The following is a 57671-nucleotide window of genomic DNA, read 5'->3' as shown; positions in this document are numbered from 1 at the left end:
CGATGACGAGGTCGAAGGTGTCGTCGTCGTACGGCAGCTTCTCGGCATCGGCGACCCGGCCCTCGACCGCGAAGCCGAGGGTCTTCGCGTTCTTCTCGGCCGCCTCGACCATGCCTGGCGAGAGGTCGGTGACATGCGCCTCGGCGAGAACCCCGGCCAGCTTGAGGTTCAGGGTGAAGAATCCGGTGCCCGCGCCGATCTCCAGCGACTTGCCGTAGGGCCAGCCGTCCGAACCGGCGATCGCGTCGAAGCGGTCCCGGACGTAGGTGACGCAGCGTTCGTCGTACGAGATCGACCACTTCTCGTCGTACGTCGACGCCTCCCAGTCGTGGTACAGCACCTGGGCGAGCTTGTTGTCGTTCCACGCCGCCTCGATCTCTTCGGCGGTCGCGGCCGGCTTCGCGGTTGCAGACATCAGATTCCCTTGAACTCGGCCTTGCCCGGGCCGTTCTCGACGAAGGACTTCATCCCGATCGCCCGGTCCTCGGTGGCGAACAGGGCGGCGAACTGCTGCCGCTCGATCTCCAGCCCGGTGGACAGATCCACGCCGAGCCCGGAGTCGATCGCCTCCTTGGCGGCCCGCAGCGCCAGCGCGGCGCCGCCCGCGAACTGCCCGGCCCACGCCACCGCGGCGTCGTACACGTCGGCCGCGGGGACGACCTTGTCGACCAGACCGATGGCCAGCGACTCGGCAGCGTCGACAAAGCGACCGGTGTAGATCAGGTCCTTGGCCTTGGACGCGCCGATCAGCCGGGACAGCCGCTGCGTGCCGCCGGCACCGGGGATGATCCCGAGCAGGATCTCCGGCTGGCCGAGCTTGGCGTCCTCCGCGGCGATCCGGTAGTCGGCGCACAGGGCCAGCTCACAGCCACCACCGAGTGCGTACCCGGTGATGGCTGCGACGGTCGGCTTCGGAATCGCCGCGACCGCGGACAGCGACGACTGCAACGGGCCGGAGCGCTTGACCATGTCGGCGTACGACATGTCGGCCATCTCCTTGATGTCCGCGCCGGCCGCGAACACCCGCTCGCCACCGTAGATCACGACTGCGCGCACGTCGTCGTTCGCGGTCGCCTCCAGCGCGGCGGCCCGGATCTCCTCCTGGACCTGGACGTTCAGCGCGTTCATCTTCGGCCGATCCAGCCGGATCGTGCCGATCCCCTCACTGACGGTGAGATTGACGAACTCGCCCATCGCGGTGCTCCTTACGGTCCCGGGTCCTACCCGTCGGTCACATCCCCGGCACCGTACCGGACCGCCCACGGAGGGCGCACGCCGCGGTCAGAGGGCGTCGGTGGAGGTGACACCGAGCCGGGCCAGGAGCGGGCGCAGGTTGTTGACGTCGAGGCTGAGCTCGCCGGCCTGGAAGCGGGCCCGGTTCGCGGCCTCCCGCTCCTCGCGGACCCGCGCGGCCTCGACCGCCGCGGCGACCTCGGTGCGCGGAATCACCATGACACCGTCGTCGTCGGCAACCACCAGGTCGCCCGGGTTCACGGTCGCGCTGCCGCAGACGACCGGCACGTTGACCCAGCCCGGCGTCGCCTTGACCGTCCCGGCAGCGCTCACCGCCCGCGACCACACCGGGAACGACATGTCCTGCAGGTCCCGCTTGTCACGGATGCCGGCGTCGAGTACGACGCCGGCGATCCCCTGCGCCCGGCACTGTGTCGCGAGCAACTCACCGAACATCCCGTGGGTGGACGGGCTCAGTGTCGCGACCACCAGTACGTCTCCGGGCTCACACACCTCCACTGCCGCGTGCAGCATGAGGTTGTCGCCCGCGTGATTGAGCGAGGTCACCGCCGGACCGCACACCCGGGTGCCTGGCACGACTGGGTGGATGTCGAGCATCAGTCCGCGCCGCTTGTTCGCCTCGTGCAGTGTGGCCACGCCGTACTGCGCTGCCGCCTTCACCAACTCCGGGTCCGGCCGGTTGATCCGGCGTACGACGGTGGGGCTACTGGACATGGGCTGCTCCTAAATGCGCCGCGGCGCGCGGGAAGAGGCGCAGCGCGTTGCCGGACAGGATCTTGGTGAGGTCGGACTGCTCGAGGCCGAGTCCGTCCAGATCGCCGAGGATGTCGTCGAAGAAGCGGCCGGTGACCGCGTCGCGCGTCTTCGCCGTACCGAACATCTCCGAGCCGAACAGCACGTTGTCCGGTCCGATCTTGCGGACCAGCATCGCCAGCGAGTCGGCGTCGTACACGGCGGTGTCGAAGTACAGGTTGCGGACCACGTCCTCGAACGGCGGCAGCGATTCCGCGACGTGCAGTGCACGACTGCGGTTGAAGTGGAAGGGGATGCCGCCACCACCGTGCGGAACGATCAGCCGCAGCGTCGGGAAGTCGGTGAAGACCGCGGACGAGCACAGCTCGACCACAGCGGCGTAGTGCTGGGCGATGTAGTGCGAACCGTTGAGGTGCAGCGCCGGATTGCGGGTCGAGCTGGCGTGGATCATGCCGGGCACGTCCAGCTCCACCATGGCTTCCCAGAGTGGGTACCACCAACGGTCCCCGAGCGACGGCGTGAACGGCTGCAGCCCGCCGGACACGTCCGGGTTGATCAGACAGCCGACGAAGCCGAGCTCTTCGACCGTACGGCGCAGTTCCGCCAGCACACCGTCCAGCCCGGCACCCGGGCTCTGCGGCAGCTGGGCGACCGGGACGAACTGCCCCGGGTACAGCCCGGCCACCCGAGCGATCAGGTCGTTGTTGATCTCGGTCCAGTGCCGGCTGATCGTCTCGTCGCCGACGTCGTGGCCCATCGCCGACGCGCGGGGCGAGAAGAACAGCGCATCGATGCCCCGGGCATCCATCTGCTCGAGGTGGCCGGCGAGCGACGCGCGCAACTGGTCGTCGGTGACCGACAGCGAGCCGCGGACCGGCTTGTTCTGCAGGGCCATCTGCCGGCCGCGGTAGGCGTTCAGCGCGGCCGGAGCGGTCGTGTAGTGGCCGTGGATGTCGATGATCACCGCTCGTCCGCCTTCCACGGCGCGATCCGCGCCTCGGCCTGGCGCAGGCCCGCGGTCAGCGCGACGCCGAGCACCATCAGTACGAGCACCGGGACCAGCATCGACGCGGTGTCGAACTGGTTGCCGTACTTGACCACCAGCGCACCCAGACCGGTGATCGCGGTGAAGAACTCGGCCACGACCATGCCGATGATCGCGCGACCGACTCCGAGCCGCAGACCGGTCATCGTGTACGGCAGCGACGCGGGCAGGATCACCTTGGTGAACACCTGCCACTCGCTGGCCGCGAACCCGGTGCCGACGTCGATCAGCGCCGGCGGCACGTTGCGCACACCGCTGGCCGTGTTGATCAGCACCGGGAAGATCGCGAGCAGCACCACCACGAACAGCTTCGCGCTGAACCCGAGCCCGAACCACAGGATGACGAGCGGTACGACGGCCACCAGGGGCGTCGCGTAGAGCGCGTTGACCAGCCAGTCGGTGGCCACCTCGACCGTGCGGTAGCGGCCGATGACCAGACCCGCGAGCACACCGAGGACACCGGCGATCGCGAAGCCCAGGGCCAGCGTGGTGAGGCTGCTGACCAGCGCGGTCGGCAGCTCACCGCTCTTGGTCAGGCGTACGGCGGCCCGCGCGACCGCAGTCGGGTACGACATGAACAGCGGGTCGATCCGCCGGCCGACCAGCTCCCAGACGCCCAGCACCGCCAGGATGGAGACGAGCCGGATCACCCGGTACTTCCGCCGGGCCCGGGCCTGCTGGTCCACCGCCGGTTCGGCATCGACGTCGGCGATCACGGCCGCCCGTGGTTGTACTTCAGTCCTGGACACGGTCGCTCCCTGCGTCGGTCGAGCGGATCAGCTGCCAGACCTGGCTGCGCAACTGCTGGAACTCCGGCAGGCCGCGGAGCTCGGTCAGCTCCGCCCGCGGCCGCTCGAAGGGGATGTCGATGACCTGCTTCACCCGGCCCGGGTTCGCGGCCAGGATCACCACCCGGTCGCTCAGGAACAGCGCCTCGTCCAGGTCGTGGGTGACGAACAGGACGGTCTTGCGGGTCTCCGCGTGGATGCGCAGCAGTTCCCGCTGCAGCACCTCACGCGTCTGCGCGTCGAGCGCACTGAACGGCTCGTCCATCAGCAGCACGGCCGGGTCGATCGCCAGTGCGCGGGCCAGGCCGATGCGTTGCTGCATGCCACCGGACATCTGGTGCGGGTAGTGATCGGCGAAGCCGCCCAGTCCGACGAGGTCGAGCAGTTCGCCCGCCCGGGCGGATCGCTGCGACCGGCCCAGCCCCTGCAGCTCCAGGCCGAACTCGACGTTGCGGCGGGCGGTCCGCCACGGCAGCAGGTTGGCCTGCTGGAACACCAGCCCGCGGTCCCGCCCCGGCCCGGTCACGATGTTGCCGTCGACAACGACCTGGCCGGCGTCGGAGTTCAGCAGACCCTGGACGATCCGCAGCACGGTGGTCTTGCCGCACCCGCTCTCGCCGATCAGGCTGACGAACTCCCCCTCGGCGACTCCGAAGGACAGTCCGCGCAGCACGGTGTGGGCCTTGCGGTTGGTCTGGAAGGTCTTGCTCAGTCCTTCGACGCGCAGCTTCTCCGGTGCGTCGATCATGATGCGGCCCCTTTCAGGGAGAACAGGTCGTCCACGGCGAGCCGGTGCGGGACCAGCCCCTGCTCGTGGGCGTAGCGGGTGATCAGGTCGAGCGCGGGCCGGTTGGCCTCCAGGCCGACCGGGGTCATGTCGATCGAGCCGTCCGCCGGGTGGCCGGCGTACTGCTTGGCCTCGACGAACAGCTGGGTGAGTTCCTCGCGCCGGTCGGCGTGCTCCGCGCGGATCACCACCATGTGGTTGATCGGGACGGCGCGGGTGCGCTCGTACCAGGTGCGCGCGGCCGTCTTCGCGTCCGGGATCAGCGGGCGCAGGCGTGGGTCGTCGGGCAGGTCGTTGCCCATGATCACGGCGTCCAGGTCGCCCGTGTGCAGCAGATCGATCAGCTTCGAGCCGTCCGGCGCACGCTCGACCTGGGGCGGATCGGCGTACTCGGCGAGGTGGCCGTCCTCGATGCTGACCCACTGGATCTCGTCGAGCGGTACGCCGTACTCGTCGCCGAGGATGCCGCGCAGCCACACCCCGGTGGTCTGCGCGTAGGTCCGGACGCCGATCCGCTTGCCGGCCAGGCCGGTCACGTCGAGCGGGTCGTCGGCCCGGCAGACGATGTGGTCGTGCTGGAACCGGGACCGCAGGACGACGGGCAGCAGCAGCAACGGCTTGTCCTCGGCCCGCGCCTGCAGATACGTCACGATCGCCATCTCGCAGACGTCGTACGCCTGCTCGCGGACCATCGCCGCGAAGGCCTTGTGGACGGGATCGACCTCGACGAAGTCGAACACCGCCTGTTCCTTCAGCCTGCGGACGTGCGGATAGTCCGCGAGGACCGCCCTCACGAGCCGGCCTTGACCGGGTACAGGCGGTCCGCCGTACCCGAGAAGATCTGCTCACGTGCCGCAGCCGGCACGACGCCGAGGATGTCGCGGCTGCGCCTGTACAGCGTGCGCAGGTCGTCCTCGGCCGCGGGGTAGTTCGATCCCCACATCAGCCGCTCGGCTCCGAAGTCGAGCAGCAGCCGGCCGAGGAACGACTCCGGGTCGGCCGGCGCCTTGGTCGCCGAGACCAGCGTCCGCTCGGTCAGCTTGAGGTACACACCGTCGTACCGCGCCAGGTCGAACAGCTCACGGGCTTCGTCGTACGGCGCCCCGCCGGTGAGGTCAGGGCGTGCCGCGTGATCCAGCAGCACCTTGACCCCCGGGAAGCGGTCCAGCAGGTCACGCAGTGCGGGGATGCCCTCCGGGCGCATCTGCAGGCACAGCGGAAAGTTGTTCTCCTCGGCCCACGCCCAGGCAGGGTGCAGGCGCGGGTCGGACAGCCAGGACGCCTGGCCGGGCATCGTGCTGCCGGTCATGAACAGCCGGGCGCCCTGCAGTCCGCGGGACACCCAGTGCGCCAACTGCTCCGGCGCGTCCGGGGCCAGCATGTCGACGGAGAAGACGCCGGCGAAGCGGTCCGGGTACTGCTCGACGGAGTCCGCCACGTAGCTGTTGTCGTGCCCGTACGCCGTGGACGCCTGCACCACGACGGCGCGGTCGATACCGGCCTCGTCCATCGCGGCGATCAGTTCCTTCGCGCCGACCGGCCGCTGCTGCGACCAGCCGGACTCCACGCCGCCGAGAGGGTTGCGCGGGTACCGGTCCCGGTCCACCGCGATCACATGACAATGCGCGTCAATGGTCATCAAGAGTCCTTCAGTTGGATGTGGTCACGAGATCGGGGAAGAACCGGTCCTGGGAGACGTCCGCCGGGACCAGGCCCTGGCGGCGGGAGTACTCGACGAGGGCGCCGATCGAGACCTCGTTGGCGTGCAGGCCGTACGGCAGCGGGTTGCCCACGATCTCCGCCAGGCGTTGGTAGCGAAGATCCTCGGGCGTGCTCGCGGCCGGTGTGCCGAGCCGGTGCAGGTAGCTCGATCGGCTGTCCTGGAAGGCCTGCAGGAGCGCTCCCGCCAGCCAGGGATGGTCGTCCAGCAACTGCTCGCGGACCACCACGACGCCGTGGATCGGGTAGACACCGGTCCGCCGGTACCAGTCGGCCGCCAGGCTCTCCGCCTCACCGAGCAGCTCGTGGTAGCCGGACGCCAGCGTCACCTTCGGATCACCGATCCCGGCACCACGGGTGAAGGCCGCGTCCAGCTCGCCCTGCCGGAACAGGTCGATCAGCTTCGGTCCGGGACGCCGTACGTTCGATGGCAGGGCCAACGACTCCACATGCTCGTCGTCGTCGACGGTCCACTCGATCGCGGCCGGGTCCACGCCGTACTCGTCCTGCAGCACACCACGGGTCCAGACCGCGCTCGTCACGGAGTACGCACGCACACCCACACGCCGGCCGTGCAGGTCGGTGGGACGCTCGATCCCTGCGCCGTCGCGGACCACCAGGCCCTCGTGGTGGAAGCGCCGGCTGAGGAAGACCGGCAGGGCGACGTACGGCGCACCGAGGGCCCGCGCGATCAGGTACGTCGTCGGGGCCAGCTCGCAGACGTCGAACTCGACCGACCGCACCATCCGCCGGTACGCCGTGATCATCGAGGTGAACTCGACCGGTTCGAGCGTGCAGCCGTCCACCAGGATGCGGCCGTCCAGCAGGTCCTCGGTGTGTCCGTAGCGGCCGAGCGCCACCCGGAGCGCGAGTCCGCTCACAGCATCTTCACCGCGTCCGAGGCGATCGACATGTCGGCGACCTGGTCGAACGGCAGCACCTTGGACTGCACACCCTGGGCCACGTTGAGTTCCTGCATGTACTTGATCCGTTCCTCGTCCAGGACCAGGTCGACGGCGTACGCGCCGGGCTGCTGGGCGAACGTCCACAGCGAGCCGGCTTCCTTCGGGTCGCTGTTCGGCACGGCCTTCTGGTACGCCTTCAGGTAGGCGTCCTTGGAGTCCGGCGAGGAGATGTAGCGGAACAGCTTCGCGTACGCCGCCAGGCTGCGGACCAGGACGTCGCGGCGCTTGGAGATCGCGGTGTCCGAGGTGTACGCGCCCTGGTAGGTGTACTCCGGGAGTTCCTTCCACAGCTCGGCGATCGCGTGGACGCCGAACTTGTCCTGCTCGTCGTACACGTCCACCAGGGACGGGCCGGCATCCACCTTGCCGGCCGCGATCGCCTTGAACACGTCGGCGCTGGAGCCGATGTTGACGAACTTGACCTGCTCGGGCTTGATCCCCTTCTTGGCCAGGAACGCGACCATGATCTGGTGCAGCAGGGCGCCGACCGGGCCGGTGCCGATCGTCTTCCCGACCAGGTCCTCGGCCGACTTGATCGCGTCGGACTTCGCGTAGACCGCGTGCGCCAGCAGCAGGCCCGAGCCGGAGACGATCTTGAGCTTGGCGCCCTTCTCGATCGCCGGCAGCACCTGGCCGAAGCCGGACAGCAGGGTGAGGTCGTTGCTGCCGTTGAGCAGGCTGGCGATCAGCTTCGACCCGTCGGACACGTTCTGGGTCTTGGCGGTCAGTTCGACCGTGGAGAAGTAGTTCTGCGCCTGGAGCAGTTCCTGCAGCACCAGGGTGCTGTTCGAGCCGGTGTTGACGATCGTGACGGACTTGGCGTCGCCGGCGCCGGCGGCATTCGGGCCGCAGCCGGTCAGGCCGGCCACGGACGCGAGCGCGCCGAGTTTCAGCACGGTACGGCGCGACGGTCGGGCGAAGTGGTCGGGGAGTCCCTTGGACATGGTCGTTCTCCGGTGGGTCGGGAAGAGCCAGTGGTGCCCGGGGCGAGGGCTGATGGTTCGGGATCCTAGAAATGTGTCGACAAAAATGTCAACATTTTCGTCTACACTTTCTGGTGACGATGCGGGACCGGTCAGCCGTCACACTGGGCTGACCGACGAGACGGGAGGACGACCATCAGCGGGAAGAAGACCCTGGAGCGCGGGGGGATGGCCGGGCAGGAGTACGTCCGGGACGCGGTCCGCGACGACATCGCGTCGGGCCGGCTGGCGCCCGGTCAGCGACTGGTCGAGGCGGATCTGGCGGAGCAGTACGGCGTGGTCCGCAGCGGGGTCCGCGCGGCGCTGCTGGACCTGTCGGCGGAGGGACTGGTCGAGCGGATTCCGCAGCGCGGTTCGCGGGTGCGGATGCTGTCGGTGGAGGAGGCCATCGAGGTGACCGAGGCCCGGATGGTGCTGGAGTCGCTGTGCGCGGCGAAGGCGGCGGCCCGGATCAGCGACCAGGGCATCGTGGACCTGACCGCCCTCGGCGAGCGGATGGCGCAAGCGGTCGCCGACGGCGACGACCTGCAGTACGCCGAACTGGACGACGCTCTGCACCGGCTGATCCGGGAACTGAGCGGCCAGCGGACGGCGACCACGATCATCGAGCGGCTGCGAGTGCTGAACATCCGGCATCACTTCCGGATGACGCGACTCCCCCGCCGCCCGCAGACGTCACTCGAGGCGCACCTGCGGATCATCCGGGCCATCGCCGCCCGCGACGCCGACGCGGCGAGTGCGGCGATGACGGAGCACCTCGGCGACGTCATCGAGCACCTGACCGTCGCGGCGCAACGAGTCTGACGGGTGCCGGTCGCCCCCACAGGTGGAGGCGACCGGCGGGAGGTCAGACGTCGACCGGCTGCCCGGATACTGCGGACCGGCGGGCCGCGTCGACGATGCGTAGGGTGCGTAGGCCGACCGCACCGTCCGGCTGGGGTACGGCGGTCGGCGTCTGGCCGGGCACTGCCGGACCGGACTCACGGACCGCTCGGAGGAACGTGGCGAGCATCGAGGCGTCGAAGTTCTCGCCGATCCCCAGGTACACCTCGCCATCGGGGTCGGTACCGCTGATACGCGGCAGGAACGGCTCGATGTCCACCGACCCGTTGGTACCGGTCACCTGCAGCGTGACGCCGCCCCAGGTCGGACCGTTGTCCGGGACGCTCCACGAGCAGTCGATGGTCGCCAGCAGCCCGTTGTCGTAGTTGATCGTCACCAGGCCACCGGTCTCGACCTCGACCCCCTTGTCCTGGTGCAGGACGCGGTTGGCCGCGGCGTACACGCGCTGCGGCGACGCACCGCCGGTCAGGCCGTCGATCAGGTCGGCGCAGTGCACGGTGTGGTCGACGAGTGCGCCACCGCCGGCGAGCTTGGGGTCGGTGAACCACTGGCGGCCACCGATCGGGATCTTGCCGTTGTTGGTGCCGAGAACCGCGAACACATCGCCGAGCAGTCCGGCCTCGACCGAGGCCCGGAGTCGCAGGTACTGCGGCGAGAACCGGACCGGGTAGGCGACCATCAGGATCGCACCGGCCGACGCGCAGGCAGCCAGCATGGCCTCGCCGTCCTCGACCTCGGTGGCCAGCGGCTTCTCACAGAGCACATGTGCACCGACGGCCGCGGCCCTCTCGACCAGACCGCGGTGCAGTGCGTTCTCACTCGTCACGACGACCGCGTCCGGGCCCCACGCGAACAGTTCGTCGTAACTCTCGACGTACGGGACGCCGAGCTGTGCGGCGAGCTCGGCACCACGCGGGCCCGGGTCCGGCGCACTCGCACCGTCGGGGTCCGCGGACAGCACCTCGACATCGGGCATCTGGTTGAGCAGGTACGCGTACGACATCGCGTGCCCGTGCGCGAACGACGCGATCGCCACCTTGAGGGTCATGCCGCCGCTCCCGTCGGGTCGAAGGTCACCATGTCGATCACACGGCCGGTCTCCATCGAGGCGCGCGCCGCCTCGGCGAGATAGACCGCGGCCGCGCCGTCCGGCGCCAGAACCCGCGGCTCCGGCCCACCGCGCAGTGCGACAGCGAACTCGCGCAGCTGAGTGAGGTAGGGGCTCTCGCCCAGGGTGTTGGCCGGGATGAGCAGGTCAGCGGCCGCGCCACCGTTCTGCAACTCCTCGGCGTAGCCGGTGTCCGCGGCGGACGTGTACTTCAGTACGCCGGTCGAGCCCGCGATGTGGTAGCCGGACTGGAACGCGGACCCGGCCGCGGCCCAGGTCGCGCGGCAGTGGCTGATCGCACCGGAGGCGTGGGTGAGCGTCACGTGCGCGGCCACCGTCAGCGGGCTGATCCCGTCCACGGTCGGCGGGTTCTGGACGGCGTACACCTTGGTGACGTCTCCACACATCCAGCGAGCCTGGTCGAGGTCATGCACCATCAGGTCCATGATCACGCCGCCGGAGTGGGCCACGTCGCCGTACCAGCCGCCGGCCGGGGACGACGCCTGGCGGAAGAACCGCGCCACCGCGACGTCGCCGATGCGCCCGGCCTGGATGGCGGAGTGCGCGGCGACGTACGCCGGGAAGAACCGGACCACGTGCGCCGGGTAGATCCGGACGCCGGCGGCCGCGGCGGCCGCGATCACCTCGTGCGAGTCGGCGGCGGTCAGGGTCAGCGGCTTCTCGCAGATCACGTTCCGGCCGGCCTTGATCGCCGCCAGCGTGACCTCCTTGTGGGTCGCCGACGGCGTGACCACGTCGACGAACTCCGCCTCGGCCAGGCAGCCGTCCAGCGACGCCGCGACCTCGAGGCCGTACTGTTCGGCCATCGTCTCGGCGCCCTCGAGCGAGTGCACTATGACGCGCGCGCCGAGCGCCTTCCACGCGGCGACATGCAAGTGGGCGATGTTGCCCGCGCCGATCAGACCAACGGTCAGACCGGCCAACTCTTCCGACATGTGATCCCCTACTCCGCCCAGTTGGGAGCCCGGTAAATTAGTAACGGTCCTTGCGTATCATTGCGCACAGGCGTCCGCAACTACCGTCTCATGAACACAACCACCTTCGTTATCGATAACCAAGGCTGGAATGTGCAGAATGTGCCGGTGACCGAAGCGACCGCCGCCCCGAGTGCTCTCGGCCCGACCGCCGATACCGGGCCGCGGCTCGGAGCAGTGGTCCAGACCGATGGGACGACCTTCACTCTGTGGGCCCCGGCCGCCGAGCGGGTCGAGCTGGCCCTGATCGCCGCCGACGGCAGCCAGCGCAACCTGGACCTCGCCCACGCCGGTGAGTTCTGGACCGGGTTCGTTCCGGGCGTGGGCCACGGGCAACGGTACGGCTACCGCGTGCACGGTCCGTTCGACCCGTCGCACGGTCTGCGGTTCAACCCGTCCAAGCTGCTGCTCGACCCGTACGCCCGGGCCATCGACGGCTCGCTGGACTTCTCCAGCCCTGTGATCTACGACTCGTCCGACGGCGACTCGGCCGGGCATGTCCCGGTCGGTGTCGTGGTGGCCGAGTCGGAGCCACCACCGCCGATCAGCCGGCCGGTGCACTGGGGCGAGACCGTCATCTACGAGTTGCACACCAAGGGCTTCACCAAGCTGCATCCCGACGTACCCGAGCATCAACGCGGGACGTACGCCGGGCTGACGCATCCGTCGGTGATCGACTATCTGACCGAGCTGGGCGTGACGTCGGTGGAGTTGTTGCCGATCCACCACTTCCTCACCGAGCCCTCGATCGCTGCCCGCGGCCTGCCGAACTACTGGGGTTACAACACCCTCGGGTACTTCGCCCCGCACGCGCCGTACTCGTCGTCGGGTTCGGACGGTCAGCAGGTGGCCGAGTTCAAGGCGATGGTCGCCGCGTTCCACGCCGCCGGCATCGAAGTCATCCTCGACGTGGTCTACAACCACACCGCCGAGGGCGGGTTCGACGGGCCGACACTGAGCTTCCGCGGCATCGACAACCGCGCGTACTACCGGCTGTCGCACGGCGGCACGATGTACGACGTGACCGGCACCGGCAACTCGGTCGACACCTCGCACCCGCAGGTCCGCCGGTTGCTGATGGACTCGCTGCGCTACTGGGTCGAGGAGATGGGCGTCGACGGGTTCCGGTTCGACCTGGCCGTGACGCTGATCCGCAACGAGCGGCACGAGGTCGACACGGTCGATCACCCGTTCCTCGCCGAGGTCGCGGCCGATCCGGTTCTCGGCCGGGTCAAGCTGATCGCCGAACCGTGGGACGTCGGCCCGTTCGGCTACCAGGTCGGCAACTTCGGGCCGCCGTGGTCGGAGTGGAACGGCAAGTTCCGCGACAGTGTCCGCGACGTCTGGCGGAACACCTCCGACGGCGTCAAGGACCTCGCCTACCGGCTGTCGGGGTCCAGCGATCTGTACGGCGACGACGGGCGCTACCCGTACGCGTCGATCAACTTCCTCACCGCGCACGACGGGTTCACCCTGCGCGACCTGGTCAGCTACGACCACAAGCACAACGAGGCGAACCACGAGGACAACCGCGACGGCACCGACGACAACCGGTCCTGGAACTGCGGCGTCGAAGGCGAGACCGACGACCGGCGCGTGATCGCGCTGCGCAAACGCCAGATGGCGAACCTGATGTCCACACTGATCCTGTCCACCGGCGTACCGATGATCACCGCCGGCGACGAGTGCGGACGGACGCAGCACGGCAACAACAACGCCTACTGCCAGGACAACGAACTGTCCTGGTTCGACTGGTCGCTGCCGGGCGCGTGGTCCGATCACCTGGCGTTGACGAAGAAGCTGATCGCGTTGCGGGCCGCGCATCCTGTTCTGCGTCAGTGGCACTACTTCTCCGGGGAGCCGGTCGTCGAGGGCGGGCGCAAGGATCTGTCCTGGATCGCACCGCACGGCGGCGAGATGACCGACGCCGACTGGTACGACGGCAACCTCCGGACCATCGGCATGTTCCTGGCCGGCGACGCCCTCCGCGCAACCGATGCCCAAGGCAACGCCCTCACCGACAACTCCTTCCTGCTGGCCCTCAACGCCACCCCCGAAACCCGCCAGGTCGTCGTCCCCGACCCGTCCTGGGCCCCCGCCTACGAGGTAGTCCTCGACACCAGCAACAGCATGGTCACCGAAGTAGAAGCCGGCGCCACCGTCCCCCTGGCCCCCCGCTGCCTGGTCCTCCTCCGCGCGCTCTAACAAGTCTTCCGATACGGCCGATCCCCGAAGTTCTCCCGCCACTCCTGCTCAGTCAGATCCCGCCCAGCCATCCGGCAAGCCGTCTCAATCGCATGCTCCAGCCGGGTGTCCCAGTGATAGACCCCGTCGTCGTACGACGCGATGGCGACGGTGTATCCGTCGGGCAGGAAGTCGGCGGTGACCAGTTGCTGGTTCGGCGTCGCGATCGACCCGAGCAGCGCCGCGGTCTTCCCGTCGAAGAGGCTCACTACGCCGTCCCAGCCGGCCGTGACCAACAGCGAACTGTCCGGCGAGAACGCGATCCCGTTGACCCAGCCCTGGTTGGCGACTTGCGGCGCTGCGACGGCCCGACCGGTCCGGGGATCCACGATCTGCACTTGTCCCTTCTCGGTACCGACGGCCACTCGCGTCCCGTCCGGGGCGAAGGTGACGATGCTGGGGTACCTCATCGGTACGGTGCCGCGCCGGACCACCTCGCCTGCCGCCAGATCGACCACCGCCCAACTCGAGGAGGGCACGTCCAGCCGGTCAGAGACGTTACGGCCTCCGATCACCACGAAGGCGGACCGGTTGTCCGGGCTCGTCGTCAACCAGGCGATGGGACCGCCGACCTGAACGGGTCCGCCGACCTGGCGCAGCGTGGATGCGTCGAGGAGCGTGGCCCGCCCGGACGCGTCACCGACGACCAATCGGCTGCCGTCGAGTCCGCTGTAGTCGAGGTCCGAAATCTTGGCGGCCGCGACCTTCCTGTCGGCCAGTTGCCGACCGGTTCGGGCATCCAGGACGAACACCTCGCCCTTGTCATTGCCGAGCGCGAACTTGTCTCCGCTCGGGTGCCAGGTGCCGCAACTGTTCGTCGTGTCGCCCAGCCGGCTCGCGTCGAAGCGGACGACTTTCCCGCTTGAGGTGGCGACAAAACCTCCGGCCGGCGTGCCCGGATCCAGATAGGCGGCGTCGTAGTCGAGCAGACGGAAGTAGCGTTCGCCGCCGGGAGCGATGAAACGGCAACCCCACTGGAAGTTGGGTGGTTTGCGCAGCCGGGCGGCATAGCGCCGGCTCCCGACCAGATCCCAGCTGCGCAGGGCGCCATCGCCGCCCGACGTGTAGAGAGTGTGGTCATCGGGGCTGAACGCAGCCGTCAGCGTGTCGTTCTCGGACACCGGGATCTCCTCCCTCACAGCTCCGGTCGCGGCGTCCCACACCACCACACGCTGGTCGGACCCAGTGGACACGACCGACTTGCCGTCGTGGGAGAACCGCGCCGCGGCGAGCTGGCTGGTGTGCTTCTCCAGGCGATGCACTGTGGTCCCGCTCGACGCGTCGACCAGCAGCGCATCGTCGAAGTCCGCGCCGGCAGTGTCCTTTGCCTCGGCGGCGAGCGCGAGCAGCGTCCCGTCGGGGCTCAGGTCCGCCTCGACGAAGGCGAGGTCGGCCCGCTCCCACAGTCGTTTGCCGCTGGCAACGTCATAGGCGGCCACCGGCTTGGTCAGGTAGAACCGATCGCCCCCGGGAGCGAGTACGACCCCTTGGACGGCGACCGCCGGCAACCGCACGACTTTGCGCAGGGATGCCGGGCCGCCGGGGGCGAGGTTCCACAAGAACACGGCACCGCTGCTGAAGTCACGCGTCGGGCCGTTGCCGTAGTACTGGATCATCGCGACCAGTGAGTGTCCGTCGCGGCTGTACCGGACATGGGTGGCTCGGGCGGGTGCCTTGGTGAACCCGGGCAGGTGGCGACCCGTCGGCCGCAGCGTCACGGGATCGAGCAGCGCGACCGGTTCGGACGTCGGCGGCGGCATCCCGACCGCGAGCTCCCGGCCCCCGGGGCTTAGGGCCAGCGGGCCCAGCGAGTCGAGATGGACCGCGCCGAACGACCTGTTCGCGGGTCGATGCGCCGCCATCAGCCTTCCGGTGCTCAGCCCGTAGCGGAGCACTGTGCCGTTCGCGTCGTACACGAAGGCGTCCTTGCCGTCGCTGCTCACCTCCAAGCCGTACGAGTCCAGCCGCTCCGTCCCGAAGGATCCGACCAGCTGCGGATGCTTGGCCAATGCAGCCAGCAGATTCGCGCGAGACTCCGACGACGGGTGCATCCGGGCAGCGGCCGCCGCGAGCAGCAAGGAGGTGTCGACGTCGCTCTGGACGACGGCTTTGGCTCCGGCTCGGCCGGCGTCGGCGGCGACGGCTGCTTGGTCTGCGGCGACGGCTTGGCGGTCGGCCCGCTGGGCTTGGCCGACCGCCAGGAAGCCGGCGATGAGGGCGCCGACCAGGAGGAAGGCGGCTGTGCCGAGGGCGGTGCGGAGGCGGCGGTTTACGCGGGTTTGGTGGCGGGCGCTTTCCTCGGCGGCGCGGAGTTCGGCTACGGAGAGGCGTTCGCTGGCGGCTAGGAACTCGCGTTCGTTGTCGTTGAGGACCGGGGCGGCTGTCTGCTGCCATTGGAGTGCCTTGGCCAGGCGGACGCCTCGGTAGAGCTCGCTTTCGGGACGCCCTAGCGAGTCCCAGGAGTCGGCTACCTGGGTGAGGTGGTGGAGGATCTGCTGGCCTTCCAGGTCGTCCTCGAGCCAGCCGCGGAGGCGGGGCCAGGCTCTGGCGAGGGCCTCATGGGCCAGTTCGACGACGCCGTCGTCGCTGGTGACGAGGCGGGAGCTGATCAGCAGGTCTATGAGTGCTTCCGACTCCGGGCCGGTGATGACCGTTCGCCTCGGCAGTCTGCTGCGGACCGGTTGACCGTCCGGGCCAGGAGTGACGAGGCGCAACAGCAAAGCACGTAGATGCGGCCGCTGATCCGGAGTGACTTGCGCATAGACCTGCTCGGCGGACTGAGCGACTGCCCCTTGAATACCGCCGGACGCGCGGTAGCCGGCGACGGTCAGCGTGCGGCCCTCGCGACGTTGCCAGGTCTCGGCCAGGACGTGGGACATCAGCGGCAGGGCGCCCGGCTGACCCGCGACTTCACCGACCAGCAGGTCGACCAGTCCTGGTTCGACGACCAGGGAAGCCAGCCGCGCGGGCTCGGTGATCGCTGCCCGCAGCTCGGCTTCGGTCATGCCGGTGAGCAGGTGCAGGCCGTCCTCCATGGCCCGGGCGAAGCCCGGATGGGAGGCGATGTCCGCGAGCCGGTCGGCACGGAACGACAAGATGAGGGGCGCCTGGGCGGCGTGATCCGTCAACCGGGCCAGGAACGCCTTGCGTTCGGGCACGTCCCGGCACACCGAGAAGACCTCCTCGCACTGATCGACGACCATCGTGGGCAACGGTCCGGTGCCGGGCAGCGCGTCGGTCAGCGCCTTCATCGGATGGAGTCCGGGCGTGATGGTGACGACGCGGGCGCCGTCCTGTCGCAGGGTCGCAGCGACACCGGCCCGGACCAGCGAGGACTTGCCGCAGCCCGACGGCCCGACCACAGCGAGGATCGAGTGGTCGGACAGTTTCCTCAGACCCGCGGCGACCTCGGCGTCGCGGCCGAAGAACAGTTCGGCGTCGTCGACGTCGTACGGTTTCAGGCCTTGGTACGGGCAGACCGCGCTCGGTTCCGGCAACGCGCTGGCTCCGAGCAAGGCCGGATCCTGACGGAGGATCGCCTGCTCCAGCGCATCGATCTCCGGACTGGGATCGAGCCCGAGCTCGCGATCAAGCACGACCCGCAATCTCCGCAGAGTCTCCAGCGCCTCCCCTTGGCGACCGGCCTGGTACTGCGCCGTGGCCAGTAGCGCCCAGCGCCGCTCGCGCAGGGGCGCTTCGGCGGTCAGAGCCTCGGCCTTGCCCAGCACTCCCGCGTGACCACCGGATCGCAGGGCCGACTCGACGTACAACTCCTGCGCGAGTTGCCGCAGTTCGGTCAGCCGGGCGAGCTCGATCCGCGCCGGGTCCCAGTCCGCGACCTCGTCGAACGGTCGCCCGCGCCACAGCGTCAGTACGTCGGCCAGCACCACCGACGCCCGTTCCGCCTCACCGGCCTCAAGCAGTACGCCGGCCCGTCCGACGGCTCGCTCGAAGCGCTGACTGTCGATCTGATCGTGCGGAATCGTCAGCCGATACCCGTCCGGCGAGGTCTCGATCGCGTGGCTGCCGAGCAGCTTCCGCAGCCGGACGACGCAGCCTTGGACCACCTTGCCCGCTGAGGCCGGCGGCCGTTCTCCCCACAGCACGTCAGCGAGCACCCCAGCGCTGACAACCTCCCCCGGATGCACCGCGAGTGCGACCAGGACGACGCGGTCACGTCGTGCGAGGTTCTTCCACTCCCCCTCGATGGTTAGTGGGCCGAGTACGGCTATACCCACGTTTCGACTGTCGACCCCCTACCGACTGGCGTCAAGTTCATTGATACCGAGCTGATACCGGTGTCCGCCGGGTCGATACCACCAGCGGCGAGAACGGTTCCAAGACCTCGAGGCGCAACCGGACGACCGATCAACGGGAGTCCCGCCGGAAGAGGAGAGGAAGCCATGAACCACGCCGTACGCACCACGAAGCAGTCCATGACCACCCGGCTCTGCCGGCTGGCCGCGGGTGCCGCAGTCAGCGTCGCCCTGATGACAGTCGCCGCCCCTGCCATGGCCCAGGAGTACCCCGAACCGATCGGCGGAGCCATCGAACGACCTTCGGTCCCACCTCCGGAACCGGCGTCCGTTCGGGCGGCCGGCGAGGTGGACCGGAGCTCCGTCGCTCTCGGCGCCTTGTGCGGCATCGCACTCGGCGGCGTCGGGGCGGGAATCGTGCTGGACATCCAGCGACGACGCGATCGTTCCGCCGAGGATCGAGCCTGAGCCGCAGCATCGAACCGTCCCCCGGAGAGCCCCGTCTGGACAGCTCTCCGGGGGACGCTGCGCACTCCGCGAATTCGTTAACCTTCCTGCAGTACATTCGGCGGTCACCTTGTGTTCATGTGTGGGGGGACCGATGTTTTTGGTGGGGCGTGGGGTCCGTGAGCGTACGACGCCGATCGGTGCGTTGCACCGGGCGGTGATGCGTTGGGGTGAGGCGGAGCGGACGAACTCACGTCTGGCGTTCCGGCGTTGGGTCGACGGCGTGGCATACGTCGACGTCCAGGCGAAGACGTACGCCGACTTCTGGACCCGGCAGAACGAGAAGGCCCTCACGGCTGACGGGCCGCTGTGGGTGGTGCTCGGCGACTCGACCGCGCAAGGGCTCGGCGCATCGTCGCCACTGCATGGGTACGTCGGCCAGGTACTCAACGCGCTCCGCAGGACCGGCAACCCGTGGCGGGTGCTCAACCTGTCCCGCTCCGGCGCGCAGACCCGGCATGTGCTCGCGGACCAACTGCCACTCGTGGAAGGGCTGCAGCCCGCACTGGTGACGTGCGGGATCGGCAACAACGACATCCTCGGTACGCCGCCGAAGCGGTTCCGCGACCACCTCCGTCAGGTGATCGAACGGCTGCCGTCCTCGTCCGTGGTGATGGACCTGACCGTCCCCGACGGGCTCTGGCGTATCGGCGGCGTGGCGAGCCCGTACGTCGCCGGCATCAACCAGCTCATCAGTACGACGGCGACGGCCCGCGGCCTCACGGTCGCCGAGGTGTCCCGGCATGCACGACCACCGTGGCGCGGGATGCTCGCGCCGGACAGCTTCCACCCGAACAACCTCGGCTACCGCCGGCACGCCGATGCGCTCCTCGCCGCCCTGCCGGCCGGCGTACTCAGGCCCTGAGCATCCGTTCCAACCGGTTCTGGGAGTGAGGGTTTACCTTGCCCCTGGGGCAGGGGGTTTGATGATCGCGTGTTGACGATCAGCGAGTTCGGGCGGCGTACGGGGCTCTCGCACAAGGCGCTACGCCTGTACGACGTGTCCGGGCTGCTCCCGCCCGCGCAGGTGGACCCGGCCAACGGGTACCGGCTGTACGACGAGGAGCAGCTCGAGCGGGCCCGGCGGATCAGCGTGCTGCGGCAACTGGACATGCCGCTGACGACGATCGCCGAGGTCCTCGCGGGCTCCGACGAAGAGGGGTTGATCCGGCTGGACCGTTGGTGGGCCGCCCAGGAGGCGACCACCGCCGCCCGTCGGGCGACTCTGCAGTACCTGCGGGACCGGCTCTCGCGGTCGGGATCGACGGGGCTGTCCCCTCGGCCGGTGCTGACGCGCGACGTACCGGAGACGAAGATCGCATCGATCCGGTCCGACACCGATCAGCAGAATCTGATCGGGATCATCGTGACCGCGACCGATGAGATCCGCACGTACCTGCAGGCCGCCGGCGCGACCCTGCCCGGCGAATCGTGGGTGATCTACCACGGCCCGGTGACGCCGGAGGCCGAGGCGACCGTCGAGGTGTGCGTGCCGTTCCAGGGGCTGGTGGATCCGTCCGGACCGATCGCGATCCGGGTCGAGCCGGCCCACCACGAGGCGTACTGCACGATCACGATGGACGAGTGCGCGTACCCGCGAATCATGCTCGCCTACGACCTGGTCGACGACTTCGTCCGTACGGCGGCCAGCACGATCACCGGTCCGCCGCGTGAGGTCTACCGGGCGAACTGCCACCTGATGCCGCGCGACCAGCCGGCCGTCGACATCGCCCAGCCCATTATCGAAAGGAAACTCTGATGGACTTAACGGTACAGACCGAGTACAGCGACCCCGGTGCGTACGCCGGGTTGTACGACGCGTTGCCGGACGACATCCCCGGTGTCGGGGCGGTGGTTCGCAACCTGCTGATCCACTACCGCGGCGGCGGGATCGAGTTCACCGGCGACCGCCTCGCCGAGATCGACCATCGATGGGTCTCGTCGATGCTGGCCACCGACCAGCGGCGCAACGGTACGCCGCTCGCCGTACCGAGGGAGCCGGTCGACCGGATCGTCGGATGCTGCCGGGACTACACACTGATGTTCGTCTCGATGCTTCGCCACAAGGGCATTCCGGTCCGCAGCCGGATCGGTTTCGCGGCGTACTTCGCCAGCGGGTTCAATCACGATCACGTCGTCGCGGAGTACTGGAACGGCGACCGGTGGGTGATGATCGACGCCCAGCTCGACCCGGCCGGCGACCATCCGTTCGACTCGCTCGACATGCCGGCCGGCCCGTTCCTGTCCGCGGCCGAGGTCTGGCTGGACGTCCGCGCCGGCACGCGCGACCCGGACCTGTTCGGCATCGACCCGGGCTCGCCGATCGGCGGGAGCTGGTTCATCCGCAACTACGTCTACCTGCAACTCGCCCACCTGCACGGCGACGAACTCCTGCTCTGGGACAACTGGGGCGAGATGTCCGCGTCCCTCGACGGCGCCGACCTCGCCCTGACCGACCGCGTCGCCGGCCTGATGGTTGCCTCCGACAATGGAGACGACACGGCGACCAAGGAGCTCGCGGACCTCTACCCGTCGCTGAAGCCGGCCGGTCGCTCCTACGTCACCTCGCCCGCGGGCGGAGGCAAGTTCGTCTGGGTGGACCTGGTACGCCCGTAGGAGTACCTCCGGTGGTGTAGGTGGAGTGTCTCCGTCCAGACGACGCGCGGGGTGGGTGTCGTCGCTCAGGATCGTAGGTACGTGATCTGAGTGGACGGAGAGGGAAATGAGTGGCGCGGCACTGGACGTGGCGGCGGTGAAGCCGTGGCGGTTGGGGGCCAGGACCCGGAAGGCCGTTCTGGTGCTGCACCTGGCGTCTGTGGGTTCGTGGCTGGGGATCGACGTGGCGATGGCGGTGCTGACGTTCACCGCCATCGGTACGGACGATCAGAGCACCAAGGCCTTGTGCTTCCGGGTGCTCGAGCTGGTCACGATCTGGCCGATGACGGTCTCCGGGCTGATCTGTCTGCTCACCGGTGTCCTGCTCGGCCTGGGCAGCAAGTACGGCCTGACGAAGTACTGGTGGGTGGTCGTGAAGCTGGTCATCAACCTGCTGCTGAGCACGCTGGTCCTGATCGCCCTCCGGCCCGGTGTCGCCGAACTCGCCGACCGCGGCGAGGCCAACGACCTGGCGGTTCCGTTGAACGACATGATCTTCCCGCCGATCGTCTCGCCGACGCTGCTGATGGTCGCGGTGATCCTGTCGGTCTTCAAACCGTGGGGCCTGCTCCGCAAGCAGAAGCCGGCTACTCGAGCTTGAGGGACATGTCGTAGTTGGGCAGGTTCTCGCCCCGGATCCAGTTGTCCGGGTTGGCCCGCTCGACCACGAACCCGAACCGCTTGAACGCCGGCATCGCCGTACGACTCGCGTGCGTGTGGAGCTGAGCCAGCCCCAACTCGCGAGCCTTGGCCACCACCGCACCGACCAGCGCTCGCGCGACCCCACTGCCGCCGGCCTCCGAGTGCACGAACAGCATGTCCAGCAGGCCGTCGTCCGTCACGTCGCTGAATCCGACGACCCGACCCTCGATCGTCGCCACAAAGGTATGAGCCGCCGACCGACGCTCGTTCCACTCCACGAGATCAACCGCCTCGGGAGCCCACGCGGCAACCTGTGCCGGCAAGTAGTCCTGCGACGCCGTATCCCGGATCGCCCGGAAGTACGCCTCCCAGGTCCCCTCGGCATCCTCAGGCCCGTACCGCCGCACGACAACAGTCACCGGAGCACGATAAAACACCCGACCCCGCCGGCTGACGCGGGCGGGGTCGGGTTCAGGAGGAAGGGCTCAGAACTCTGAGCCTGCCGGGAGGTCGGGGGCGGATGGGTCGTCGGGGTCCGTCGGTCCCGCGGCCAGGCCGAGTTCGGCCGGGCTGGCGAGGCCGTCGTGGCTCGGGACTACCCGGACGGTGTAGCCGAAGGGGCCGGTTCGGTCGAGCTTCAGTTCGCCTTCGTAGCGGTGCCGGTTGCCCTCGTAGGTCTCCGCCATCGCCAGCGTCGCGCGGACTGGGTCGGTGATCTCGTCGTTCGTATCGACCCGCCCGTGCAGCACCTCGACGCAGATGTCGGCAGGCTCGAGATCCCCGAGCGCCGCGAAGGCGCGGATCCCGACCGTGGTCCCGAGCTGCGGTACGTCGCCCAGGCCCTGCAGCTCCACGTGGTCGACCCGGATCTGCGGCCACGCCGTCCGGACCTTCTTCTTCCACGCGGCCAGCTCGCGCGCACCGTCGTACGTCGCATTCAACGACCGCGACGACTTGGCGGCCGGGACGTACAGCTGCTCGACGTAGTCGCGGACCATCCGGGTGGCGAGCACCTTCGGGCCGAGCTCCTTGATGGTGTGGCGGAGCATCTCGATCCAGCGCCCCGGCACCTCGCCGTCGTAGAAGCGCGGCGCGACCTGCTTCTCGATCAGGTCGTACAGCGCGTGCGCCTCGAGGTCGTCACGCCGGTCGGTGTCCTCGATCCCCTCCGCGGACGGGATCGCCCAGCCGAACTCGTCGTCGTACCACTCGTCCCACCAACCGTCGCGGATGGAGAGGTTCAACGCACCGTTCAGAGCAGCCTTCATGCCCGACGTGCCGCACGCCTCGTACGGACGCAGCGGGTTGTTCAGCCACACGTCGCACCCCGGGTACATCGGCTGCGCGAGCGCGATGTCGTAGTCCGGGACGAACACGATCCGGTGCCGCACCTCCGGGTCGTCGGCGAAGCGGACCATCTCCTGGATGAGCTTCTTGCCGCCCTCGTCGTGCGGGTGCGCCTTGCCGGCGATGACGATCTGGACCGGGCGCTGCGGGTGCAGCAGCAGCGCCTTCAGCCGAGCCGGGTCGCGCAGCATCAGCGTGAGTCGCTTGTACGACGGGACGCGGCGGGCGAAGCCCATGGTCAGGACGTCCGGGTCGAGGATGGAGTCGACCCAACCGAGCTCGGCGTCGCTGGCGCCGCGGTTGATCCAGGACTGCCGGACCCGGGCCCGGGTGTCGTCGATGAACCGCTGCCGCAGAGTCCGCTTGGTCTCCCAGATCTGCGCGTCGGAGGTCTTGTCGAGGCCGTCGAACAGGCCGTCGCTCTCGGCCGTGTCGGTCGCCGCGTACGTGAGCCCGTGGATCTCCCGGGCCACCCAGGTCGGCGCGTGGACGCCGTTGGTGATCGAGGTGATCGGTACGTCGACCGGGTCGAAGCTCGGCCACAGCCCGGCGAACATGCCGCGGCTGACCACTCCGTGCAGCTTGGACACACCGTTGGCCCGCTGCGCGAGCCGCAGGCCCATGATCGCCATGTTGAAGACGCCCGGGTCGCCGCCCTCGAAGTCCTCGGCGCCGAGCTCGAGGATCCGGTCGATCGGCACGCCCTCGCCGAACGCGTCGGGCGAGAAGTGCTGCTGGATCAGCTCGACCGGGAACCGGTCGATACCGGCCGGGACCGGCGTGTGGGTGGTGAACACGGTGCCGCCGCGGGCGACCTCGAGCGCGGTGTCGAAGTCCAGCGACTGGTCGGTGGCGAGCTCACGGATCCGCTCGATGCCGAGGAAGCCGGCGTGGCCCTCGTTGGTGTGGAACACCTCGGGCGCCGCGTGCCCGGTGATCCGGCAGAAGGTACGGACCGCGCGGACACCGCCGACGCCGAGGAGCAGTTCCTGGAGCAGCCGGTGCTCGGTGGACCCGCCGTACAGCCGGTCGGTCACCTCGCGCTCGGCGGGGTCGTTCTCCTCCATGTCGGAGTCGAGCATCAGCAGCGGCACCCGGCCGACCTGGGCGACCCAGATCTGCGCGCGCAGCTGCCGGTTGCCGGGCAGCGTCAGGGTCACTGTGGCGGGCGCGTCGCCGTCGCGGAGCAGGCTGATCGGCAGCCCGTCCGGATCCACCAGGGGGTAGCGCTCCTGCTGCCAGCCCTCGGCGTTCAGCGACTGCGCGAAGTAGCCGTGCCGGTACAGCAGGCCGACACCGATCAGCGGTACGCCGAGGTCGCTGGCCGCCTTCAGGTGGTCACCGGCCAGGATGCCCAGACCACCCGAGTACTGCGGGAGGACGTAGGTGATGCCGAACTCCGGGGAGAAGTACGCCACCGAGCTGACCGGGGAGCCGGCGTCGGTCTGGAACCACCGGTCGCCCGACACGTAGGCGTTCAGGTCGGCTACGGCCAGTTCGAGCCGGCGCAGGAAGACATCGTCGTGAGCCAGCTCGTCGAGCCGGGCCGCCGGGACCTCGCCGAGGAGCTTGACCGGGTCACCGCCGGTGCTCCGCCACAGCTGCGGGTCGACCGCTTCGAAGACGTCCTGCGTCTCCGGGTGCCAGGACCAGCGGAGGTTGTTCACCAGGGTGCCCAGACCGGTCAGCGGCTCGGGCAGGACAGGGCGGACGGAGAATCGTCGTATCGCTCGCACCGGGACACCGTACCGGCCTCGAGGTCGCAAGACACCTTCGGTATGCATCGATCTTGCAACGCGGGCAAGATTTTGCAGACACTTTTCCGGGGTCTGTCACTCATGTTCCATCGCTTGGACCGAAATGTGACCACTGCATGTCATGGTCTACGACGGGGAACCGATAACGTCAGACCTGAACTACCCCATCGGCCGGCTCCGCAATCGGAAAGCGAAGGTTCGTCTACGCCATGACTGGGCGCATCCCGATCACCGACGTCACCCCGACCGTCGACGCCGGAGCGTATCCGGCCAAGGCCTCGGTGGGCGAGACGTTCACCATCGCGGCCACGGTGTTCCGTGAGGGCCACGACGCGGTGAACGCGAACGTCGTACTGACCTCGCCGACCGGGCAGACCAGACGCATGCTGATGACACCGGTCGGGCAGGGCAGCGACCGGTGGACGGTCGACGTGACGCTGCAGGAGCAGGGCGCGTGGACGTTCGCGGTCGAGGGCTGGAGCGACCCGTACGGCACCTGGCGGCACAACGCGGAGATCAAGATCCCGGCCGGTCTCGACGTGGACCTGATGTTCGCCGAGGGTGCGGCGTTCTTCGACCGCGCCGCCGCCGGCGTACCGCCCGCCGTTCGTGCCGATCGGGCCACGCTGAGCGATGCCGCGCACGCGCTGGCCAACGGCGCGCTGCCGCCGGAGGCCCGGCTGGCCGCGGGCATCTCGCCGCAGGTCCGGTCCGCGCTCGGACGCTACCCGGTGCGTGAGTTGATCACGTCGTCCGAGACCTACCCGGTGTGGGTCGACCGGACCCTGGCGCTGTACGGCAGCTGGTACGAGTTCTTCCCGCGGTCCGAGGGAGCGACGTACGACGAGGAGTCCGGGCAGTGGAAGTCCGGGACCTTCCGGACCGCGGCCAAGCGGCTGGACGCGGTGGCCGGGATGGGCTTCGACATCCTGTACGTGCCGCCGATCCACCCGATCGGTCACGCGTTCCGCAAGGGCCCGAACAACACCCTCGACCCGAAGCCCGGTGACCCCGGATCGCCGTGGGCGATCGGCTCCGACGAGGGCGGGCACGACGCGATCCACCCCGAGCTCGGCACCTTCGAGGACTTCGAGTACTTCGTCGGCCGGGCCCGCGAACTGGGCCTCGAGGTCGCGATCGACCTGGCCCTGCAGGCGTCGCCGGACCACCCGTGGGTCAAGGAGCACCCGAAGTGGTTCTCGATCCGCGCCGACGGCTCGATCGCGTACGCCGAGAACCCGCCGAAGAAGTACCAGGACATCTACCCGATCAACTTCGACAACGACCCCGAGGGCATCTACGCCGAGGTACTGCGGATCGTCCGGTTGTGGATCTCGTACGGCGTGACCGTGTTCCGGGTCGACAACCCGCACACGAAGCCGGTCAACTTCTGGGAGTACCTGCTCGGCGAGATCCGCAAGACCGACCCGGACGTGGTGTTCCTGTCCGAGGCGTTCACCCGGCGGCCGATGATGCGCGAGCTGGCCAAGGTCGGGTTCCACCAGTCGTACACCTACTTCACCTGGCGCAACGAGAAGTGGGAGCTGGAGGAGTACCTGCAGGAGCTGACCAAGGAGACCGGGCACTTCCTGCGGCCGAACTTCTTCGTCAACACGCCGGACATCCTGACCGCCTACCTGCAGTACGGCGGGCCGAGCGCGTTCAAGATCCGCGCCGCGATCGCGTCCACCGCGTCGCCGGCCTGGGGCGTGTACGCCGGGTTCGAGCTGTTCGAGCACGTGGCACTCCGGCCGGGCTCCGAGGAGTACCTCGACACCGAGAAGTTCCAGTTGCGTCCGCGGGACTGGGAGGCCGCGGCCGCCGAGGGGCGCACGCTGGCGCCGTACCTGACACTGCTGAACAACATCCGCCGCCGGCACCCGGCCCTGCAGCAGCTGCGCAACCTGTCGCTGCACTCGGTCGAGGACGAGGCGATCATGTGCTACTCCAAGCGCACGACCGCCCCCGACGGCCACAGCGACACCGTCATCGTCGTGGTGAACACCGACCCGCACTCGGTGCGCGAAACGATGGTCCACCTGGACATGGCCTCGCTCGGCATGCGCCCCGAGGACACCTTCACCGTGTACGACGAGATCACCGGCGCCACCTGGCGCTGGGGCCAGCAGAACTACGTCAAGCTCGACCCGAACGGCGAACCAGCCCACATCCTCGCCGTCCGCCGCGGCCAGGCGTGATCAGAGCGGGACGGTCTCCGGGTACTTGAGGCCCGCGCCGGTGTTCAGGGCAACGACCTGGTCGCCGGCGCGGATCCAGCCGGACTCGCGCAGCTGCCGGACGGCGGCGAAGTTGGCCGCGCCTTCCGGGCAGATGAACGATCCTTCCAGCTGAGCGACCTTGTGCTGCTCGGCCAGCAGATCTTCGTCGTCGACGGCAACGGCACACCCGTCGGTCTCCGCGATCGCCTGCAGGACGAGGAAATCGCCGAGTGCCTTGGGCACCGTGATGCCAAAGGCAACGGTCTGCGCGTCCGGCCAGGGCTCGCTCTCCGGCAGACCCTTCTCCCAGGCCCGGACGATCGGCGCACAGCCACTCGACTGTACGGCGACCAGGCGCGGCAGCGGACCGTCGATCCAGCCGAGCTCGCGGAGTTCGACCAGCGCCTTCCAGATCCCGATGATGCCGACGCCGCCACCGGTCGGGTACAGGATGACGTCGGGCAGCTGCCAACCGAGCTGCTCGGCGATCTCGAGGCCCATCGTCTTCTTGCCCTCGATCCGGTACGGCTCCTTCAGCGTCGACACGTCCAGGTAGCCGTCCCGCTTGGCCAGCTCCGCGCGGATGAACGCGCCGGCGTCACCGATCAGCCCGTCGATCAGGTGCAGCTCGGCACCGACCACCTTCACCTCGCGGCGGCAGATCTCGGGTGCCGCGATCGGCATCGCGATCAACGCTTCCATACCCGCACGAGCGGCGTACGCCGCCCAGGCCGAGCCCGCGTTCCCGTTGGTCGGCATCGCGATCTTGCGGACACCGACCTCGTACGCCCGGGACACGCCGACCGCGGCACCGCGTGCCTTGAAGGTGCCGGTCGGGATCAGCCCCTCGTCCTTCATCAGCAGCCGCTCGACGCCGAGCTCACGCCCGTACCGCGGCAACGGCAGCAGCGGGGTCATCCCCTCCCCCAGCGTCACCACGTTCTCCGGCGACCGCACCGGCAGCAGCTCGTGATACCGCCACAGATCCGGCGGCCGGGTCGCCAACTCGTCCTTGGTCAGCGTGATCGCCTGTACGTCGTACCGGGCCAGCAAAGGCGACCCGCACGAACACAGTCCGATCACTTGGTCCGGCGAGTAGGTGAGGCCGCACTTGGGACAGTCGAGATGGCTCAAAGCGGAGAAGGGCACGAACGCTGACGGTACTCCTGTGCCGATCAGGCGACATCGAGGGGGAGCTCGACGTGCAGCGACGTTCCCTCGCCGATCGGACTCGTGATCGAGATCCGCCCGCCGAGCGCCTCGACCCGGTCGGTGAGTCCGATCAGGCCCGAGCCTCGGGCCGGATCGGCTCCGCCGACGCCGTCGTCGCGAATGCTCAGCTCGAGGACGTCGTCGTGCAGCCTGACCTGGATCTCGGCCAGCGTGGCCCCGGCGTACTTCGCCGTGTTCGTGAGCGCCTCCGACACGACGTAGTACGCCGCCACCTCGACCCGTTCCGCGAGCCGTTCGCCGACGTTCACGTCCAGCTTGACCGGAACGGCCGAACGCCGTCCGAGCGCCCGCAGCGCGGGGTCGAGACCACCCTCCGACAGGATCGCCGGATGGATGCCCCGGGAGAGTTCGCGCAGGTCGTTGAACACCCCGTCCAGTCCGCTGCTGATCTGACCGAGCCCGGCCCGCAGGTCGGGTGGTGCGGCCATCTCGACTCCACGCAGTTCGAGGCCCAGCGAGACAAGCCGCTGCTGGACTCCGTCGTGCAGATCACGCTCGAACCGGCGGCGAGCCAGGTCGGTGGTCTCGACGATCCGGGTGCGGGACGCCTCGAGGTCGGCGTGCGCCTTGAGGTTCGAGATCGCCGTCGCCAGGAGTTCGGTGAACTCGCCGATCTGGGACTCGGTGTCCGGAGGGAACGGCGCATCGCCCGTCGTCGACGCGGCGACGACGCCCCACAGGCGGCCCTGGACGACGACCGGACAACCGACCGACGACCGGATCCCCAGTCCCTGCGCCTCCTGTGCGATCGGGCCCGAGGCGCCGGCGAAGCTGTCCACCCGCATCGGGCGGCCGGTCTCTCGCACCAGTGCCGCGATGCTCGGTCCCTGCAGCACGAAGCGGGTGCCGCTGGACAGTTGATGATCGGTGTTCCGGCTCCACACGCCGACCCCGGTCACCGTTCCGTCCGTCTCGTAGCGCTCCAGCCTGGCCAGGTCGGCGCCACAGAGCACCCCGACCTCACGGATGACCGTCTCGACGACCTCGGCCGAACGCCCACCACGAGCGACCAGCGTCGCGACCCGCCGCAGTGCGGCCTGTTCGTCCAGGAGACGTTCGACCTGCCGTCGTGCCTCCAGGTTGGCGATCGCCGTGGCCGCGAGCTCGGTGAAGTCGGTCAGGCGCGATTCCGTGGCGGCCGGGAGCGGCTCGGCCGTGGACCAGACGACCATCACTCCCCACAGGTCGCCGCCGACGACGATCGGTGCTCCGGCCACGGACTTGATGCCCATCCCGCGGGTGAGCGGCAGCCGGTCCTCGAGGTCTTCGTAGTCGTCGATGCGGGCGACACGGCCGGTACGGCGTACGTCGCCGGCCACGCTCCTGCCCTCGAGCCTGACGCGATCATAGGGGCCGGGATCGTAGCCGGGCTTGCTCCAGTCGGTCACATGCGCGAGGTCGTCGCCCTCGTAGCGGACGATGCGGGTCGCGTCCACGTCGAGCAGCGTCCCGGCCTCCTCGGCCACGGCTGCGAGCAACTCCTGTGCGGGCACCCCCTGCGCGACGCCTGTCGCCACCCGTCGCAACGCCGCCTGCTCGTCGGCGAGCTCGGCCCGGGCCACCTCGGCCGTCTGGGCCTGACGAGTCGCATGCGCCGCCAGCTCGCCGATCAGCACCGACACCCCCAGATAGACCAGCAGATCCACCAGGTTCGACCAGACCGGGAACCCGAGCGGATGGGTCGGGGTCAGGTGGTACCAGTCGTAGGCGAGCATGCCGGCCATCGCGATCGGGACGGCGTACGCGATGCCGATCACCTTGGCCACCAGGACGACGGCGGCGACCAGTGGAACGCCCAGGATCACGATCAGCGCATCCGAGGTGATCCACGCGGCGAGTGCTGCCACCACGACGAACGTCCCGGCACCGGCGAGGAAGGCCAGGACGATCTCCGCGACTCGAGGGACCCGTCGCGGATGCGGCAGGGAACTCACCAGACGAGGCTAGCGACGACGGGCGCCCGGCGAACAGAGAGCAGACCCGGAAACTCCCGGGTGTGTCAGCCGGCCCGCAACCCCATGATCGCCGGGCGCTGGTGATCAGTGAGCCGGAAGCCGGTGCCGCGGACGGCGTCGATGGTGACCGTGGTACCCAGTTCGTCGAGCTTGCGGCGCAGCCGCTTCACCACCGAGTGCACGTCGGCGGTTCCCCTCAGGTCCCGGTTGCGCCAGACCGCCTGGTGCAGGGCGTCGTACGTCCAGACGCGCAGCGGTGCCGTCATCAGCCGGGTCAGCAGGTCGTTCTCGAGCTCGGTGAGCTGGACCTCCCGGCCGCGCCACCGGGCGACCGAGCGGGCCCGGTCGATCGTCAGTACGTCGGCCTCGGGATCCTCGGCCGTCTTCGCGACGACCGCCTGGACCGCTTCGGGCTCGGGTGGTTCGGGGTGCTCGGGCGGGGCCGGCGGGGACTGCTGGGCGGGCACCAGCAGTTTGCGCAGTTCCTCGAGGCTGGACACGAGGAGCAGCGGAGCGACGTCGTCGACGAGCTCGGCGAGCCGGACCCGATCCTCCGGGGAGGCCGCGACCGCGATCAGCAGCGGAAACGATTCCCGGTCGGTCGTGGTCAGGTCGACGTCCTCGGGGGCGGGGACACGGGCGGTGACCATCTGATCACGATGTCAACCTCTGCCTCGGATCGTCAACGGACTGCCAATCTTTGACCAGGTTGCCTCGATTCGGGGCAACGGCTAGTCACATGTTGCTCACCATGTGTGCTTGTTCCCCCTCCGATCTGACACATAGGGTCCTCGTCAGGCTCGCGGCGTCACATGCCGCGACCTGGGGGGCACGGAGCGTTCGCGCACGGGACTCGAATCCGCCCACGCGAGGACCCTTGCACCTCTGCACCAAATGACTCGGGGGAGTCGACTCGGGGTCGTTTCAAGTGAGGGGCTGCAGAGATGTCAGACATGAGACGAAGGGGGCTCGCCAGAACGCTGGTGGGCGCCCTGGCGACGGTGGCCGTCGTCGCGACCGGGCTGGCAGGTGCCGGCCAGGCGCAGGCGTCACCGCCCACCAAGCCCGAGGCCACTCCGGCGAGCAAGATCAAGCCGGAGCTGATGGCCCAACTCGACGGCAAGGACGCCAAGGCGGCGTCCGACTACTGGGTCCGGTTCGCCGCCAAGGCCGACCTGACCGCCGCCAGCAGGATCACCAACTGGAACGAGCGCGGCACCGCCGTCGCCGCGGCGCTGCGCAAGACCGCCGCGGAGAGCCAGGCGAAGATCCGCGCCGAGCTGGACGCGCAGCACGTCAAGTACCAGGCCTTCTGGGGCACGAACGCGATCCGGATCAACAGCGGATCGCTCACGCTGGCCCAGAACCTGGCCACCCACGCCGAGGTCGAGGGCCTGTACGCCCCGATGAAGATCGAGGTGCCCAAGATCTCCCAGGGCACGACCGAGCACGAGATCAACGCGGTCGAGTGGGGCATCGCCAACATCAACGCCGACGACGTCTGGTCGCAGTTCGGCGACAAGGGCGAAGGCATCACCATCGCCAGCATCGACACCGGGGTCCAGTACGACCACCCGGCGCTGGTCAAGCAGTACCGCGGCAACAATGGCGACGGCACGTTCGACCACAACTACAACTGGTTCGACGCGGCCGGCACCTGCGGCAACGCACCGTGCGACGGCAACGGCCACGGTACCCACACGATGGGCACCATGGCCGGTGACGACGGCGCCGGCAACCAGATCGGCGTCGCGCCGGGGGTCAAGTGGATCGCCGCGAACGGCTGCTGCCCGACCGACGCGGCCCTGATCTCCTCGGGTCAGTGGATGCTCGAGCCGACCGACCTGGCCGGGAACAACCCCGACGCCAGCAAGCGGCCGAACATCATCAACAACTCCTGGGGTTCGCAGCTGCCGTCGAACGACCCGTTCATGGAGGACATCACCAACAACTGGAAGGACTCCGGCATCTTCGGGGCCTTCGCCAACGGCAACAGTGGTGAGCTCGGCTGCAACAGCAGCGGGTCGCCGGGCAGCCTGACCAGCAACTACTCGGCGGGCGCCTACGACATCAACAACAACATCGCGTCGTTCTCCGGCCGTGGTGTCGGTCAGAACGGCACGATCAAGCCGAACATCTCGGCCCCCGGCGTCAACGTCCGGTCCAGCCTCCCCGGCAACACCTACGGCGCCTTCAACGGTACGTCGATGGCCACCCCGCACCTCGCGGGCACCGTCGCACTGCTGTGGGCCGCGTCGCCGGCTCTCAAGGGTGACGTGGACGCCACCCGGGCGCTGCTGAACCAGACCGCGATCGACACGCCGAACAGCCAGTGCGGCGGAACCGACGCCAACAACAACGTGTTCGGCCAGGGCCGTCTGGACGCACTCGCCCTGCTGAACGCGGCGCCGATCGGCGACACCGGCACCCTGTCCGGAACCGTCACCGCCGCCACCGGTGGTGCTCCGCTCGCCGGCGCGTCCGTGACGGTGAAGCAGGCCGGCCAGCCGGACCGCGTGCTGACCACGACCAGCACCGGCGCGTTCTCGTCCGTCCTTCCGGCCGGGAGCTACGACCTGACCGCGGCATCGTTCGGGTACCAGACCCAGACCGCCACGGTCGCCATCACCACCGGGAACACCACCACCCAGAACTTCGCCCTGGCGAGCTCGCCGCAGGTGAACGTCGGCGGCAGCATCACCGACGGCTCCGGCCACGGCTGGCCGCTGTACGCGAAGGTCAGCGTCGAGGGTCCGGGTGGCGTGTTCGACTACACCACCCCGAGCAACGGCCGCTTCAGCCTGAAGGTTCCGGCCGGCGCGTCGTACTCGCTCAAGGTGGAGTCGCAGTTCCCGGGCTACCAGACGGTCAGCGAGCCGATCACGGTCGGCTCCGGCAACCTGACCAAGAACATCGCTGTCCCGGTCCGTTCCGACGCCTGCACCACGGCGCCGGGCTACCGGTACGGCTCCGACGGCACCTACCAGACGTTCGACTCCGGCAGCACGCCGAGCGGCTGGTCCGTCGTCGACAACAAGGGCAACGGACAGGTCTGGCAGTTCAACGACCCGGGTGCCCGGGGCAACCTGGCCGGCGGTACCGGCGGTACCGCGATCATCGACAGCGACAAGTACGGTCCGGGCGGTTCGCAGGACACCTCGCTGGTCAGCCCGGTCGTGGACCTGACCGCGGTCACCGCTCCGGTGATCCGGTTCAACCAGGACCTCAACTGGCTCGGCGGCGAGAAGGCCGACGTGGACCTGTCGATCGACGGCGGTGCCACCTGGGCCAACGTGCTGGCGCAGGCAACGGACGTCCGTGGGCTCAAGGAGATCGCGATCCCGCAGGCGGCCGGCAAGTCCGCTGTGCAGGTCCGGTTCCACTACTACGACGCGCAGTACGAGTGGTGGTGGCAGCTCGACAACGTGCTGATCGGCAGCCAGGTCACCTGTGAGCCTGCAGGTGGCGGCATCGTCGTCGGCAACGTCAAGGACGCCAACACGAACGGTTTCGTGAACGGTGCGGTCGTCACCCGTGACGGCAACCCGGCCGAGACCGCGACCACCGTGGCGACGCCCGAGGACACCGGTCTGAACGACGGCTTCTACTGGCTGTACTCCTCGGAGTCCGGCGACCAGGGCTTCACCGCCAAGGCCGGCAACTACGTCACCGCGCAGCAGACGGTCGGCGTCGAAGCCGACTGGGTCACCACGGCCGACTACTCGCTGTCCGCGGGCCGGCTGAACGTCACTCCGGGCAGCATCACGGGCAACCTGAAGCTGCCGTCGGGCAAGGTGACCAAGTCGTTCACCGTCACCAACACCGGCGGTGCCGGCGTCGACGTCAAGTTCGGCGAGCGGGACAACGGCTTCGTACTGCAGAACGCGAACGGCTCCACCACCAGCAAGACGCAGGTGCTGACCGGCGCCGGCGCCCCGCTGCAGCGGCTGCAGGTGCCGACCTCGTTCGGCAACGTGATGTCGGGCAAGACGGCCGTCAAGACCGCGGCCGCGAACCCGTTGGCCGCACCGTGGGCCGACATCGCCGACTACCCGGCGACCGTGATGGACAACCGGGTGGTCAACCTGGACGGCAAGATCTACTCGATTGCCGGTGGCAACGGTAGCGTCTCGTCCGCGAACAGCTACGTGTACGACCCGGCGACGCTGGCGTGGACCGCCATCGCTCCGCTGCCGGCTGCTCGCAACGCCATCACCGTCGGCGTCGTGGGTGGCAAGATCATTGCCAGCTCGGGCTGGGCCGCCGCCGGTCCGGATCCGGCGACCTGGGCGTACGACCCGGCCGCCAACGCCTGGAGCGCGCTCGCCGCGAACCCGGCTCCCCGCGCCGCGGCAGGTCAGGCGGTCCTCGACGGCAAGCTGTACGCCGTCGGCGGCTGCACGACCTCGGCCTGTCTCCCGATGAGCAACACGGTGGTCCGCTACGACGCGGCCGCCAACAGCTGGGAGACGCTGGCGAACTACCCGAAGTCGGTCGCGTTCGCATCCTGCGGCGCCATCGACGGCAAGCTGTACTGCGCCGGCGGTAACGACGGCGTGAACTCGCTGAAGTCGGCCTACGTCTTCGACCCGGGTGCGAACTCGTGGACCGCGATCCCGGACGCTCCGGCCGACCACTGGGCGGCGTCGTACGCCGTCGCCAGCGGCAAGCTGCTGGTCGTCGGCGGTGTCCAGGCCGGTGCCGTCACCAACGCCGGGTTCGCCTATGACCCGGCGGCCGACAGCTGGTCCGCCCTGCCGAACTCCAACCTGCCGCGGTACCGCGGTGGCGCGGCGTGCGGCTTCTACAAGATCGGTGGCTCGTCCGGTGGCTTCACCGCCACGGTGGACAGCGAGGCCCTGCCGGGTCTCGAGGGCTGCTCGGAGTCGTCGGCGGACGTGAGCTGGATGTCCATCGACAAGACCGAGGCGACGCTGGCTCCCGGCCAGTCGACCACCGTCAAGGTCACGCTCAACGCGAACGTCGACCAACCCGGCACGTACAGCGGGCAGGTCACGATCGGCGAGAACACCCCCTACTCCGTTCCCGCGGTGGACGTGACGATGAACGTCACCCCGCCGAACACCTGGAGCAAGCTGCAGGGCACCGTCACGGGCGTCAGCTCGTCCGGGGCCAGCGCGCCGCTCCCGGGGGCGATCGTGCAGGTGGACTCGTGGGCGCAGTCCTACACCTTCATCACCGACAAGGACGGCAACTACGCCTACTGGCTGGACCGTCGCAACAACCCGCTCACCCTGATCGCCGCGAAGGACGGCTACAAGCCCCAGACCCGGACCACCCGGCTCGTCGCCGGTGAACCGGTCACCGAGGACTTCGCTCTGAAGTCCATCAAGTAACAGTCACGTAGTCGGAGCCGGCCCCACTCGGATCTTCCGGGTGGGGCCGGTCCCGTTTCACAACCGCGGGAAGATCTCCCCGAAGAACTCGCGGTCGCCCGCGAAGACCGGCTGCAACTCGAGGAACTGTGCGGGAGTGACCCAGCGGGTCTCGCTCACCTCTCGCGGATCCGCCGTCACCTCGCCGGGTGATGCCGCCGCGGTCCACCAGTGCAGCAGGTAGTCGCCTCCGGCTGTGGTCGACTCCCAGACCTTGGCGAGTGGGGTGACTGCCAGGCCGACCTCCTCCTGGACCTCGCGGACGAGGGCTTGCTGCTGGCTCTCGCCGGGTTCGAGGGTTCCGCTGAGAGGTGCCCAGTATCCGGGCATGCGCGCCCCCGGGCCACGGCGGATGACCAGTACTCGGTCGGCTTGTCGCAGTACGGCGACTATCGCTTCGTGCTGAGGCATTCGGCGCCATTCGTCAGAGCGGTGTGGACGATGAGTGTGGTGGAAAGAGCGGCCGGGTCGTGGGTGCGGATGTAGTCCGCGCCCTGGGTGGTGGCGTGGAGTTCGGCAGCGAGGGTGGCTGGGCCGATGTCGGACAGGGCCGTGTTCGTCAGCGTGCGCAGGAAGGACTTGCGGGACGGGGAGACGAGGACGGGGAGGTCGTAGCGGCTCTTGAGGCGGCTGAGGTTGGCCAGGACGGTGAGCGACGGTTCCGGCGTACTGCCCAGGAAGTAGCCGAGGCCGGGGTCCAGGATCAGGCGGTCGCGGGTGATGCCGGCCGACTCGAGGGCGGTGACGCGGGCGTCGAAGAATCGCTCGATGGCCGGCCAGATCGTCTGTGGCTCGGTACGGACCTTGGTGGCCGGACCGAGGCGCTGGACCGAGTGCATCACCACCAGCCGGCACGTCAGCGCGGCCAGTTCGTCGTACCGACGTGGGTCCGGGAAGCCTTGGATGTCGTTCAGGTACGTCGCTCCATGGCCGGCGGCGTACCGCTGCGTCGCCGGATGGTAGGAGTCGACGGCCAGCGGTAGGTCCCCCAGCGCATCCAGCACGGGAGCCAGCCGGGCGATCTCCTGCTCGGGCGTCACCTTGGCGGCATCCGGGTGGCTGGACGCCGGGCCGAGTTCGATGATGTCGGCGCCGCCTGCGTGCAACCGGCGCGCATGAGCGATCGCGTTGTCCGCCGCCAGGTAGCGACCGCCGTCGGAGAAGGAGTCTTCGGTGATGTTGACGATGCCGACCAGGCGCGGCTGATCGTCGGACCCGAGCTGGAGCATGGTGAGGCTGAACGCTACCTCAGGTCAGCTCGTGGGGAGCAGGTGGAAGCCGACGCCGCGGACCGCGTGGATGGTGACGGTGGCGCCGAGGTTGGCGAGCTTCTGGCGGAGCCGCTTCACCACGGAGTGGATGTGTGAGCCGTGGCCGAGGTGCTCGTTGCCCCAGACGGCGTGGTGCAGGCGCTGGTACGTCCAGACCCGGCCGGGCTCCTCTACCAGGCAGTGCAGGAAGTCGTGCTCGAGCCGGGTCAGCGGAACCTCGCGGTCCTTCCAGCGCGCCACCCGCCGGTCGACGTCCAGGTACAGCTCCTCCTCCAGCACCGGCTCGGGTTCAGCGGTCGGCACTGCCGTGATCTGGGCAGGCTGCTCCCCCGTGGGCAGCACGGTCGGGGTCAGTACGACCGGTCCGGCCGACGACGTCACCCCGGTCAGCGCGAGGAACGTACGGGCCTGCTCGGCACTGGATACCAGCAACAACGCGTCCGCCCCACCCAGCAACCGTGCGAGCTGCACCCGCTCGGCCGTGGACGTGGCCACCCCGATGATCAACGAAGAATCCGACGGCCTCTCCATGCGCGCCCCTCCCCTTCAACGCCGGCCCGCCCTAAGTACGGTTTACGGCGGGAAGTAAGTCAAGGGATTCCCTGCGCGCGGGCCTGGCACAAATGCGAATTGTCCAAGACAGGACAAGACCACTGCCCCGAACAACCGCCGGCCGGAGGGAACTGTCCGCACCCTACCGAGCACTCCAGGTTAAGAAAAGAAGACATTCGAATAAAAATGAGCCCGTGATCATCGCGACGCTCCCGTCGCTGCTGTGCAGTCGGGGCGCCAAGCGGAGTAATGTCCACGCGCACGGTCACTCTTGACCGCACCTGACGGAGGAACAGTGCCCGGATTCGTTCGGCGGCCGGTCGTCGTCTGGCTGCTGGCAGCGCTCGCCGTACCCGTGCTGCTGACCGCTGTGCTCATTCCGTCGATCGCGGACACCGAGGACGACCAGTCCGCACCGGCGGCAGAGGCCTCCAGCAGTACGCCGTCCCCCACCGAGGCACGCACCGAGTCGGCGATGCCGCCGTTCGAGGTGGGCCGGACGAACAACTCGATCCGGGTCCGCACCGTGGTCAAGGACCAGGCGGTCAAGGACGCGATCGCCACCGACGTCGACCAGGTGCTCGGCCCGGACCGCGAGTTCGACAACCGGATCACGATCGACGCCGCGACCGGCCTGGCTGACGCCGCCGTACTCTCCTCGCTCCTGCACGCACTCGCGATCGGGACCGGCGACGCCTCGGTCCGGTACGACGGGACCACGGTGACGCTGACGGGCGAGGTGCCGGAGCAGGCGACCAAGGCCACCGTGGCCCGCGCCGCGGCGAAGGCGGTCCCGGGCGCGGTGATCGCGGACCAGATGCAGGTCCCGGCGCAGAAGCCGGAAGTCAGTGAGCCGTGCCGGACCTTCCAGAGCCGGCTGTCGGAGTTCACCCGGCAGCACACGATCATCTTCCTGTCCGGGACGTCGATCGTGAACAACGCCTCGAAGCCCTCGGTCGTCCGGGCCGCGACGCTGCTGAAGTCGTGTCCGACGGTGCGCGTCGAGCTGGCCGGTCACACCGACAACCTCGGCTCCGCCGCGTCCAGCCTGCCGCTGTCCGAACAGCGGGCCGCCGCCGTGAAGCGCGAACTCGTCCGGCTGGGCGTCGCCGCCGACCGGATGCTCGCCAACGGCTACGGCGAATCCTTCCCGGTCGCCAGCAACGGCACCGCCGCCGGCCGGATCGCGAACCGCCGCGTAGAGATCCGCGTGCTCTAGCGACCAGCCCAGCCGCTGGTGCTCTACGCGCGCTGTATCCGCTACCGTCGTCGGGATCCGTGGTCCGTAGATTCTCTAGGGGACTCCATGAGTTGGCTGATCGCACAGGTCTGGATCTTGCTGCTGGTCTCGTTCGTGCTCGGCAGCGCGGCGGCCTGGCTGGTGTACCACCTCCGACCGTCGAAAGGCGCGCAGTGATGAGCTCGCTGCTGCGGAACAACTGGCTGTGGTCACTGCTGGCGTTCGTACTCGGCGCGGCGATCACCTGGGTCCTGCTCGACCGGCGCGTACCCGCCGGTCTCCCTGAGCCGGCGCCCGTCGAGGAAGAACCGGTCGAGGAGAAGGAAGCGGTCCTGGTCGGGGCCGGTGTCGCCGAGGCCGAGCAGCCGACCGCGCCCGAGCCGGTGTTCTCCCGGCTGATGGCACCAGGCCGGCCCGAAGAGCTGACGCTCTTCGACACAGAGCCCGACACCAACGCGACCGAGCCGCAGGTGCACGACGACGTACCGCCGGGACGGTACGGTGTGGGCTCGGCCGATGCGGTACCGCACCAGGGTCCGCCGGACGGGTTCACCATCAAGGGCAACGCCCAGTCGATGCTGTTCCACACCCCTGACTCGCCGTACTACGGCCGGACCAAACCCGAGGTCTGGTTCCGCAGCGAGGCCGACGCCGAACGCGCCGGTTTCACCAAGTACGCCCGCCGCCCGCGCAAGTCGGCGAACCCGGGGGAACACTGACGGATAGGGCGTCGAGGCCCCTATTTGCTTGTACTGGCAAAGGACCGTCAGACTGACCTGCAACGCCTGGCCGGAACCGTCCATCCGACGGCGTCACCACACCACCGGTCTCCTCCGGATCCATCGCGCTGCCCCTGTCCGGTCCGTCCGCCGGAGTACGAACCCCGCAACGGGGGTACGGGAAACAGTGCATGTCCGGGCGAGCCCACCCATACACCGCCACCTGCCGTGGCGGCAGGCCGCTGTACCGCTAGGTTTGGAGACACCCGATGGAGGTGAGCGTGACCGACATGCTGCCGGAGCAGCACCACGGACTGACGAAGAGTGACCCGCTGTGGTTCAAGCGGGCCGTCTTCTACGAGGTCCTCGTGCGGTCGTTCAAGGACTCGAACGCCGACGGCATCGGCGATCTGCAAGGCCTGACCGAGAAACTCGACTACCTCGAGTGGCTCGGCGTGGATTGCCTCTGGTTACCCCCGTTCTACCCGTCGCCGCTGCGCGACGGCGGCTACGACATCTCCGACTACACCGGAGTGATGCCGGAAGTCGGCACGATCGCCGACTTCGCCGCGTTCATGGAGGCCGCGCACGCGCGCGGGATCCGGATCATCGTCGACTTCGTGATGAACCACACCTCCGACCAGCACCCCTGGTTCCAGGCGTCCCGATCGGACCCGGACGGACCGTACGGCGACTTCTACGTCTGGTCCGACACCGACGACAAGTACGCCGACGCGCGCATCATCTTCGTCGACACCGAGACCTCGAACTGGACCTGGGACCCGGTCCGCGGCCAGTACTTCTGGCACCGGTTCTACTCCAACCAGCCGGACCTGAACTTCGAGAACCCGGCCGTCGGCGACGCGATGATCGAGGCGCTGAAGTTCTGGCTCGACCTCGGCGTGGACGGTTTCCGGCTGGACGCGGTGCCGTACCTGTTCGAGACCGAGGGCACCAACTGCGAGAACCTGCCGCGCACCCACGAGTTCCTCAAGCGGGTCCGCAAGGAGGTGGACGCGAACTACACCGACCGCGTCCTGCTCTGCGAGGCGAACCAGTGGCCGGCTGACGTGGTCGAGTACTTCGGCGACCGCAAGTCCGGCGGCGACGAGTGCCAGATGGCGTTCCACTTCCCGGTGATGCCGCGCATCTTCATGAGCGTACGGCGCGAATCGCGGTTCCCGATCTCGGAGATCCTCGCGCAGACCCCGGAGATCCCGGACACCTGCCAGTGGGGCATCTTCCTGCGCAACCACGACGAGCTGACGCTCGAGATGGTCAGCGACGAGGACCGCGACTACATGTGGGGCGAGTACGCCCACGACCCCCGGATGAAGGCCAACATCGGCATCCGCCGCCGGCTGGCGCCGCTGCTGGACAACGACGTGAACAAGATGGAGTTGTTCACGGCGCTGCTGCTCAGCCTGCCCGGCTCCCCGATCCTGTACTACGGCGACGAGATCGGCATGGGCGACAACATCTGGCTGGGCGACCGCGACGGCGTCCGGACCCCGATGCAGTGGTCGCCGGACCGCAACGCCTCGTTCTCCACCGCCACGCCGGGCAAGCTCAGCCTCCCGGTGATCATGGACCCGGTCTACGGCTTCCAGGCGGTCAACGTCGAGGCCGAGATGGAGAACGCCTCGTCGCTGCTGCACTGGACCCGGCGGATGATCCAGACCCGCAAGCAGCACCCGTGTTTCGGTATGGGTACCTTCACCGACCTGGGGGGTTCGAACCCGAGCGTGCTGTCGTACGTGCGCCAGTTCGGTGACGACGTGGTGCTGTGCGTGAACAACCTGTCGCGCTTCCCGCAGCCGATCGAGCTGGACCTGCGGCAGTGGCAAGGGGTGGAGCCGATCGAACTGCTCGGCGGAGTGCACTTCCCGACCATCGGGGAGCTGCCTTACCTCCTGACGCTCGGCTCCCACGGTTTCTACTGGTTCCGGCTTCCGGTCGCGAAGCCGGCTGACCATGAGGAGAGCAATTCGTGACTTCCCATCTGGACCAGGTCCAGTCCTTCTGCGCGAGCCAGAGGTGGTTCGGTGAGAAGGGACACGACGTCCATGTCGACGCGATGGCCACCTCGGTGTGGCTGTCCGCGGACGGCGTCTGGCCCGCGGTCCGGATCGGGTTCGTCTACTGCGCCGGTCCGCCCGGGTCGGAAACCCCGATCCGGGTGTACCAGCTGCCGCTCAGCTACCACCGGGCACCGGCCGACAACCTCGGCCACGCCCTGGTCGGTGAGTGGGAGGAGCCGGACCTGGACGGCGCCCGGGTCTGGGTGTACGACGCGTTGCACGACAAGGAAGCCACGCCGTACTGGCTGGAGGGGCTGACCCACGGACGCCAGCTGAACGGGGTGGAGTTCCACCCGGTCCACTCGCCCGACCGGAGCACCGTCGTACCGGAGGGCGCGCAGTCGCTGGTGCTCACGGTGGAGCAGAGCAACACGTCGCTGGTGTTCTCGGACGTGGCACTGCTGAAGGTGTTCCGCCGGCTCGAGCCCGGGAGCAACCCCGGCGTCGAGATCGAGTCGGCGCTCACCGAGGCCGGGTCCGAGCTGGTTCCGGAGGTGCTCGGATCGGCGCGCGGCTCGTGGCCGCGGGCCGGCGGCGGCACCGACAGCGGTGAACTGGCGATGATGACGGCGTTCCAGAAGAACGCCACCGACGGCTGGTCGTTCGCGACCTCTTCGGTGCGGGATCTGTACGCCGAGGCCGACCTGCACGCCGAGGAGGTCGGCGGCGACTTCGCGGCTGAGTCGCACCGACTCGGCGCGAGCACCGCGCAGGTCCACTCCGAGCTGGCCAAGGCACTCGGCACGGACATCTGGGAGCCGTCCAAGCTGGTCGAGCACTCCGCGGCGATGCGCCGCCGCCTCGACCTGGCCGCCACGGCCATCCCCGAACTCCTGCCGTACGCCGACGGCCTGGCCCGCGCGTTCGACGCGCTGGCGGCGCTCGACCAGCCGGTGACGGTGCAGCGGATCCATGGCGACTTCCATCTCGGTCAGGTGCTGCGGACCATCGACGGCTGGAAGCTGATCGACTTCGAGGGTGAGCCGGCCAAGTCGCTGATCGAGCGGCGGGCGCTGGACACTCCGGTGAAGGACATCGCCGGAATGCTGCGGTCGTTCGACTACGCGGCCCGGTCGCTGCTGGCCGACCACGAGGGCGACCAGCAGATCGCCTACCGCGCGGCCGAGTGGGCGAGCCGGAACCAGCGGGCGTTCTGCGACGGATACGCCGAGGTCGCGGGCACCGATCCGCGCGAGCAGGACGTGTTGCTGAGCGCGTTCCTGGCCGACAAGGTGATCTACGAGGTGCTCTACGAGGCCCGGAACCGGCCGACCTGGCTGCAGATCCCGCTCTCCGCAGCGGCTCACCTGGCCGAAAAGTAAGACCCACACAGGCTTCGCCTGGGTGCGGTGAATGCAGACTCGATCGGGCAGGATGGGGTTCATGGGAGCGAGCGAGCACGACGCCATGGAGGTGCCGAACGTACCGGCGGAGAAGCCTGTGGTGACAGCGGTTCCGGTGGACCGGACGGTGCTGGAGCGGCTGGTCGGCGGGACGTACCACGACCCGCATCAGGTTCTCGGCCCGCATCTCGGCGAGCACGGTGTCACGGTCCGCGTGCTGCGCCCGTTCGCCCAGACGGTGACCGTGCTGTACGACGGCCAGCGGCTCGACCTGCGGCACGAGTTCGAGGGTGTCTGGGTCGGCGTACTGGTGGACATCGACAAGGTGCCCGACTATCGCCTCGAGATCACCTACACCGACGGTCCGGCGATCGAGCTGGACGACCCGTACCGCTACCTCCCGTCGCTCGGTGAGGTCGACCTGCACCTGATCGGCGAGGGCCGGCACGAGCAGCTGTGGACTGTCCTCGGCGCCCACGTGCGCCGGTACGACGGCCCCACCGGCGCGGTCACCGGGACGTCGTTCGCGGTCTGGGCCCCGGGCGCGCAGGGCATCCGGCTGACCGCGGACTTCAACTTCTGGGACGGCCGCGCGCACCCGCTGCGCTCGCTGGGATCGTCCGGCGTCTGGGAGCTGTTCGTCCCCGGCGTCGGCCCGGGCACGCGGTACAAGTTCGACATCTGCGGCCGCGACGGAGTCTGGCGGCAGAAGGCCGACCCGATGGCCAACCTGGCCGAGACTCCCCCGGCGAACGCGTCCGTCGTCCACGAGTCGTCGTACGAGTGGAACGACGCGGCCTGGCTGGAGCGGCGCGCGGCGGCGCAGCCCTACGCCGAGCCGATGAGCGTGTACGAGGTGCACCTCGGCTCCTGGCGGAAGGGGAAGTCGTACCGCGAGCTGGCCGACGAGCTTGTTGCCTATGTCAACGAGATGGGCTTCACCCACGTCGAGTTGATGCCGGTGATGGAGCACCCGTTCGGCGGCTCGTGGGGCTACCAGGTGACGTCGTACTTCGCGCCGACCTCGCGCTTCGGTGACCCGGACGACTTCCGGCACCTCGTCGACGCGCTGCACCAGGCCGGCATCGGCGTGATCGTCGACTGGGTGCCGGCACACTTCCCGAAGGACGCCTGGGCGCTGGCCCGGTTCGACGGGACGCCGCTGTACGAGCACCCGGATCCGCGCCGCGGCGAGCAGCCGGACTGGGGCACGCTGGTGTTCGACTTCGGCCGCCCGCAGGTGCGCAACTTCCTGGTCGCGAACGCGATCTACTGGGCCGAGGAGTACCACATCGACGGGCTGCGGGTGGATGCCGTCGCCTCGATGCTCTACCTGGACTACTCGCGCGCCGAGGGCCAGTGGGTGCCGAACCAGTACGGCGGCCGGGAGAACCTGGAGGCCGTCTCGTTCCTGCAGGAGATGAACGCCACCCTCTACAAGCGGGTCCCCGGCGTCATCACCGTCGCCGAGGAGTCGACCTCGTGGCCGGGCGTCACCCGGGCCACGCATCTGGGCGGGCTCGGGTTCGGCTTCAAGTGGAACATGGGCTGGATGAACGACTCGCTCCGCTACCTGGAGCACGAGCCGATCCACCGGCAGTACCACCACCACGAGCTGACGTTCTCGATGATGTACGCGTACTCGGAGAACTTCGTGCTGCCGCTGTCCCACGACGAGGTTGTGCACGGCAAGGGTTCGCTGCTGCGCAAGATGCCGGGCGACCGGTGGCAGCAGCTGGCGACACTCCGCGCGTACCTGGCGATGATGTGGGCGCACCCGGGCAAGCAGCTGCTGTTCATGGGCTCGGAGTTCGGCCAGGAGTCGGAGTGGTCCGAGAAGGGCGAGCTCGACTGGTGGCTGCTGGACCACTCGGACCACCGAGGTCTGCAGCAGCTGGTGCGCGACCTGAACGGCGTCTACCGCGACACCGCCGCCCTGTGGCGGACCGACCACGCGCCGGAGAAGTTCAGCTGGATCGACGCCAACGACGCGAGCAACAACATCTTCTCCTTCATCCGGTACGGCGACGACGGCGAACCGACGATCGCCTGCGTGGCGAACTTCTCCGCCGTACCGCATCACGGTTACCGGCTCGGCCTCCCGTACGGCGGCGAGTGGGAGGAGGCGGTCAACACCGACGCCGACACGTACGGCGGTTCGGGCGTCGGCAACTTCGGCTCGGTCCAGGCTGACGGACCGGAATGGCACGGGATGTCGACCAGCGCCGAGCTCTCCGTCCCACCCCTGGCGACGCTGTACCTGCGGTATACCGGGTAGCGTTCACGGGGTGACCGCCGAACCTCCGCTGACCGATGGTGAGCTGACGCTGCGACTGTCGCGGCAGGATGACCAGGTGGTGACCTTCGACGTCTCGCTGGCCGGCCCTCTGGGCACTGTCGACGTACGGCGGACTGCTCCCGGCGCGGGTCTGGTCTCGTGGGCTCTGGAGGGTGGACCCGAGGTCGCGCAGCGTGCTGTCCGGCTGGTGACCGAGTACGCCTTCGGTGAGCTCGGCCTGGAGCGGTTGCAGGTCGAGGTGGACCCGGAGCTGCGTGCGTCTGCCCGGGTGGCGATCCGGTCCGGTTACCGGCGCGAGGGCGTACTGCGTGGCGGCGCATTGGTTGACGGTGAGCGCCGGGATGTGGCCGTGTACGGGATGCGCAGCGACGACCCGCGCCCGGACACCTTGCTCGGCTGGACCTCCTTGATGGACTCGACGCTGCCGAAGAAGCGCGTCATCGCGCACGTGGTGGTGCGGGATACGTCCGGCCGGGTGCTGCTGTGCCAGGTCAGCTACAAGAAGGATCTCGAGCTGCCGGGTGGCGTGGTCGAGCCGGACGAGGACCCGGCGACCGGTGCGTCCCGTGAGATGGAAGAGGAACTCGGGGTCGCCCTGCCACTGCTCGGCGTACTCGCGATCGACTGGCTGCCGCGGTGGGAGGGCTGGGGCGACGCGATCGAGATCCTGTACGACGGCGGCGTCCACGACCCGTCGCTGCTCGACTCGCTGAGCCCGGACGGCTTCGAGATCCTCGGCCTGTCCTGGCACGCCCCGGACGCGCTGGACGGCCTGGTGTCGCCGCTGAACGCACGCCGGTTGCCGCAGGTCCTGAAAGAACCGTCCATGCTGCACCACCTGCGCGACGGTGCGCCGATCAGACCGGCAGGCGATTGAGGTCGGCCACACACCAGTCGTAGTGGCCGTCCTGCGCGTTCGCGTCGTAGATGGTCGCCGTGGTGATCGCGTACGCCGCGCGGTACAGGTGCATGCGCTCGCGGTCGTGGCCTAGCTTCTCGAAGCGATCGAGCAGCAGGGTGTCGAGGCGTCGAGCCTCCGGTCCGTACATGTCGAAGAACCCCGCTGCGAGCGCGGCGTCGAAGGTGTTGTCGCCGGCTGTGGAGTAGAAGCCCCAGTCCAGTACTGCCGCGGTCCTTGAGCCGTCCATCAGCAGGTTGGGCGGGCAGATGTCGCCGTGGACCACACTCAGGTTGTCCAACTCGATCTGCTCGAGCGCTGCGGTGAGTCTCGCCAGCAGACTGGTGAAGTCGGCGACGTCGCGTTCGAAGTGATACGCCGACTCCGCGGCGCGGCGTCGTACGAGGGCTGCGAGCGCCTCGCCCCAGGACAGTCCGTCACGCCAGAACGGCTGGTTGAGCACCAGCAATTGCTGACTCGCGGGACCGGCCGTCGTCGTGCCGAGCGCCTCGACGACGGCGACGAACGCATCGAGGGCGTCGTCCTCGGGGAGGTTCGCCTCGTGCATCGGCGTACCGGTCAGCTTGTCCTCGACGGTGACGGCCAACCCGTTGCCGTCCGCATGGATCTCGCGGATCCGCGGCGTACGGAACGGGAGTGTTGGCAATTCGTCCAGGAACGCCTGCATCGGACGTACGTCGTCCGGCCGCCGATCGAACCAGATCTTGCGCACCCGGCCGTCACCGAGGTCGTAGACGGCGCCCTCCATGCCCTGACCGATCAGCTCCACCAGCGGAAGTCTGCCTGGATCGGGGCGGCCGGTCCAAGGGATTACTTCACGAAGCGGATGGTCAGTGGGTAGCGGTACTCGTTGCCGCCCGCGGCCGCGACGGTCGCGAGGATGATCACGATCAGCGCCGCCACTGCGCCGATCAGGATCAACGGAACGATGATCAGTACGCCGAGGCCGAACGTGATCAGGATCAGGATTACCGCGACGGCGGTGTAGATGAGCAGCGAGAGCTGGAAGTTCAGCGACTCCAGCGCGTGCTGCCGGACGTAGTCCGACCGGTACCGGTAGATCAGCCAGATCACCAACGGGCACAGGAATCCCATCGCGAACCAGGCCGCGACCAGAACCCCGATGTGGGCCACCATCGCCCACGTCCGCTCCTCCGAGGCCGACAACGGCGGCCCGACGTTCGGCGCACTCATACTCCAGTCAAGCACGCCCGGCACGCTCCGTCACCGATTCCTTTTCGCGCCGCTCTGGTCTGTATCTGTGCAGCGACAGTCGAGAGAGGACACCAGTTATGGCGAGCAAGCAGTCGGAAGCGGTCAAGGCGCACTGGGTGGCGGCCCGGGCCGGGAGTCCGGAGCCGGTCGACCAGGAGGCCGCTGACCACGGGTGGGCCGTGCTGACCACCGAGCCGCGCGGAGTCGACTACCTGTCGGTCGAGGAGCTTCCCGCGGTGTGGATCGTGCCTCATGGCGCCGCACCGGATCGGGTGTTGTTGTGTCTGCACGGTGGTGGGTACATCGGCGGGTCGATGTACTCGCACCGGAAGATGTTCGGTCACCTCGCGAAGGCGGCCGGTGTGCGGGCGCTGGTCGTGGACTACCGCTTGGCGCCGGCGCACACGCATCCGGCACCGGTCGACGACACGACGGCGGCGTACCAGTGGCTGCTCGATCAGGGATTCGCTGCTCAGCGGATCGCGATCACCGGGGACTCGGTCGGCGGCGGGCTCGCGATCACGACGCAGTTGCGCGCCCGGGAGCGCGGCCTGCCACTGCCTGCCGCGGCCATGCCGTTCTCACCGGCGGTCGACCTGGAGGCGACCGGGACGTCGTACGACACCAATCGGGACCGGGACGCCTTCTTCCATCGGGACCTCGTGCGCGGGCTCGCCGGGATGTTCCTCGGGCCGGACGGTGATCCGCGAGACCCGCTGGTGAACCCGCTGTACGGCGACCTGACCGGACTCGGGCCGATCTACATCCAGGTCGGCGGGGACGAAGTACTGCTGGACGACGCGCACATGCTCGCCGCGGCAGCCGAGAAGGCCGGGGTCGAGGTGCGGCTCGACGTCTTCCCGGACATGCAGCACACCTTCCAGATGGCCGCCGGCCGCGCACCCGAGGCGGACGACGCGATCGAGCGCATGGCGGCCTGGGTCCGCCCGCACCTGGGGCTGACAGACTGATGCACGATGTCGACGTCCAAGGAGCCGCGATGACGGGCGAGTCCGAATTTGCTCGTCGTACCGAACCGTTTCGGAAGGAACTGCTGGCGCACTGCTACCGCCTGATGGCGTCGGTGGACGAGGCCGAGGATCTCGTTCAGGAGACCTACCTGCGCGCGTGGCGATCCTTCTCGACGTTCGAGGGCCGCTCGTCTCTGCGGGTGTGGCTGTATCGGATCGCCACCAACGCGTGTCTGACCGCGCTCGAGCAGCGTGGCCGGCGCGCGCTGCCCTCCGGTCTGGTCGCTCCCAGTCAGGACCTGTCCGGTACTGCGCCTTCGCTGCCCGACGGGGTCACCTGGGTGGAGCCGATCCCGGACGCGTTGGTGATCTCCTCCGATCCGGCCACGATCGTCACGACCCGCGAAAGCCTGCGGTTGGCGCTGATCGCCGCGCTGCAACACCTTCCGCCGAAGCAGCGCGCCGTACTGATCCTCCGCGAAGTGCTCGGGTTCCCGGCTGCCGAGGTGGCGACGATGCTCGACACCTCAGTGGCCGCGGTCAAGAGCACCTTGCAACGGGCGCGCGCCCGCCTGGACGAGACCGCACCAGCGCGTGGCGAGGTGATCGAACCGAGCGATCCGCAGGCACAGGCGCTGCTCGCCGAGTACATCGCCGGCTTCGAGAACGCCGACACGGCCGCCCTCGAACGCGCCCTGCGCACCGACGCCGCGATCGAAATGGTCGGGAGCCCGGCCTGGTTCAACGGCCGGGTCATGTGCCTGCGCGTCCTCGCCGCGTCGGTCGGCAAGGCAGGCGACTGGCACATGCTGCCCACGCTGGCCAACGGCCAGCCGGCCGCCGTCGCCTATCTCCGCTCGGCCGACGGCGGCCCACACGAGGCCCTCGGTGTCGCTCTGCTGACCCCGACTGCCTCCGGGCTGACCCACATCCACGTCTTCAGCGACCCTGAGCTCGCACGCCGGTTCGGCTTCCCGCTCACGTATCCGGAGAGTTGATCAGCGTGGACTCGGCCCAGCGGCTGGTGCTGATCAGCGCGAGGGCCAGAATGCCGACACCCAGCCCGAGGACCGGCCACCACAGGATGTGTTCGGCGCGCGTGAACGCTTCGGGGTCGGGGGCAGTCGTCGATCCGACGATCGTGCCGGCGATGGCCACCCCCAGCGTGGTGCCGGTCTGGCGGGCCGCCGAGGCCACGGAGGCTGCCAGGCCGGCCATCGAGGTGGGCATGCCGGAGACAGCCGTGTTCGTGATCGGCGGGTTGACCATGCCGAGGAAGAGGCCGAACAACAAGTAGATCGCGAGTACGACGGGCAGCGGCGTGTCCACACCGATCGCCTGCGACGCCGCCGCTCCCAGGGCCAGCGCACTGCCGGCGATCACCAACGGCAGGCGCGGTCCCCGGGTCCCGACGATCCGGCCCGTGTACGGCGAGAGCACCAGGATCAATCCGCCGACGGGCAGCAGGGACAGGCCTGCGGTGACGGCCGAGAATCCGCGGATGTTCTGCAGGTACAGGGTTGTGACGAACAGGAAGGCGCCGAATCCGCAGAGCGCGAACAAGGCCATCAGGATCGCCGAACTGAACGGCACGCTCCGGAACAGCCTCAGCTCCAGCAGCGGCTGCTGCCTGCGGCGCTCGTAGGTCAGGAGCCCGATCGCCGCCAGTACCGCCATCACGAGCAGTCCGAGGATCAGCGGCGACGTCCAGCCGACCTTCTCCGACTCGATGATCGCGTACACGAGTCCGCCGAGCATCAGGACCACCAGCACCTGTCCGATCGGGTCGAAGCGCCGTACCCTCGCCGCGCGAGACTCCGGAACGAACAGACCGGTGCAGATCACCGCGGCAACCACGATCGGCACATTCACCCAGAAGATCGACTGCCAGCCGAGACCGTCGACCAGTACTCCGCCCAGGATCGGGCCCAGGGCCAACGACAGACCGGACATCGAACCGAACACGCCGATCGCCCTGGCCCGCTCGGCCCGGTCCGGGAACGTGGTCGCGACGATCGCCATCGCCACCGGGTTGAGCATCGTCCCACCGACAGCCTGCACCGCCCGGGCACCAATTAACCAACCGACGCTCGGCGCCAGGCTGCACAGCAGCGAACCGATCCCGAACACCACCAGCCCGAGCTGGAACACGCGCTTACGCCCGACCCGATCAGCCGTCGAACCGGCCAGCAACAGGAAGCTCGCCAGCACCAGCGTGTACGCGTCGACCGTCCACTGCAGGTCCGCCACCGAGGCGCCGAGGTCGGTCCGGATCGACGGCAGGGCGACGTTGACGATGGAAATGTCCATCACCACGACGATGATGCTCGCGCAACACACCGCCAGCACCGCCAGCCGCCGCCCGCGGCTCAGCTCGGTCGAGACGTCGTTCGCAACCGTTGAGACACTCATACCGACGACGCTAGGATTTAGAGCGTGCTCGAAGTCAACAACCAATCACCCGAACCGAAAACCCGCCCGACCAAGGCAGACGAGCCAACCGCTGAGGCGGGCGAACCGACTCCTGACGCGGGCAAACCGACTGCCGACGCGAGCAAGCCGACTACTGACGCGGACAAGGCGACTACTGACGCGGGCCGGCCGACTGCCGAGGCGGGCGGGCCGACTACTGACGCGGGCCGGCCGACTGCTGAGGCGGGCATCAGCATTGCTGAGGCTGCCCGTCGTACCGGCGTGAGCGTCCACACCCTGCGCTACTACGAACGCGCCGGCCTGGTCGTCACCACCGTCGACCGCACTGCCGGCGGCCGCCGCCGCTACCACCAGCTGGACCTGGACTGGATCAAGATCTGCACCCGCCTCCGCGCCACCGGCATGCCGATCCGAACCATCCGCCAGTACGCCGAACTGGTCACCGCCGGCCGCGGCAACGAGAAGGAACGCCTGGCCCTCCTGGAGTCCCACCGCGCCGAGGTCCTCGCCAAACTGGCCGACCTCCAGGACAACCTGGAACTCATCGACCACAAGATCGACGTCTACCGCGGCCGCCTCGAAGCCGGCACCGCCGACCACCTCTGGGCCCCCAAGCCCAACAACTGACCCCAACAGCCGCCCATCTCACCGAACCCAGCAACACAGCTAGCCGGACTCACCCGCACAGGCCACCGGAATCAGCCGCACAGCTGACCGGGCTGAGTCGCACATGCGACCAGGCCCAGCCGCACAACTGACCGCAACAACCGCCCAGCGCACCGAACCCAGCAGCACAGCGCTGACCGGACTCAGTTGCGCAGGCGACCAAGCTCAGCCGCACAGCTGACCGGACTTCGTGGCACAGGCGATCGGGCTCAGGCGCATAGGGCGGCGCGGCGGTGTGCGAGGAAGCGGCGTTCGGTCTCGTTGGCGGTGAGGGTGATGGCTGAGTCGTAGGCGTCGGCCGCCTCGTCGACTCGACCCAGGCGCGCGAGCACATCAGCTCGAGCGGCCGGCAGGTAGGCGTACGCCTTCAGGGCCGGTTCGTTGCTCAAGGCGTCCATTTCGGCGAGGACTGCTTCAAGATCCGCCCCAGGCACCAGGCTGTGCGCGGCAGCCCGGTTGAGCGCCACGATCGGAGTCGGCCAGCTGACCATCATCGCGTCGTACATCCGGACCACCTGAGTCCAGTTCGTCTTCTCCCACGACGGCGCGGTCACATGCAGCCCTGCAACCGCCGCCTGCAACACGAACCGTCCCTGACCACGATCCAGCGCAGCCGTCGCCCGCGACACTCCCTCCGCCAACATCCGCACATCCCACCGCGACCGGTCCTGGTCGGCCAGCAGTACCAACTCCCCGTCCTCGCTCAACCGCGCATCGCCCCGCGCCTCGGTCATCAGCAGGAGACCGAGCAACGCCTGCGGCTCCGTCTCCGTCGGCATCAACCGCACGAGCAGTCGCGCCAGCTCCACCGCCCGCCCGGTGAGATCCGCACGCGTCAGGTCAGGCCCAGCGGCCACATGCCCGGCCGTATAGACGAGGTGCACCACCGTCAGCACCGCATCCAGACGCCTGGACAGTTCGTGGTCCGCCGGGATTCGGTACGGGATCCCGGCCGCCGCGATCTTCTTCTTCGCCCGGGTGATCCGCGCGGCCGCCGTCGCCTCGCTGATCAGCAGACCCGCCGCCACCTCCCGCGTCGTCAGTCCGCAGATCAGCCGCAACGTCAGTGCCACCTGCGAGTCCCGCGCCAAGGCCGGGTGGCAGCAGGTGAACACCAGCCGCAGCGGATCCGTCGGATGCTCGGCATCCCCCGGAGCGACCGGGTCCTCCACGAGCAGCGGGAGCTTCCGCCGCAGCGTGGTCTCCCGCCGCAGCCGGTCGAGCGCGAGCCGCCGAGCGACCGTGGTCAGCCAGCCACCCGGGTTCGACGGGATGCCGTCCGGCCACGTGCGCAGCGCCTGCACGAACGCATCCTGCGTGCAGTCCTCGGCCAGATCCAGATCCCGCGTCAGCCGCACGACCGAAGCCAGCACCGTGGACCAACTCTCCCGGTGCACCCGGTCCACGACCCGAGCGACCTCCACCGCCACGACCTCACTCACCCCATCTCACTCCCGCCACGCACGCGAGCAGACAGTCCTGCGGGCGGGCGACCACCCCGAGCGCGCAGACACGGCGGGCAGGCGGGTACGGCGGGTGGAGGAGTCCGCGTACCCGACTGCATGCCATGTCTCAGCCCCGGTCTCAGGCCATGTCTCAGGCCGGGCCTGAGCCTGCCGAGGTGTCCATGACCGGGCGGACCTCGACGTTGCCCGACGGACAGAGCTTGGCCAACTCGAGCGCCTGGTCGAGGTCGCGTGCCTCGATCACGTAGAAGCCCCCCAGGCCCTCCTTGGTCTCGATGAACGGGCCGTCGGTGACCAACGGCTCGGCACCCTCGCGGTTCTTGACCGTGCTCGCGGTGCTGGAGCGCTCGAGCGCCTCGCCACCGAGAATCCGGGCGCCGGCCTTCTCGACCGCCTCGGCGAACGCGCCGTGCAGCTTCATCGCCTGCTGCCAATCCTCCGCGGTGACGTTGTCGTACCACTCTTCGCTGTCGAACAGCAGGAACATGTACTGCGCCATCTCCGGCTCCCTTGTCTCGGGCTTGTACTGGACATCTTGCTGACGAACGGCCCCGGGCGGAATCGACAGCGCCGATCACGAATTCCTCGGTCATGATTCGACTCACCTCACTGTGACGTGCCGGATACGGACAGCACCATCCTGGCGACCTCGCCTACCGTTGACCATGCACCGAACATGCACTCAGTAGGAACTGACCCGGCATTCTGGAGGAACTTGATGGAGCACCTCGACGTCCTGATCGTCGGCGCGGGACTGTCCGGCATCGGTGCGGCCTATCGTCTCCAGACACAGAGCCCGGACCGCTCGTACGCCGTCCTCGAGGCGCGCGACAGCATGGGCGGCACCTGGGATCTGTTCCGCTACCCGGGGATCCGCTCCGACTCCGACATGTTCACGCTCGGGTTCCCGTTCCACCCGTGGAAGGCGGCGAAGGCGATCGCGGACGGCCCGGCGATCATGGAGTACCTCCGCGAGACCGCGAGCACCTATGGCATCGACCGCCGGATCCGCTACGGGCAGCGGGTCCTCAAGGCGTCCTGGTCGTCCGAGGACGCGCAGTGGACCGTGGAGACGACCAAAGCGACGTACACCTGCTCGTTCCTGTATGTGTGCAGCGGTTACTACGACTACGACTCGGGCTATGTGGTCGACTTCCCGGGGCAGAGCGAGTTCCAGGGGCGAATCGTGCATCCGCAGCAGTGGCCGGACGACCTGGACTACAGCGGTCAGCGAGTGGTGGTCATCGGCAGTGGCGCGACCGCGGTGACACTGGTGCCGGCCATGGCGGGTACGGCGGAACACGTGACGATGCTGCAGCGGTCTCCGAGCTATGTCGCGTCCCGACCGGCCCACGACGCGTTCTCCGACCGTCTACGCGCCGTACTGCCCGAGAAGCTCGCACACCGGTTGATCCGGGGTAAGAACGTTGCCCTGAGCACAGCGCTCTACAGCGCGTTCCGGAAGTGGCCGGCGCATGCCACCTGGCTCCTGAACAGCGCAGCTGCCAAGCAACTGCCGGAGTCCATCCCAGCGGACCCGCACTTCACGCCCCGCTACAAGCCCTGGGACCAGCGGCTGTGTCTGGTGCCGGACGCGGACCTGTTCAAGGCTCTGCGCAATGGTTCGGCCTCGGTGGTGACTGACGAGATCGAGACCTTCACACCGACCGGTCTGCGCCTGCAGTCCGGACGGGAACTGCAGGCCGACCTGGTGATCGCCGCAACCGGCCTCCGGATGGTTGTCCTCGGCAAGATCGAGCTCACGGTGGACGGACGGTCGGTGGCGCCGCACGACACTTTTGTCTACAAGGGCATGATGCTGAGCGGCGTACCGAACCTGGCCTGGTGCATCGGCTACACGAACAACTCATGGACGCTGCGCTCAGACCTGACGTCGCAGTACGTGTGCCGGCTGCTCAACCACCTCACCGAGACCGGCACCAGCATCTGCGTCCCCGAGATCGACCCGGCAGAGTACGACGCTCCACCGCGTCCCGTGGTCGATCTGTCCTCCGGGTATATCAGGCGAGCCGCGGCGATCCTGCCGCGCCAGGGCTCGAACGGCCCATGGCGCCTCCGGCAGAACTACCCGCGCGACCTCCTGGCCCTCCGCTTCAAGCCGGTGGAGGACGGCACCATGCGGTTCAAGGGCCGGGCTACGGGATCGGTGCGGGCGGCTGAGGACCGACGTACGTCGCGATCGGGCGGATGATCTTCGGATCGGTGGCCTGCTCGAGGATGTTGGCGGACCAGCCGATCACGCGACTCACCGCGAAGGTGGGCGTGAACATGGCACGCGGGATGCCGCAGAGCTCCATCACCACACCGGCGTAGAACTCCACGTTGGCGTACAGGTTGCGACCCGGCTTGAGCTCGGCCAGTACGTCGACGATGCGCTGCTCCACCGTGGTCGCGAAGTCCACCAGGTCTCCCCCGATCCCCCGCGCGATGTCACGCAGCATCAGCGAACGCGGGTCCTCGGTCCGGTAGACCGCGTGGCCGAAGCCCATGATGCGGTCGCCGGCCGACACCTTCTCCCGCACCCACGAGTCGATGCGGTCCGGCGTACCGATCTCGTCGAGACTGGCCAGTGCCCGGTCCGGTGCACCACCGTGCAGCGGCCCGGAGAAGGCCCCGATCGCTCCAGCGATGGCGGAGACCACGTCCGCACCCGTCGACGCGATCACCCGCGCGGTGAATGTCGAGGCGTTGAACCCGTGATCCAGAGTGGACACCAGGTAGTGCTCGATCGCCGTTGCATCGACCGCGCTGGGCTCGTTGCCGGTCACGAGGTACAGCCAGTTGGCCGCAGCGGTGAGATCGGCGCGTGGCTCCAATGGCTCGAGTCCCTCGCGCAGCCGGTACAGCGCCGCCAGGATTGTCGGCGTCACCGCGCACACCAGCATCGCGTCCGCCTTCTGTCGCACCGGATCCGCGTCCCACAACGGCGGAAGACGGCGTACGGCGGCCAGGAGTGACAAGGCCGTGCGCAGCCCTGCCAGCGGGTTGAACACCGGACCCGCGGTCGCGATCGCGGGCAGCACGGCGCGAACCTCGTCGGGGAGCACGCGCAGCGGCGCCACTTCGGCGATGAAGCGCTCCCGTTCGTCGGTGGTCGGGAGATGCCCCTCGAACATCAGGAACCAGACGTCTTCGAGCGTCTTCGACTTGGCGAGATCGATCGCCGAGTACTGCCGATAGTGGTAGAAACCTTCCTCACCGCGGACGTCGCCGAGGGTCGTCTCGGTGACCACGACATTGCGAAGGCCCGGCGGAACATTGATCGTTGTTGACATACCTTCAGAGTTGACAGGCGATCAATGATTGTCAATATTGATCCAGTCAATGTAACCGCCCACGGGAGCGGGATCGACGCTCGGAGGAGCGGGGAATGACCCAGCAGAGTGACGAGAATTACCTGACCACGGCCGAGGTCGCGCGCCGGCTGAAGGTGAAGCCGGAGACGATCTACGCCTACGTGAGCCGTGGTCTGCTGACCAGCGTCCGGGCGCGGGGCCGCCGCGGGAGCTTGTTCGCGATCGCCGATGTCGAGCGCTTGGCCAGTCGGTCGGTCGAGCACTCGGGGGTGGTCGAGCAGATCGAGTCCGCGTTGACGCTGCTGGAGGACGACGAGCTCTACTACCGCGGTCATTCCGTGCGCGACCTCGCGATCAACTCGTCGGTCGAGTCGGTCGCGCATCTGCTGTGGACCGGCGAGTTGGGCGCACAGCAGCCCTTCCCTGCGCCGCGCGACTCCGTGCAGCTCGCGCGCGCTGCGATGAACGTGCTGCCGGGTTCGGCACGCTTGACGGACAAGCTGCGCGTCGCCGTCGCTGCATTGGGTGCTGCGGACCCGTTGCGATTCGATCTGGCGCCGCGGTCGGTGACCAGCGTGGCCGAGAAGCTGATCGGCACGCTGATCGCCGCCCTGCCTGGTCCGTCCGTGACGGCGCGAGCGACGCTGGGCGCGCGGCTCTGGCCGAAGCTGTCGCCGCACCCGCCGCGCCCCGAGGTGCTGGAGGCCGCGATGATCCTGATGGCGGATCACGGCCTGGCTGTGTCGACGGTCGCGGCGCGAGTGGCGGCCAGCGCCCGGGCGAATCTGTACGCCGTGGTGTCTGCGGGGCTCGGGGCGCTGGACGGGCAGTATCACGGCGCTGCGCCAACGCTGGCGTACGAGTTCTTGGCGCGGGCTCAGCAGGATCCGCTCGCGGCTCTCTCGGACAGGCTGCGATCCGGTGAACCGGTGCCGGGCTTCGGGCACCGGATCTACCAGGAACGCGATCCGCGCGCCGAGGTACTGGGCGAACTGCTCGGCGACCACCCGATCACGGAGACGGTGAGCGTGCTCGCGGCACGTCTACCGTCGTTCCCGAACAGCGATCTCGCCGTGGCGGCGATGATGCACGCCTTCGACTTCCACCCCGACGCCGGCGACGCCCTCTTCGCCCTCTCCCGCATCATCGGCTGGACCGCCCACGCCCTGGAGGAGTACGCCGCCCCACCCCTGCGCTACCGAGCCCAAGGCATCTACACCGGCCTCCCGACCTAACCCGCAACACACGCCACCGAGGCCTGCCCGGCGGAGACCGCGAGGCCTGCCCGGCGGAGATCACGAGGTCTGCGGAGATCACGAGGCTGCGGGGATCGCGAGGCTGGCCCCTGCGGGATCGGGAGGGCCCGCCCGGCCGGAATCGGGAGGGCTCGCCGGCGGCAATCGCGCGGCTTACCCGGCCCGCAGATCGTGCGGCTTGCTCGGCGAGGTCGGGGGGGGCTTACCCGGCGCAGATCGTGCGGCTTGCTCGGCGAGGTCGGGGGGCTTACCCGGCGCAGATCGCGCGGCTTGCTCGGCGAGGTCGGGGGGGGGCTTACCCGGCGCAGATCGTGCGGCTTGCTCGGCGAGGTCGGGGGGCTTACCCGGCGCAGATCGCGCGGCTTGCTCGGCGAGGTCGGGGGGGCTTACCCGGCGCAGATCGTGCGGCTTGCTCGGCGAGGTCGGGGGGCTTACCCGGCGCAGATCGCGCGGCTTGCTCGGCGAGGTCGGG

General features: G+C 68.8%; 47 protein-coding genes (1 of these 47 running past the window's edge). 20 read left to right on the top strand and 27 right to left on the bottom strand.

All coding sequences use genetic code 11. From position 1 onward, the window contains the following. From ACGFH6_RS42770 to ACGFH6_RS42725, 10 genes are all read right to left on the bottom strand, one after another. Positions 1-415, bottom strand: the 5' end (the start) of a protein-coding gene (locus ACGFH6_RS42770; RefSeq protein ID WP_393396744.1) for a class I SAM-dependent methyltransferase. Its footprint begins 566 nt before the window's first position; 415 of the gene's 981 nt are visible here — the first part of the coding sequence; the start codon lies at positions 413-415; its stop codon lies off the left edge, out of view. Continuing rightward, positions 415-1194, bottom strand: a complete 780-nt coding sequence (locus tag ACGFH6_RS42765) for an enoyl-CoA hydratase/isomerase family protein (RefSeq protein ID WP_393396742.1) — start codon at positions 1192-1194, stop codon at positions 415-417. The genes ACGFH6_RS42770 and ACGFH6_RS42765 overlap by 1 nt, the downstream gene beginning before the upstream one ends. A gap of 87 nt (positions 1195-1281) precedes the next feature. Then, on the bottom strand, positions 1282-1968 hold the full coding sequence (locus ACGFH6_RS42760) for a 4-carboxy-4-hydroxy-2-oxoadipate aldolase/oxaloacetate decarboxylase (RefSeq protein ID WP_393396740.1): 687 nt from the start codon (positions 1966-1968) through the stop codon (positions 1282-1284). Beyond that, a complete protein-coding gene (locus ACGFH6_RS42755; RefSeq protein ID WP_393396738.1) occupies positions 1958-2989 on the bottom strand; it encodes an amidohydrolase family protein in 1032 nt (343 codons plus the stop codon). The genes ACGFH6_RS42760 and ACGFH6_RS42755 overlap by 11 nt, the downstream gene beginning before the upstream one ends. Further along, a complete protein-coding gene (locus ACGFH6_RS42750; protein ID WP_393396736.1) occupies positions 2968-3801 on the bottom strand; it encodes an ABC transporter permease in 834 nt (277 codons plus the stop codon). Before ACGFH6_RS42750 ends, ACGFH6_RS42755 begins: the two co-directional genes overlap by 22 nt. After that, on the bottom strand, positions 3788-4588 hold the full coding sequence (locus ACGFH6_RS42745) for an ABC transporter ATP-binding protein (RefSeq protein WP_393396735.1): 801 nt from the start codon (positions 4586-4588) through the stop codon (positions 3788-3790). Before ACGFH6_RS42745 ends, ACGFH6_RS42750 begins: the two co-directional genes overlap by 14 nt. After that, entirely contained in the window at positions 4585-5421 is an 837-nt protein-coding gene (locus ACGFH6_RS42740) for a hypothetical protein (protein WP_393396733.1), read from the bottom strand. Before ACGFH6_RS42740 ends, ACGFH6_RS42745 begins: the two co-directional genes overlap by 4 nt. Further along, the gene (locus ACGFH6_RS42735; protein ID WP_393396731.1) at positions 5418-6266 is read right to left on the bottom strand and encodes an amidohydrolase family protein; all 849 of its coding nucleotides are present in this window, start codon (positions 6264-6266) and stop codon (positions 5418-5420) included. The genes ACGFH6_RS42740 and ACGFH6_RS42735 overlap by 4 nt, the downstream gene beginning before the upstream one ends. 10 nt (positions 6267-6276) lie before the next feature. Next, complete coding sequence (locus ACGFH6_RS42730) at positions 6277-7227, bottom strand: ABC transporter substrate-binding protein (protein ID WP_393396729.1); 951 nt, start codon at positions 7225-7227, stop codon at positions 6277-6279. Beyond that, complete coding sequence (locus ACGFH6_RS42725; protein ID WP_393396727.1) at positions 7224-8255, bottom strand: ABC transporter substrate-binding protein; 1032 nt, start codon at positions 8253-8255, stop codon at positions 7224-7226. Before ACGFH6_RS42725 ends, ACGFH6_RS42730 begins: the two co-directional genes overlap by 4 nt. A 207-nt stretch (positions 8256-8462) precedes the next feature. Between ACGFH6_RS42725 and ACGFH6_RS42720 the strand changes: the two genes are divergently transcribed. Continuing rightward, positions 8463-9098, top strand: coding sequence for a GntR family transcriptional regulator (locus ACGFH6_RS42720; RefSeq protein ID WP_393396725.1), 636 nt, complete (start codon positions 8463-8465; stop codon positions 9096-9098). Positions 9099-9141: 43 nt separating this feature from the next. On the opposite strand, the gene ACGFH6_RS42715 is transcribed toward ACGFH6_RS42720, so the two are convergent. Both ACGFH6_RS42715 and ACGFH6_RS42710 read right to left on the bottom strand, forming a co-directional pair. Further along, a complete protein-coding gene (locus ACGFH6_RS42715; RefSeq protein ID WP_393396723.1) occupies positions 9142-10185 on the bottom strand; it encodes a Gfo/Idh/MocA family protein in 1044 nt (347 codons plus the stop codon). Then, entirely contained in the window at positions 10182-11201 is a 1020-nt protein-coding gene (locus ACGFH6_RS42710) for a Gfo/Idh/MocA family protein (RefSeq protein ID WP_393396721.1), read from the bottom strand. Before ACGFH6_RS42710 ends, ACGFH6_RS42715 begins: the two co-directional genes overlap by 4 nt. Before the next feature lie 147 nt (positions 11202-11348). Between ACGFH6_RS42710 and glgX the strand changes: the two genes are divergently transcribed. After that, positions 11349-13445 carry a glycogen debranching protein GlgX gene (glgX, locus tag ACGFH6_RS42705; RefSeq protein WP_393396718.1) on the top strand — a complete coding sequence of 699 codons (2097 nt, stop codon included), beginning with the start codon at positions 11349-11351 and terminating at the stop codon, positions 13443-13445. On the opposite strand, the gene ACGFH6_RS42700 is transcribed toward glgX, so the two are convergent. Beyond that, positions 13442-17722 carry a BTAD domain-containing putative transcriptional regulator gene (locus ACGFH6_RS42700; RefSeq protein WP_393396716.1) on the bottom strand — a complete coding sequence of 1427 codons (4281 nt, stop codon included), beginning with the start codon at positions 17720-17722 and terminating at the stop codon, positions 13442-13444. The two genes, glgX and ACGFH6_RS42700, sit on opposite strands and share 4 nt — an antisense overlap. A 165-nt stretch (positions 17723-17887) precedes the next feature. Between ACGFH6_RS42700 and ACGFH6_RS42695 the strand changes: the two genes are divergently transcribed. From ACGFH6_RS42695 to ACGFH6_RS42675, 5 genes are all read left to right on the top strand, one after another. After that, a complete protein-coding gene (locus ACGFH6_RS42695) occupies positions 17888-18208 on the top strand; it encodes a hypothetical protein (RefSeq protein ID WP_393396714.1) in 321 nt (106 codons plus the stop codon). 133 nt (positions 18209-18341) lie between these two features. Next, positions 18342-19112, top strand: coding sequence for an SGNH/GDSL hydrolase family protein (locus ACGFH6_RS42690; RefSeq protein WP_393396712.1), 771 nt, complete (start codon positions 18342-18344; stop codon positions 19110-19112). 69 nt (positions 19113-19181) lie between these two features. After that, a complete protein-coding gene (locus ACGFH6_RS42685; RefSeq protein WP_393396710.1) occupies positions 19182-20006 on the top strand; it encodes a MerR family transcriptional regulator in 825 nt (274 codons plus the stop codon). Next, the gene (locus tag ACGFH6_RS42680; RefSeq protein WP_393396708.1) at positions 20006-20863 is read left to right on the top strand and encodes a transglutaminase domain-containing protein; all 858 of its coding nucleotides are present in this window, start codon (positions 20006-20008) and stop codon (positions 20861-20863) included. Before ACGFH6_RS42685 ends, ACGFH6_RS42680 begins: the two co-directional genes overlap by 1 nt. A 106-nt stretch (positions 20864-20969) precedes the next feature. Further along, the gene (locus ACGFH6_RS42675; protein ID WP_393396706.1) at positions 20970-21503 is read left to right on the top strand and encodes a hypothetical protein; all 534 of its coding nucleotides are present in this window, start codon (positions 20970-20972) and stop codon (positions 21501-21503) included. On the opposite strand, the gene ACGFH6_RS42670 is transcribed toward ACGFH6_RS42675, so the two are convergent. Together ACGFH6_RS42670 and glgP are read right to left on the bottom strand one after the other, a co-directional pair. Further along, positions 21490-21963: a GNAT family N-acetyltransferase gene (locus tag ACGFH6_RS42670; protein ID WP_393396704.1), complete on the bottom strand. Its 474-nt coding sequence runs from the start codon at positions 21961-21963 to the stop codon at positions 21490-21492. The two genes, ACGFH6_RS42675 and ACGFH6_RS42670, sit on opposite strands and share 14 nt — an antisense overlap. 66 nt (positions 21964-22029) lie before the next feature. Beyond that, on the bottom strand, positions 22030-24627 hold the full coding sequence (glgP, locus tag ACGFH6_RS42665; RefSeq protein ID WP_393396702.1) for an alpha-glucan family phosphorylase: 2598 nt from the start codon (positions 24625-24627) through the stop codon (positions 22030-22032). A gap of 230 nt (positions 24628-24857) precedes the next feature. On the opposite strand from glgP, the gene ACGFH6_RS42660 reads away from it, so the two are divergent. Then, entirely contained in the window at positions 24858-26846 is a 1989-nt protein-coding gene (locus ACGFH6_RS42660; protein ID WP_393396699.1) for an alpha-1,4-glucan--maltose-1-phosphate maltosyltransferase, read from the top strand. On the opposite strand, the gene ACGFH6_RS42655 is transcribed toward ACGFH6_RS42660, so the two are convergent. The 3 genes from ACGFH6_RS42655 to ACGFH6_RS42645 all read right to left on the bottom strand — a co-directional run bounded on the left by ACGFH6_RS42655 (position 26847) and on the right by ACGFH6_RS42645 (position 30705). After that, the gene (locus ACGFH6_RS42655) at positions 26847-28016 is read right to left on the bottom strand and encodes a threonine synthase (protein WP_393396697.1); all 1170 of its coding nucleotides are present in this window, start codon (positions 28014-28016) and stop codon (positions 26847-26849) included. 26 nt (positions 28017-28042) lie between these two features. After that, on the bottom strand, positions 28043-30034 hold the full coding sequence (locus tag ACGFH6_RS42650; protein ID WP_393396695.1) for a GAF domain-containing protein: 1992 nt from the start codon (positions 30032-30034) through the stop codon (positions 28043-28045). Between the two features lie 65 nt (positions 30035-30099). Continuing rightward, positions 30100-30705: a winged helix-turn-helix domain-containing protein gene (locus ACGFH6_RS42645; protein WP_393396692.1), complete on the bottom strand. Its 606-nt coding sequence runs from the start codon at positions 30703-30705 to the stop codon at positions 30100-30102. Positions 30706-31008: 303 nt separating this feature from the next. Here ACGFH6_RS42645 and ACGFH6_RS42640 point away from each other — a divergent pair, with 303 nt between their 5' ends. Continuing rightward, positions 31009-35412 carry a S8 family serine peptidase gene (locus ACGFH6_RS42640; protein ID WP_393396690.1) on the top strand — a complete coding sequence of 1468 codons (4404 nt, stop codon included), beginning with the start codon at positions 31009-31011 and terminating at the stop codon, positions 35410-35412. A gap of 57 nt (positions 35413-35469) precedes the next feature. Here the strand turns inward: ACGFH6_RS42640 and ACGFH6_RS42635 are convergent, their stop codons facing one another. The 3 genes from ACGFH6_RS42635 to ACGFH6_RS42625 are packed head-to-tail and all read right to left on the bottom strand — an operon-like array spanning position 35470 to position 37253. Continuing rightward, complete coding sequence (locus tag ACGFH6_RS42635; RefSeq protein ID WP_393396688.1) at positions 35470-35862, bottom strand: NUDIX domain-containing protein; 393 nt, start codon at positions 35860-35862, stop codon at positions 35470-35472. Further along, positions 35841-36680: a dihydropteroate synthase gene (gene folP, locus ACGFH6_RS42630; protein ID WP_393396686.1), complete on the bottom strand. Its 840-nt coding sequence runs from the start codon at positions 36678-36680 to the stop codon at positions 35841-35843. The genes ACGFH6_RS42635 and folP overlap by 22 nt, the downstream gene beginning before the upstream one ends. 24 nt (positions 36681-36704) lie before the next feature. Then, positions 36705-37253: a winged helix-turn-helix domain-containing protein gene (locus ACGFH6_RS42625; protein ID WP_393396684.1), complete on the bottom strand. Its 549-nt coding sequence runs from the start codon at positions 37251-37253 to the stop codon at positions 36705-36707. A 316-nt stretch (positions 37254-37569) separates the two neighbouring features. Here ACGFH6_RS42625 and ACGFH6_RS42620 point away from each other — a divergent pair, with 316 nt between their 5' ends. From ACGFH6_RS42620 to ACGFH6_RS42595, 6 genes are all read left to right on the top strand, one after another. Further along, complete coding sequence (locus tag ACGFH6_RS42620) at positions 37570-38493, top strand: OmpA family protein (RefSeq protein ID WP_393396682.1); 924 nt, start codon at positions 37570-37572, stop codon at positions 38491-38493. A 197-nt stretch (positions 38494-38690) separates the two neighbouring features. Next, the gene (locus tag ACGFH6_RS42615; protein ID WP_393396680.1) at positions 38691-39233 is read left to right on the top strand and encodes a hypothetical protein; all 543 of its coding nucleotides are present in this window, start codon (positions 38691-38693) and stop codon (positions 39231-39233) included. A gap of 269 nt (positions 39234-39502) precedes the next feature. Further along, positions 39503-41227 (top strand): maltose alpha-D-glucosyltransferase, encoded by a 1725-nt coding sequence (treS, locus tag ACGFH6_RS42610; RefSeq protein WP_393396678.1) that lies wholly within the window; start codon positions 39503-39505, stop codon positions 41225-41227. Beyond that, positions 41224-42636, top strand: coding sequence for an aminoglycoside phosphotransferase (locus ACGFH6_RS42605; protein ID WP_393396676.1), 1413 nt, complete (start codon positions 41224-41226; stop codon positions 42634-42636). Before treS ends, ACGFH6_RS42605 begins: the two co-directional genes overlap by 4 nt. A gap of 61 nt (positions 42637-42697) precedes the next feature. Then, on the top strand, positions 42698-44935 hold the full coding sequence (glgB, locus tag ACGFH6_RS42600; RefSeq protein WP_393396673.1) for a 1,4-alpha-glucan branching protein GlgB: 2238 nt from the start codon (positions 42698-42700) through the stop codon (positions 44933-44935). Between the two features lie 10 nt (positions 44936-44945). Next, positions 44946-45833 (top strand): GNAT family N-acetyltransferase, encoded by an 888-nt coding sequence (locus ACGFH6_RS42595; protein WP_393396671.1) that lies wholly within the window; start codon positions 44946-44948, stop codon positions 45831-45833. Here ACGFH6_RS42595 and ACGFH6_RS42590 read toward each other — a convergent pair. Further along, positions 45814-46644: a phosphotransferase family protein gene (locus ACGFH6_RS42590; RefSeq protein WP_393396669.1), complete on the bottom strand. Its 831-nt coding sequence runs from the start codon at positions 46642-46644 to the stop codon at positions 45814-45816. The genes ACGFH6_RS42595 and ACGFH6_RS42590 overlap by 20 nt on opposite strands. 41 nt (positions 46645-46685) lie before the next feature. After that, positions 46686-47084 carry a DUF4870 domain-containing protein gene (locus ACGFH6_RS42585; protein ID WP_131355613.1) on the bottom strand — a complete coding sequence of 133 codons (399 nt, stop codon included), beginning with the start codon at positions 47082-47084 and terminating at the stop codon, positions 46686-46688. Between the two features lie 83 nt (positions 47085-47167). Here ACGFH6_RS42585 and ACGFH6_RS42580 point away from each other — a divergent pair, with 83 nt between their 5' ends. Beyond that, complete coding sequence (locus ACGFH6_RS42580; protein ID WP_393396666.1) at positions 47168-48061, top strand: alpha/beta hydrolase; 894 nt, start codon at positions 47168-47170, stop codon at positions 48059-48061. 29 nt (positions 48062-48090) lie between these two features. Then, complete coding sequence (locus ACGFH6_RS42575; protein WP_393396664.1) at positions 48091-49059, top strand: sigma-70 family RNA polymerase sigma factor; 969 nt, start codon at positions 48091-48093, stop codon at positions 49057-49059. Here ACGFH6_RS42575 and ACGFH6_RS42570 read toward each other — a convergent pair. After that, positions 49040-50473: an MFS transporter gene (locus ACGFH6_RS42570; RefSeq protein ID WP_393396662.1), complete on the bottom strand. Its 1434-nt coding sequence runs from the start codon at positions 50471-50473 to the stop codon at positions 49040-49042. The two genes, ACGFH6_RS42575 and ACGFH6_RS42570, sit on opposite strands and share 20 nt — an antisense overlap. Positions 50474-50497: 24 nt before the next feature. Here ACGFH6_RS42570 and ACGFH6_RS42565 point away from each other — a divergent pair, with 24 nt between their 5' ends. Then, positions 50498-51121 (top strand): MerR family transcriptional regulator, encoded by a 624-nt coding sequence (locus ACGFH6_RS42565; protein WP_393396660.1) that lies wholly within the window; start codon positions 50498-50500, stop codon positions 51119-51121. A 248-nt stretch (positions 51122-51369) separates the two neighbouring features. Here the strand turns inward: ACGFH6_RS42565 and ACGFH6_RS42560 are convergent, their stop codons facing one another. Beyond that, entirely contained in the window at positions 51370-52602 is a 1233-nt protein-coding gene (locus ACGFH6_RS42560; RefSeq protein ID WP_393396658.1) for an RNA polymerase sigma factor, read from the bottom strand. Between the two features lie 154 nt (positions 52603-52756). Continuing rightward, positions 52757-53125, bottom strand: a complete 369-nt coding sequence (locus tag ACGFH6_RS42555) for a YciI family protein (RefSeq protein ID WP_393396656.1) — start codon at positions 53123-53125, stop codon at positions 52757-52759. 219 nt (positions 53126-53344) lie between these two features. On the opposite strand from ACGFH6_RS42555, the gene ACGFH6_RS42550 reads away from it, so the two are divergent. Beyond that, on the top strand, positions 53345-54838 hold the full coding sequence (locus tag ACGFH6_RS42550; RefSeq protein ID WP_393396654.1) for a flavin-containing monooxygenase: 1494 nt from the start codon (positions 53345-53347) through the stop codon (positions 54836-54838). On the opposite strand, the gene ACGFH6_RS42545 is transcribed toward ACGFH6_RS42550, so the two are convergent. Further along, positions 54783-55922: a citrate/2-methylcitrate synthase gene (locus tag ACGFH6_RS42545; protein WP_393396652.1), complete on the bottom strand. Its 1140-nt coding sequence runs from the start codon at positions 55920-55922 to the stop codon at positions 54783-54785. The two genes, ACGFH6_RS42550 and ACGFH6_RS42545, sit on opposite strands and share 56 nt — an antisense overlap. Before the next feature lie 95 nt (positions 55923-56017). Here ACGFH6_RS42545 and ACGFH6_RS42540 point away from each other — a divergent pair, with 95 nt between their 5' ends. After that, positions 56018-57178, top strand: coding sequence for a citrate/2-methylcitrate synthase (locus tag ACGFH6_RS42540; RefSeq protein ID WP_393396650.1), 1161 nt, complete (start codon positions 56018-56020; stop codon positions 57176-57178). Positions 57179-57671: the final 493 nt, after the last annotated feature.

It is taken from the genome of Kribbella sp. NPDC049227 (assembly GCF_043197265.1).
In the GTDB taxonomy this organism is placed as follows: Bacteria; Actinomycetota; Actinomycetes; order Propionibacteriales; family Kribbellaceae; genus Kribbella.
Note: the sequence above shows the minus strand (reverse complement) of the source record. Positions and strands in the feature narration are given on the sequence as shown.

Bases quoted from the DNA above. Each gene is read 5' to 3' on its own strand.
- ACGFH6_RS42765 (WP_393396742.1), bottom strand. From the start codon at position 1,194: ATGGGCGAGTTCGTCAATCTCACCGTCAGTGAGGGGATCGGCACGATC.
- ACGFH6_RS42760 (WP_393396740.1), bottom strand. From the start codon at position 1,968: ATGTCCAGTAGCCCCACCGTCGTACGCCGGATCAACCGGCCGGACCCG.
- ACGFH6_RS42745 (WP_393396735.1), bottom strand. From the start codon at position 4,588: ATGATCGACGCACCGGAGAAGCTGCGCGTCGAAGGACTGAGCAAGACC.
- ACGFH6_RS42735 (WP_393396731.1), bottom strand. From the start codon at position 6,266: ATGACCATTGACGCGCATTGTCATGTGATCGCGGTGGACCGGGACCGG.
- ACGFH6_RS42725 (WP_393396727.1), bottom strand. From the start codon at position 8,255: ATGTCCAAGGGACTCCCCGACCACTTCGCCCGACCGTCGCGCCGTACC.
- ACGFH6_RS42720 (WP_393396725.1), top strand. From the start codon at position 8,463: ATGGCCGGGCAGGAGTACGTCCGGGACGCGGTCCGCGACGACATCGCG.
- ACGFH6_RS42715 (WP_393396723.1), bottom strand. From the start codon at position 10,185: ATGACCCTCAAGGTGGCGATCGCGTCGTTCGCGCACGGGCACGCGATG.
- ACGFH6_RS42710 (WP_393396721.1), bottom strand. From the start codon at position 11,201: ATGTCGGAAGAGTTGGCCGGTCTGACCGTTGGTCTGATCGGCGCGGGC.
- ACGFH6_RS42695 (WP_393396714.1), top strand. From the start codon at position 17,888: ATGAACCACGCCGTACGCACCACGAAGCAGTCCATGACCACCCGGCTC.
- ACGFH6_RS42690 (WP_393396712.1), top strand. From the start codon at position 18,342: ATGTTTTTGGTGGGGCGTGGGGTCCGTGAGCGTACGACGCCGATCGGT.
- ACGFH6_RS42680 (WP_393396708.1), top strand. From the start codon at position 20,006: ATGGACTTAACGGTACAGACCGAGTACAGCGACCCCGGTGCGTACGCC.
- ACGFH6_RS42675 (WP_393396706.1), top strand. From the start codon at position 20,970: ATGAGTGGCGCGGCACTGGACGTGGCGGCGGTGAAGCCGTGGCGGTTG.
- ACGFH6_RS42660 (WP_393396699.1), top strand. From the start codon at position 24,858: ATGACTGGGCGCATCCCGATCACCGACGTCACCCCGACCGTCGACGCC.
- ACGFH6_RS42645 (WP_393396692.1), bottom strand. From the start codon at position 30,705: ATGGTCACCGCCCGTGTCCCCGCCCCCGAGGACGTCGACCTGACCACG.
- ACGFH6_RS42640 (WP_393396690.1), top strand. From the start codon at position 31,009: ATGAGACGAAGGGGGCTCGCCAGAACGCTGGTGGGCGCCCTGGCGACG.
- ACGFH6_RS42635 (WP_393396688.1), bottom strand. From the start codon at position 35,862: ATGCCTCAGCACGAAGCGATAGTCGCCGTACTGCGACAAGCCGACCGA.
- folP (WP_393396686.1), bottom strand. From the start codon at position 36,680: ATGCTCCAGCTCGGGTCCGACGATCAGCCGCGCCTGGTCGGCATCGTC.
- ACGFH6_RS42625 (WP_393396684.1), bottom strand. From the start codon at position 37,253: ATGGAGAGGCCGTCGGATTCTTCGTTGATCATCGGGGTGGCCACGTCC.
- ACGFH6_RS42615 (WP_393396680.1), top strand. From the start codon at position 38,691: ATGAGCTCGCTGCTGCGGAACAACTGGCTGTGGTCACTGCTGGCGTTC.
- treS (WP_393396678.1), top strand. From the start codon at position 39,503: ATGGAGGTGAGCGTGACCGACATGCTGCCGGAGCAGCACCACGGACTG.
- glgB (WP_393396673.1), top strand. From the start codon at position 42,698: ATGGGAGCGAGCGAGCACGACGCCATGGAGGTGCCGAACGTACCGGCG.
- ACGFH6_RS42580 (WP_393396666.1), top strand. From the start codon at position 47,168: ATGGCGAGCAAGCAGTCGGAAGCGGTCAAGGCGCACTGGGTGGCGGCC.
- ACGFH6_RS42575 (WP_393396664.1), top strand. From the start codon at position 48,091: ATGACGGGCGAGTCCGAATTTGCTCGTCGTACCGAACCGTTTCGGAAG.
- ACGFH6_RS42570 (WP_393396662.1), bottom strand. From the start codon at position 50,473: ATGAGTGTCTCAACGGTTGCGAACGACGTCTCGACCGAGCTGAGCCGC.
- ACGFH6_RS42555 (WP_393396656.1), bottom strand. From the start codon at position 53,125: ATGGCGCAGTACATGTTCCTGCTGTTCGACAGCGAAGAGTGGTACGAC.
- ACGFH6_RS42550 (WP_393396654.1), top strand. From the start codon at position 53,345: ATGGAGCACCTCGACGTCCTGATCGTCGGCGCGGGACTGTCCGGCATC.
- ACGFH6_RS42545 (WP_393396652.1), bottom strand. From the start codon at position 55,922: ATGTCAACAACGATCAATGTTCCGCCGGGCCTTCGCAATGTCGTGGTC.
- ACGFH6_RS42540 (WP_393396650.1), top strand. From the start codon at position 56,018: ATGACCCAGCAGAGTGACGAGAATTACCTGACCACGGCCGAGGTCGCG.